This window comes from Pseudomonas sp. P108 (genome assembly GCF_032613195.1).
Taxonomy (GTDB): domain Bacteria; phylum Pseudomonadota; class Gammaproteobacteria; order Pseudomonadales; family Pseudomonadaceae; genus Aquipseudomonas.
On the sequence record NZ_CP126691.1, the window covers coordinates 1,733,030 to 1,790,700 of the forward strand.

The following is a 57,671-nucleotide window of genomic DNA, read 5'->3' on the forward strand; positions in this document are numbered from 1 at the left end:
GGACTGCAGGAGGTGCAGAGTCGTCGGTGACACCTTGGCTCAAGAACAACCCCCACATCCTCGAGACCAGTACTCAATATATCGGTACGTATGCAAATGATGCCTCGGGTGGCGGTTATGTCACTTTTGGAGCGTCGCAATATGCTTCAGGGGTTCGCGTGCAGGCGCCGGCGGAAATCATCAACGCCACGCCGTTCCAGACGGTCATTACCGAGTCGGCGGGCAAGACCTATGTCCCGGCGATTGTGCAGGCCGGTGGCAACGTAGTGATCAACGCGACCAACAACATCAGTAACGGCGAACTGAAGTCGTTCAGTGCAACCGCTGCCGGCCCGGGGAAGACAGCCGACACGCGCGCCGGGGGTGGGGCCAAACCTACCGTAATCAGCCTCAACCGCCAATTGCCGCCAGATCTCGCGCAACAACAGGTCAACCCGTTGGCATCCCCCGGATTCGCACTGCCGAGCGGGCAAAACGGCCTGTTCCGCTTGAGCGGTCAAGGCGCCAGTTCGGGCGGCGCAGCGCCGCTGCCCGGTGGTTCGCAGAACTGGACCATCGGCGGCGCGTCAGTCACGCAAACCCAGCGTCAGGCCGAAGTGCCAAGTGGCGGGCGGACACTGACATTTGACTCGATCAACCCGGTCGGCGTGACTGATCGGCAACTGAGCACAGCCGATCGTAAAGGCGCAGATCCGAGCTCCGGCCAGAGCGCCATTGATGTCAGCGTCCAGTTCGGTGGTGGCTCGTCGAGCGGCGTCCCGAGCGCTCCGCTCAAGGACAACACCGGCCAGACGCTGGCCAGGGTACAGGGGCTGCCCAATACCCAGGCGCCATCGAATGCGCACAAGTACTTGATTGAAACCAACCCGGTACTCACCGAACTCAAACAGTTCATGAGTTCCGATTATCTGCTGGCCAAACTCGGTTATGACCCTGACCAAAGTGCCAAGCGCCTGGGCGATGGTTTGTACGAGCAGCGCTTGATTCAGCAGGCGGTGGTCGAGCGCACCGGACAGCGCTTCATTGATGGTCAGACTTCCGATGAGGGCCTGTTCAAGTACCTGATGAACAATGCTATCGCCAGCAAGGATCAACTCAATCTGTCGGTGGGGGTGACGCTCACCGCCGAGCAGGTTGCGGCGCTGACCCACGACATCGTCTGGCTCGAAGAGCACGAAGTGAATGGCGAGAAAGTGCTGGTGCCGGTGCTCTATCTGGCTCAGGCCAATAATCGGCTGGCGCCAAATGGTGCGTTGATCCAGGGCACTAACGTCAAGTTGATTGCTGGCAACGATCTGCAAAACGCTGGCACCCTGCGAGCCAGTAACAACCTGACAGCGGCAGCCGGCAATGACTTGGTCAATAGCGGCCTGATCGAGGCGGGCAACCGTCTCGACTTGCTGGCCGGCAACAGCATTGTCAACCAATCGGGCGGCATCATCACCGGGCGCGATGTCAATCTGGTCGCGGTGAAGGGCGACATCATCAACGAGCGCACGGTGACCAGCAGCGGTTTTGCCACACAGGGCTACTCACAGCATCGTGAGTACCTCGACAATGCATCACGCATCGAGGCCACCAACGATCTGAAAGCCAGTGCCGGCCGCGACTTCATCAGCACCGGCAGTGCACTGGTCAGTGGGCGCGATACCGTGATCGAGGCGGGGCGCGACGCGAGCATCGTTTCGGCGCAAAGCAACAATTCCGCGTTTACCGGTGCCACCACCAGCAGCGTTCATCAGGTCGGTTCGACTGCCACGGCCGGACGCGATTTTACCGTCAATGCCGGTCGGGATCTGTCGGTGATCGGCAGTCAGATCAGCGCCCAGCGTGATATCGGCATGAGCGCCGACCGTGATCTGTTGATCGTCTCGGCCGAAGAGGAATCCCATTCCTATTACAAATCGAAAAAGGTCACCGCGCAGGAAGACCATATTGATCAGATTGCCAGTTCGATCAGCGCCGGTGGCAAGGCCGGGTTCACCTCAGGTAAAGACCTGACCGTGGTGTCGAGCCGGATCACCGCAGGCGACGAAGCCTATCTGTTCGCCGGCAATGACATCAATGTGTTGGCCGCCGAGGATTACGACTATTCGCTGTACGACAAAAAGAAAAAAGGCAGCCTGGGACGCAAGGAAACCCGGCGTGACGAGGTGACCAAAGTCACCCATATCGGCAGTGAAATCAGCAGTGGCGGCGATTTGACGATTGCCAGTGGCGGTGATCAGCTCTATCAGGCGGCCAACCTGAAGGCCGGCAAGGACCTGACCATCAGCAGCGGCGGTGACCTGATCTTCGAAAGTGTCACCGACCTGAAAAAGGAGAGCCACGAGAAAAGCAAGAGCAGTCTGGCCTGGACCTCAGCCAAAGGCGCCGGGCAGACCGACGAAAGCATTCGCCAGAGTCATCTGCTTGCGGCCGGTGACATCGTTATCAAGGCGGCCGGCGACATTCGTATCGATGTCAAGGAAGTCAACCAGAAGACCGTGGCCGACAGCATCGATGCGATGGTCAAGGCTGATCCGCAACTGGCATGGCTCAAGGACATGCAGAACCGCGGCGACATCGACTGGCGCATGATCAAGGAAGTGCATGACCAGTGGGACTACGAAAGTTCCGGCATGGGCATGGGCGCCGCGATTGCCGTGGCGATCATTGTCACGGTGTTGACGGCCGGCGCCGCGAGCGCGGCAGTCGGCGGCACTCTGGCATCCGGAACCGGATCGACGTTCGCAGCGGCGACAGCAACCACCGCTGCCGGCGTTGGCAACGTTGCCTTGACTGCGGTGATCACCTCGATGGCCAGTACGGCGGCAGTCAGCGCTATCAACAACAAGGGCAATCTGGCCGACACCCTCAAAGACGTGCTCTCGGAAGAAAACATCAAGAGTTATGTCACGGCGGCGATCATTGCCGGTGCCGGCTCCTATACCAACACCTGGGGCAAAGTGACCGGGCCGCAGGGCAACCTGATCACCCAGAATGTCACCGAGCGACTCAAGGCTTATGCGGTCAATACCGCGCTCAAGGGGTTGCTGACCGGCGACGGCAGCGACAAGTCATGGCTGACCATTGCCGGCACCGGTGCGCTGGCGGAAATCTATGCGTACTGGACCGGTCGCGGACCTGATATCCGGCCGGGTGAAGACCGTGCGGGCGGCCCTAAATTCACGGAACTCGAGAATGGTCTGGTGCCACGCGAATGGATCAATGGCGAGTGGGTCGAGGGCAAGAACATTGGTCTGAATCAAGAATGTGCATCGTTGCTGGCGGTCTGTCACGGCACACTGATCAGCAATATTGCCAACTCGGTACCGGGCATGAATGCCTTTGCCACGTTGCATGACACCTGGATGGATAAGCTGATCATTGCCAAGAATGGCGTGGACATGACGTGGTATGAAAACGTCGGCAGCATGCCGCCGGCGTTAGTCGTCAACTACGGTGCGCTGTATGACCAGTATCGGCCATTGATTGAACAGACCAAGCGTGAAGCCAGGCAGTGACGCCATGGTCTCTAGAAGTACTCGGGCCTGGCTCGAGTACTTCAGCGAGTAGCTTTTTTGACGGCTTTTCTATTGATTACTGCTCATGGCAGCAACCGGAATTGCTGCCGCCTTCATACCGATCATGGTGCCGCACCCATTCCATGATCTCGTCCTCATTCCTGCCCTTGGGCGTGAGGTCGAGGTAGTTGTAGGCACCGACCAGCATGTCGAGACCGCGAGCGTAGGTCGAGTAGGTATGGAGAATCTCCCCGGCCTCATCACGATAAAACACACTCAACCCCGGCATTTCTTCCTCGGCGCTGTCAGTCTTTTCGTAGTTGTACGTAGCCTTTCCGGCCGCGACATCCTCAGCCCGGGCGCACACGCCGAAGTCATAGTTGAAGTCGCAACCCTCTGACGACACCCAGTCAAACTTCCAGCCCATGCGCCGTTTAAAGTCCTGGAACTCGTTGAAGGGGGCGTGAGAAACAGCCACAACGGCGATGTCGTGATGAGCCAGATGCTGGTTGGCACCGTCGATGTGGTCGCTGAGGAACGAGCAGCCCTGACAGCCTTCCTCCCAGTCCTTGGCAAACATGAAGTGATAAACCACTAATTGGCTGTGTTTGCCGAACAGATCAGCCAGCTTTAATTCGCCGTTCGGCCCTTGGAAGTGGTAGTCCTTGTCGACCTTCACCCATGGCAATGCGCGACGTTTGGCGCTGAGGCGGTCGCGTTCTTTGGTGAAGGCTTTTTCGTCAGCGAGATGTTGTTTACGGGCGGCGAGCCATTCTTCGCGCGACACCACCGGATGATTCTCAACGTTCATGATGATTTCTCCTGCGGGGGTTGAAACCGTCTGTTTCAGACTAGTCGTTTAACCCTGCGGGAAATCGACAGACCGCCGGTCGGTCGGCTCGGCAAATGCGGCTGAACGGCTGGGAACCGCTCAGGTCACAACCTATGAACGCGCCATAAATCACGCGCACCGGAGGTTGGATCAGGATGACGATTTATAACTGGGATTTGATTGAGCGATTGCTGCACGAAGTGCAGAACAGTGCTGGCCACAGCTTCGCCCCCCGGGCCTACGCCGAAGACTATGCGGCGGAGAAAGCCAGTGCGGGCGAACCGATCGAGAACCTTGATCACCTGAAAACGCTGGCTTGCGACTATGAAAGACTGTTGCTCCTGCGCGGCTATATCGCACCGCGTCCGGATGAAGAGGGCAGCACCGGAAACAATTTTGTCCTGACCCCGCGCGGTTCCAGCCTGCTGAGCCTGATCGACAGCAGCATTCCCGGCAACGATCACCCGCGTCAGGTGCTGGATGAGCAGGAGGATGCGCTGGCCGAGGCCACGTTTGATGAAGTGGCATCTAAAGCTCAGATCGCCTGAGTCCAAAGGTATCCCCATGTGGGAGCGAGCCTGCTCGCGAATACGGTCTGTCAGTGACATTTGAAGTAACTGATGCACCGCTTTCGCGAGCAGGCTCGCTCCCACATTGATCTTCGTGTTGTTCAGGTTTTTTGCGCAGCCTTCAGGCATTTGAGGTCGTTGAAGTCTTTGCGCACGCCTTCGATCTTCTTCAACAAGCGCTGACGCTGTTGCGGCGTACTCTCGGCCATCAAGTCCACCGCCAGCGAGCGTCCCTGCGCTTCAGTATCGGCGAAGGCCTTGCGGTAATCCGCTGTCCATAAACTCTCTCGATTGACCAGAAGCGTCTCGATTCTCTGTGGGAATTCGGGGCTTTTGCGTTGCGCCACGGCAGCACTGAACTGCTTCTGCCAATGGGCGCGATTGGCGATCCATTGGGTGTACTGATCGCCAAGTGCGGTCGACCACGCCATTACCCGCTGTTCCTGGGTGGCGCTCAAGGGGCCGAGCCAGTCATTCAAGCGTTTAACCATCCGCGCGCCACGCTCGGCAATTTGTTGATCAAGCGGTGGTTTGAGGTATTCCTGCTGACGCTTGCGCAGATCCTTGGCAAACGCGTCATTCATCTCGGCCACTTGCTTGTCATCCAGACCTTGCAACAGCTCAATGGCCGAAGGGGTGATCTCTCGAGCGGTGTCGGCAATGGCCTGCTTGGCTTCCGTCGTGCGCGCCTGTAACGCGGCATCGGTGACCTGATTGGTTTCGACCATGGTCTGCAGGCGATCAAGCCAGTCCAGATAACCCGGCAATTGCGTGGTGCAATGCCAGCTCAGGTGATCCTTGAGGCGTTCGTTGAACCAGTCTTTCTGCTCGCCGTTCATGTCCAGGTAATCGCCGAGCGTCCACGGAATAATGACGTCGAGATTGCGATAGGCCAGGCCGACGCGACTGCAAGCGCCGAGGGCGAGGGTGAAAATCAGTAGAGCGGCGATGTGCTTGAACCAGCGAGACATGGGCGAATCCTTGCGTGAGCCTGGCTTCGAGGATCTGATTCCTATGTGAACGCAGAATGAACCCGGCAGTTCAGCCGATCAATAGAACGCGCGTTCGGCCTTGAGGGTGACGAGGCCGTCGCACTGGCTGTTGTGCCCGGAATAGGCCGAGCAATCGCTGCCGCTGAGGCTGGAATTGCTGTAGATCAGGTCGAGATCGACGCCCATGAATGGCCGGGACAATTTCACTGACCAGTCGGTAAAACTGCTGACATAACCACCGTCCACGGCGACGGGCGTGTTCAGTTGGTGGGTGGTGTATTTCATGCTGACGCCGATGCCGAACGGTTGATTGCCGCCAAGGTCGGCAAACAAGGTGTTGTTCTGTTTGTCCGGGTCGTTGCTCAAGGCCACGCCGAAACGACTGCCGAGCAGGGTCAGGCCGCCGAACAGCTCCTGACTGTCGAGGGTGTCTACTTCGGGATAGCTGTAGTGGATCATGCCGACTTCATAGCCGAGGGTTTGATCGAAGGGCTGTTTAAAGCCGACGTAGGAATCGATTTCGAGATTCTTGCCAGGTGTGATGCCCATGCTCGGCGCGTACTGGCCAACGTAGAGACCACTGTCGTGGCTGAGGTCGAGGCCGCCGTGGAAGGAACCGATTGCCGCGGGCTTGACCAGACCCTGGGCCATGCTGCGCGTGGGGGTGGTGCCTAGTTTGAGATCGAAATCGCCCAGTTCTCGCTGGAAAATCTGCGCGTGCGCAGTCGCGCAAGCCAGCAGGCCTACAAGTGATAAACAGGAAGATTTGCGCATGCGTCACTCCATGAACAGCGCGGGCAGGGTGGCGGGCCTGCTGAAACGCTTGATCTAGACGCGTGCAAGGATACCGGCGAATGATCGGCATTGAAGGCCGTTCGTCGATTTACAAGAATTTTTGTTTAAAGCGAAGGGATATTGCGCGGTGCCAGTCCAGGCGCTTCGAAGCTCAAAGCGCCTCTGGACGGGTGTAAAACCGGATGTTACTTCTTGCCCAGGCTGATCTGCTTGGACGGGCCGAATGTCTGGCCACTGACGCCTTTGGCAATTTGCTGAATCTCGCCGCCGGACTTGAGGAACGCCGCAATCTGATCGTTGATCGATTCGCTGGTTTCAACGGCTGGAGCTGGCTTTGCTTTGCTGGTGGATGCTTTTACACGCATGGCGGCCATTAACCTGTAGAAAAGTAACTCGGCCAGGCATCGTACAGGAATAACTTGACAATTGCTTGGTAAATATCCCCGGGAATAACCCACCGCTGTACTGCATTATTCTCGATTAAATATTCGAAATATCCGGCTAACCTGCTGTTTTAAATAAGAACATTCAGGTTTGCAGGCATTGAAATATTCAACCGCGAGCGCTGGGGTCTGCCTGACGAGCGGCACCTCAGCCCAGCCGCACACAAGGAAAATCAGGGCGTTGCGCAAATTTCCGACGCCTGCGGATCTGCCGCCCGACGGCCTCGACAAAAACGGGTAGAATGCCGCCCACGCAATGAGGGTTCTGGAAATGGCTTTAGTCGGGCGTTACAACAGTTTACAAGTGGTTAAACACACTAACTTCGGTTTATATCTGGACGGCGGTGCCGACGGCGAAATTCTTTTGCCCAACCGTTATATCCCTAAAGATATTCCCAGCGAAGATGAAGACTGGCTCAACGTATTTGTTTATCTGGACAGCGAAGACAAACTTCTCGCTACCACGGAAAAACCGAAAGTTCAGGTCGGCGAATTTGCCAGTCTGAAAGTCGTTGAAGTCAACAGCATCGGTGTGTTCCTCGATTGGGGGCTGCCAAAGGATCTGTTGCTGCCGTACTCCGAAGAAAAACGCCAGATGACCGCCGGCGAATACTGCGTGGTGCATGTCTACCTCGACAAGCACACCCGCCGCATCACCGCCACTGCGCGTCTGGATCGCTACCTCGACAAGACTCCGGCCAACTACAGCCAGGGCCAGGAAGTTGATCTGCTGGTTGCCGAAGCCACCGACATGGGCTTCAAGGCGATCATCAACAACAAGCATTGGGGTTTGATTCACAAGAACGAAATCTTCAAGTTCATGCGCGCCGGCATGAGCGAGAAGGGCTACATCAAGGAAGTCCGTGCCGACGGCAAGATCGCCCTGAGCCTGCAACCGGTTGGCCAGGAAGCGGCGAGCAGCCTGAACTCGAAGATCCTCGCCAAGTTGCGCGACAACAGCGGCACGCTGCCGGTCAGCGACAAGAGCGATCCGGCGTTGATCAGCAGCCTGTTCGGCGTCAGCAAGGGCAACTTCAAGAAGGCCATCGGTGCGCTGTACAAGGAAGGCAAGATCGTTATTCATGCCGATCGCATTGAACTAACCTGAGCCTTGGGTGGCCCATGTTGCATGGGGCACACACGAGGTCGGGTCGATGAAAAAAGCGCTGATTGCCTACGTTGCCACGCTGGTGACGTTTCTGTTGCTCGACGGTATCTGGCTCGGCCTGTTGATGGCGCCGACCTATCGCGAACTGCTCGGTTCGCTGATGCTCGAAAAACCGCTGCTGGTTCCGGCAGCGGTTTTTTATTGCCTGTATGTTTTTGGCTGCGTGGTGTTTGTGGTGCTGCCGGCCGTGACGTGGCAATGGGCGGCGAAGCGGGGCGCGTTGTTAGGGCTGGTAGCTTACGGCACGTATGACCTGACGAACTGGGCAACATTGCGAGGGTGGTCAGTGCAGGTGACGTTGATGGATTGGGCGTGGGGGACGTTTGCTACTGCTGTGGCTTGTAGCGTCGGGTTTTTACTGTCTAGGCGGTTGGGCAAGGTCTGATTCGAAATGTAGGTAAGCAATGCCGGCCCCTTCGCGAGCAAGCTCGCTCCCACAGGGAAATGCATTCCAATTGTGGGAGCGAGCCTGCTCGCGAATGGCGGCGCAGCCGACAGCCATCCACTGCTACCGCCACTGAAGAAACAAATGTCTTTTCCAGACGGCTTTTTCCGCCCGACTGATTGATAATCCCCAGCATTGTTTTTGACCATTGGATGGCCTGCCATGTTGTGCGTGTTCGAGGTGTTGCGGTGAGTGTCGAGCGGCGTAATGCCGACAGTTTTGCCCTGCAAGTGATGATCGGCCTGTGCCTGATCTGGGGCGTACAGCAGGTGATGATCAAGTGGGCGGCGCCAGACATCGCCCCTGTGATGCAAGCGGCGGCGCGCTCGGGGATTTCCGCGCTGCTGGTCGGGCTGCTGATGTGCTGGAAGGGCGGCTGGAATCAGGTCGGCAACACCTGGCGCGGCGGCTTGCTGGCCGGTGGGTTGTTCGGTCTGGAATTCTTCTTCATCGCCGAAGGCTTGCAACTGACCACCGCAGCGCACATGTCGGTGTTCCTCTACACCGCGCCGATTTTCACTGCGCTGGGCGTGCATTTCCTGTTGGCCAGTGAGCGGCTGCGACCGCTGCAATGGCTGGGCATTCTGCTCGCGTTTATCGGCATCGCGATTGCCTTCGCCGGTGGCGTGTCATGGGACAACCTCGACCGGCGCATGCTGCTCGGCGATGCCTTTGGCGTGTTGGCGGGCGCCTGCTGGGGCGCGACCACGGTGGTGGTGCGCGCCTCTCGTCTGTCGGAAGCACCGGTGACGTTGACTCTGTTCTATCAGTTGATCGTCGGCTTCCTTGGCCTGCTGCTGATTGCGCTGTTCAGCGGCCAGATCACCCACGTCAGCCTGACCCCCGTGGCAGTCGCCAGTGTGCTGTTCCAAGGCCTGGTGGTGTCGTTCTTCAGTTACCTGATCTGGTTCTGGTTGCTGCGCCGGTATCTGGCGGCCAACCTCGCGGTGTTTTCGTTCATGACGCCATTGTTTGGCGTGACCTTCGGTGTGATTTTGCTCGGCGAACAGTTGAGTCTGAACTTCGTTATCGGTGCGGTGCTGGTGTTGCTCGGCATCACCTTTGTCAGCGCCGAGCAGTGGCTGCGTCGGCGTTTGCGCAAAGCGCTGGGCCAGCGCTAGTCGATTGCATCGCCAGACCGCCGGCAATCAGCAAGCCGCTGCCGGCGATCACCAGGGCAGGGTGCAAACTGCCGCTGAAATGGCTGCTCAACGCCGCCAGCAACGGGCCACTGAGTTGGCCGAGCGCAAAGCACGCGGTGAGCATGCCGGCATTGCGCTGGGTGGCATGGGGCGCCAGTTCCCGCGAGCGTTGCATGACCAGTTGCATGCACGCCAGGAACGGTGTGCCGCAGAGGATCACGCCCAGCGTGAGGCCGAGGCCGCTGCCGAGCAGGCAGGCAAACACACCGGCCGCTTGCAGCCACAACGTTGCCATCAGCCAGTGGCGGGTGGTTGCGGGATCGTGACGGCGCAGGCTCACCAGCAACACGCCAAGCGCCGCGGCCAGACCGAAACACGGCCAGAACAGGTCGGCCTGCCATTGTCCATGGAGCTGCGCGTTGGCCATTTGCGATAGAAAGGTCGCCGGGATGATGTAGCCGACGCCGTACAGCGCATAAATCACCGCCAGCCGCCCAATGCCCCGATTCGACAGACTGACCGGCGCAGCAACCGCCGTTGTCGTTGCGACGGGCGTTGGCAGCAATCGCCAGACGCTCAGTAACATCAGCAACGCGGCCGCCGCATAAATCAGCCACAACGTCGCGGATGTCTGATTCAGCAGATGTGAGACCAGCGCCAGCAACCCTGTCAGAAAAATCCCCAACCCCGGTCCGGCAAAGACCAGGGCGCCCAAACGCGGACGACCCGCAGCGGCAGCCAGCGGCTGACTCAGCGAAGTGATCATCACCAGCACCCAAGCACTTGCCACCCCTGTGCCAAAGCGCAGCACCAGGTGCGACCAGAAACCGTCAGCCCAAAACGACGCCAAGGTCAGCAGTACGCACAGCCACAAGCCGCCGTGCAGACGTCTGAGAACCTGCTGCGGGCGATGGGCGAACATCGCGTCGACCGCACCGAGCAGGTAGCCGAGGTAGTTGGCCGCAGCGATCAGACCGGCGGCCGTCAGGTCGATCTGGCCTTCGCTGAGCAGGTGTGGCATTTGCGGGGTGAGGGCGAAACGCCCGATACCCATGGCCATCATCAGGGCCACGAAGCAGGCGGATAAGCGAATCAGGGGCGACATGGTCGGGATTCCTTTGAAGGATCAATGACCGTCAGGCTAGGACTGATTGACTTTCTTTAAAATTGAATAATAGTGAGTAACTTGTTCTGTTCTGGAGAAAGGTTGTGGAGTTCAGCCAACTGCGGATCTTTCAGGCTGTGGCCGAGGAGGGTTCGATTACCCGCGCGGCCGAACGTCTGCACCGGGTGCCGTCGAATCTGTCGACCCGGCTTAAACAGCTCGAAGAGCAACTGGGTGTCGAGCTTTTCGTTCGTGAGCGTCAGCGTTTGCAACTGTCGCCTGCGGGAAAAGTCCTGCTGGACTACACCGGCAAACTGTTCGCCTTGCGCGATCAGGCCAGTGCGGCGGTGATGGGCGGGCAGCCGGCGGGGGACTTTGTGATGGGCACCATGTACAGCACGGCGGCGATCCATCTGCCGGCACTGCTGGCGCAGTATCACAAGCAGTATCCGGCGGTGAATCTGCAGGTGCAGTCGGCGCCCAGTGGGGAGTTACTGGAAGGTTTGCTCACCGGTCGTCTTGATGCCGCGTTGGTCGATGGACCGCTGGAACTGGCCGGGCTCGACGGCGTACCGTTGTGCGAAGAGCGGCTGGTGCTGATCACTGAAATCGATCACCCGCCGGTCAGCAGCGCCCGAGATGTCGAAGGACGCTCGGTGTTTACCTTTCGCCAGGGCTGCTCCTATCGCATGCGTCTGGAAGCCTGGTTTTCGCACTACCACGCGACCATGGGGCGGGCGATGGAGATCGAGTCGTATCAAGGCATGCTCGCCTGCGTGATTGCCGGCAGTGGCGTGGCGCTGATGTCGGAGTCGATGCTGGCCAGTCTGCCGGGGCGCGATAGCGTCGCGGTGCATCCGTTGGCCGAGCCATTCGCGGCTGCGACAACATGGCTCATGTGGCGCAAGGGCATGGTCGGGGCCAACCTGAATGCGTGGATCGAGGTGCAGCAGGCTGTCTATCCTGCGGCTCGGATCGAAACCCGGGAAACAGCCTGAACCAATGGCGGCGAACTCTGTTCAATTCAGTAACAGATCATTGCGGATTTGGCCGAGCATTGCGTAGGACTTCGGACTATTATCAGTGCGAAGCGGCCTCAGAATTCCGGCCGCTCAGCACCACCCTGAAGGGGGCATGACGATGAAAGAGAAAATTCAAAACTGGCTGCACGACTTGGGTGTTGCCCTCGGTCTGATCGAACCGCCTCTGCAACCTGTACCGATCCGCACCGATGACGAGCAGCGCCGCCGTCAACAACGGCGCCGGTAACGCCCCCGATCCGAGATCAAAGGATTCAAGATCAAGAGATCGCAGTCTTCGGCAGCTCCTGCACGGATTAATGTAGGCGCTGCCGAAGGCTGCGATCTTTTGCTTTTAATGACGGCCTATCTCAAGCAAAAACCGGCTCAAGTCATTCGCGGTTTTCGCGGTCTTGAGCATGCGGTCTTCTTCGGCGGTGAACGCCGTCAGTCCGAATTCATCTTCCAGATGAAAGATCAAATCCTCGATGTCGGCTTTCTCCAGTCCCAACTGCACCAGGCTGGTGTTGTCGTTGAATTCGCGGGTTTCCAGCAGACGCCGGATATATCGGTGAACGGCGGCACGTACGGCAGCTCTTCTCATGGCAGATATTTCTGATTGTTGTCTGCTTGAGTGAAGCAGGCCTCAGGCGTGCCCGCGCAACCACTCGTCAATCATCGAGCGCAAATGCTCTCCGGAAAAACTGCCGAAATGGCTGCCATGCACCGTACGGATCGGCAACGCCTGCAAACGCCGCAGACTGGTGGCGTAATCCTCAAGATTGGAGTGGTAGGCGTCTTCGATGAGCGGCCCGTCGTAGATGATGTCGCCGCTGAACAGGGTTTGCGTCGCCGCCTCGTACAGGCTGATCCCGCCCGGCGAATGCCCCGGCGTGTGCAGCACCTGCAGCGTGCGATTGCCCAGATCGAGCACGTCGCCGTCCTCGACAAACCCGGTCGCCGGCGCGGCTTTGACCCGGTATTCGGCGTAGCACAACGGGCAGTCCGGATGCGCTTCAAACATGTCGTCGCCGACGAAGGCGCGGCTCAAATCGTTTTCGCCATCCGGCGCCGCCAGAATGTCTGCCTCGGCCGGGTGCACCAGCCGTTCAGCAAACTCATGGTGTCCGGCGATATGGTCGAAATGGCAATGACTGGCCACTGCCACCAGCGGCCGCTCGGTAATCCACGGCAACTGCTCACGCAAGCTCACCAGACCTGAACCGCTGTCCAGCAGTAAATCTTTGTCGCGCCCCCGCACATGCCACAAGTTGCAGCGGTAAAACGGCCGAATATACGGTTCATGAATCAGCTTAATGCCGTCACTCAAACTCTGTACTTCAAACCACTGATCGCGGGAAACGATCTTCATATTCACTTTTCTCCAGACGAAAAAAACGGGTGTGGCAACCGACGCCACACCCGTCGAAGAAAGCATCAAGTCGTTACATCAGAGCTTAGATCGCACTCGCCACCGTCGCCGGGCGAGGGGAGAGCAGGCTGACCACCACGAAACTCACCAGACCCACAGCCAGGCTGTAGTAGATCGGCGTGTTCGCATCCAGACCGTCCTTGAACATGAACAGCAGCGCCGTGGCAAAACCCAGGCCCATGCTGGCGATGGCGCCGGCAGTGGTCGCGCGTTTCCAGAAGATCGCACCCATCAGCGGGACCAGCATGCCGCCCACCAACAGGTTGTAAGCGAGAGTCAGCGCACTTATCACGTCGTTGACCACCAGCGCGATACCCAGCACGACAATACCGGTGAGCAAGGTGAACAGACGGTTGATGCCCAGGCTCGACGGTTTGCCGCCACGCAGTTTCGGCAACAGGTCTTCAGTCAGGGTGGTGGCTGCGGCAAGCAGGCCGGCGCTGGCGGTGGACATCATCGCCGCCAGTGCAGCCGCGATCACCAGACCACGGATGCCGTCCGGCAGCGACAGTTTGACGATGGCGGCGAAGGCGTTGTTGACGTTGTCCAGATCCGGGATCAGCACGTGTGCAGCCATGCCGATCAGCGCGCAAGCCAGGCCGTAGAGGATGCAGTAGATACCCGCGATGCTGCCGGCGTATTGCGCGACTTTGGCGGTCTTGACGGTGAACACCCGTTGCCAGATGTCCTGACCGATCAGGATGCCGAAGAAGTAGATCATGAAGTAGGTGATGATCGTGTCCCAGCCGATGGTGGTGAAGCTGAAGGCAGTCGCCGGCAGTTTCAGCACCAGTTCGTCCCAACCGCCGACGCGGTACAGGCAGATCGGCAGCAGGATGAACATCAGGCCCACGGTCTTGATGATGAACTGGACGATGTCGGTCAGGGTCAGCGACCACATGCCGCCGATCGCCGAATAGATCACCACCACGCCACCACCGACGAGTACCGAAACCCAGAATGGCAGGTCAAACAGCACTTGCAGGACGGTGCCGATCGCCAGGATCGAGGTCACGCCGATCATCAGCGCGTAGGCCAGCATGATTGCCGCGCTGGCCGAGCGGGCCATCGGGTTGTAGCGTTTTTCCAGCACCTGGGTAACGGTGTAGATCTTCAGTTTCAGCAGCGGTTTGGCGAGAAACAGGTTCAGCGCAACGATGCCGCAACCGAGAGCCGCGCACAGCCAGAAACCGGAAATGCCATGCACGTAGCCCAGACGCACGGTGCCGACCGTGGACGCACCGCCCAGAACGGTTGCGGCCATGGTGCCCATGTACAGGCTTGGGCCGAGGTTACGACCGGCGACGAGAAAGTCCTCGTTGGTCTTGGCCTTGCGCATGCCGAAGTAGCCGAGCAAGAGCATGCCGGCGGCGTAGATGAGGACGACGAATAAATCCAAAGCCATGATGGCGTGTCTCCGATTGTCTTTTTTATGTTGAGGCTGAATTCGAATCTCACTGTGGGAGCGAGCCTGCTCGCGAAGGCGGTCTGTCAGTCACATGAATGTTGAATGTGCTGAAGTCTTCGCGAGCAGGCTCGCTCCCACAGGGGACCTGCGTCAGGCGGCCTGACGCAGTTCAGGTTTTTCTATGGCTTGGCTGCGGGCATCCTTCGGGCCGAACACTTCGCGCGGTTCCGGGAACAGGCTCAGCAGCGTCAGGTACACCACCGAGGCCAGGCCCAATGTCACCGGCAAACTGATGTCGATGCCGCCGGCCATTTCACCCAGCGGGCCAACGAACTGCCCCGGCAAATTGACGAAGCACAGGCCAACCGCCGCGCTCGGGATCCATGCACCCAGACCGCGCCAGTTCCAGCCGTGGCTGAACCAGTAGCGTCCGCCCTGTTCGCCACGGGTGAACACTTGCAGATCATCCGGGCAGTAGAAGCCGCGACGCACCACCAGGCCGATGATCATGATCACCATCCACGGGGTGGTGCAGGTGATGATCAGCACGGCGAAGGTCGACACGCTCTGCACCAGGTTCGCGGCAAAGCGGCCGATGAAGATGAAGGCAATCGACAAAACGCCGATCAGCAGCGTCGCTTTCACGCGTGACAGCACTCGCGGGAATACGCTGGACATGTCCAGCCCGGTGCCATACAGCGAGGTGGTGCCGGTGGACATGCCGCCAATCACCGCAATCAGGCACACCGGCAGGAAGAACCAGCTCGGCGACACTGCCAGCAAACCACCGACATAGTTGTTCGCCGCGATGTAGTCCGGCGCCTTGATCGCGACGATGGTCGCGGTGCTCAGGCCGAACAGGAACGGGATGAACGTGGCGATCTGCGACAGCACCACCGCCGCCATGATCCGTTGCTTGGAGGTATCACGCGGGATGTAGCGCGACCAGTCGCCGAGGAACGCGCCGAAGGAAATCGGATTGCTCATCGCCACCAGCGCGGCGCCGATGAACGCGGCCCAGAAGCCCGGCTGACCGAGGCTGACGGTGCCAGCGTAATGGGCGTCGAAAGGACCGGCGAAGGCGAAGATGCCCAGCAGGAACAACAGGCTGGCGCTCCACACCGCGATCTTGTTCACCCACAGCAAAAAGCGGAAGCCGTAGATGCACACGGTCAGCACCAGAATCGCGAACAGACCGTAGGCCAGGCCCAGGGTCAGGTCGGTTTCCGGCAGACCAATCAGGCGTTTCGCACCCCCGATCAGCGCATCCCCCGAACTCCACACCGAGAGCGAGAAAAACGCGATAGCGGTCAACAGCGACAGGAACGAACCGACGATCCGCCCGTGCACGCCGAAGTGCGCACCGGACGACACGGCATTGTTGGTGCCGTTGAGCGGACCGAACAGACCCATCGGCGCGAGGATCAGCGAGCCAAGCAGCACGCCCAGCACAATCGCCCAGACACCGGCCTGAAAAGACAGACCGAACAGCACCGGGAAACTGCCGAGCACGGCGGTGGCAAAGGTATTCGAACCGCCGAAGATCATCCGGAACAAGTCCGTCGGGCCTGCGCTGCGTTCGTGGTCCGGGATCTGTTCGACCCCGTGGGTTTCAATCTGCGTAAGGCTTTGGTCGTTGTTGTTGTTATTCATGATCTGCTCCGATCATAAAGGCGCGCCTCATCGTGCGTGAGGCGTCACCTGTTTGGCTAAGGGGATGGCAGCCCTTCCGGCATTGCGGACAAATGTTCGTGACAGGCCAGCCAATGGCCTTGTTGTTCTAGGCTTGACGCGTGTTTCTTGAACACAATCGTCTCGCGCTCCTGGCTGAAATGTTGCTCCCCTTGCATGCGCAGCTCGGTGGCCACGTCATGGATGAAAATCGCCACGTCACCCTGCAGGCTGACGAAGGCGTTGCTGGAGGTGCACGCAAGCACCTCGAAGCCATCCTCGGCGCGCCAGCTGTCCCACAAGGCCTGATAGGCATCGCGCGACAGCAACGGCTGTTCGAGGGTGTAGAAAACGAAACTTGCATCGGCGCTGAACGCGCCGAAATAAGCTTCGCGATCGTTACGGGCAAAGGCAGCCACCAGTTCGGCGGCCGCTCGCAAAACCTGATCACGTTCGTTCATGACCCGACCCTCAGCGATGGACCACGCCAGGCAGTACGCAGAGCATTTCGTACAGCAGGTTGGCGGCCAGCAGCGAGGTGTTGCCGGTGGTGTCATAAGCGGGCGAGACTTCTACCAGATCGCAACCGATCAGGTCGAGACCTTGGCAGCCGCGGACGATTTCAATTGCCTGAATGGTCGTCAGACCACCGATTTCCGGAGTGCCGGTGCCAGGCGCCCAGGCCGGGTCGATGCCGTCGATGTCGAAGCTCAGGTACACCGGACCGCCGCCGACTTTCTCGCGCACTTCAGCCATCAGCGGTGCCAGCGACTTGTGCCAGCATTCTTCGGCTTGTACGACGCGGAAGCCCTGATCGCGGCTCCAGTTGAAGTCGTCAGCGGTGTAACCCTGCGCGCGCAGACCGATTTGCACGACGCGGTCGCAGTCCAGCAGACCTTCTTCGACAGCGCGACGGAAGGTCGTACCGTGGGCGATCTTCTCGCCGAACATGTGATCGTTGACGTCCGCGTGGGCATCGATGTGCACCAGACCGACCTTGCCGTGCTTCTTGTGAATCGCCCGCAGGATCGGCAGGGTGATGGTGTGGTCGCCCCCCAGGGTCATCGGGATCACGTTGTGCTCGAGGATGTTGTCGTAGGCTTCTTCGATGATGCGCACGGCGTCGAGCAGGTTGAAGGTGTTGATCGCCACGTCACCGATGTCGGCCACCGACAGTGAGTCGAACGGCGCAGCGCCGGTCGCCATGTTGTACGGGCGGATCATCACCGATTCGGTGCGGATGTCGCGTGGCCCGAAACGGGTGCCGGGGCGCAGCGAAGTACCGATGTCCAGTGGCACGCCAACAAAGGCAGCGTCCAGGCCGGCAGCGGTCGGTACATGGGGGAGTCGGAGCATGGTGGCGATGCCGCCGAAGCGCGGCATTTCGTTGCCGCCCAGTGGTTGGTGAAGAATCTTGTCCACGGGTAAGGCCTCATCGTCTTTGTTTTATTTATGTCGGCGCGCCGTGGAGCACAGGTTCGGACGCCGCTGTGGGGCCGATGATGCGAAATGTAGTGGGGGGAAAGAATCGCTACGGGCAAAAACTTAGTTCAGATTTTTCTAAACTAATGGCGAGGCTGGGATTAGACTTTGGCGGGTTCAAGATTGTGATCGGCTGGGGATTGCTGCCCTCACCCCAGCCCTCTCCCAGAGGGAGAGGGGGCCGACCGAGTTGTTGGCGGAATCTGCATCGACCTGAAAAATCGAGTCGAGCTCAGGATTTGAAAGCCATGGAGATCAGCTCCCTCTCCCTAGGGGAGAGGGCTGGGGTGAGGGGCTTTTCCCACAGACACACAGTTGCAAAGCCCGGAGTAGACATGGCCAACGCTTTACCCGACCTGAAACTGTTACGCATCTTCGTCAGCGTCGTCCGTCATCAGGGCTTCGCCAACGCCCAGCAGGAACTCAACCTGTCGACCTCGGCGATCAGCACCTACATGAGCCAGCTCGAAGCCGCGCTCGGCCTGGTGTTGTGCCATCGCGGGCGCGGCGGGTTCAGCCTGACCAGCAAGGGTGAACTGTTCCATCAGGAAACCCTGCGCCTGCTCGCCGAGCTCGAAGGCTTCGAGCAATACGCCGCCGCGCTCAAGGGCGAACTGCGCGGCACGCTGAACCTTGGGGTGATCGACTCCACCGTCAGCGACAAGGCCTTGCCGTTCGCCGAAGCCATCGGCGCCTACAGCCAGGAACACCCGGCGGTGCATCTGCATTTGTCGGTGATGAGCCCCTACGAATTGCAACTCGGCGTGCAGGACAACCGCCTCGACCTGGCCATCGGTGCGTTCTCCACGCGCATGAGCGGTCTGGTCTACATGCCGTTGTACCGCGAGCAACACTGGCTGTATTGCAGCAGCCGGCATCCGTTGTTCAACGAGCGGCGCATTCCCGAGCAAGTCATCACCCAGCAACGCATGGTCGGGCGCGGTTACTGGAGTCAGGCGGAACTGGCGCGCCACGGCTTCAAACACAGCGCCGCTACGGTGGAAAGTATGGAGGCGCAGCTGATTCTGGTGCTGTCCGGCGCCTATATTGGTTACCTGCCGGAGCACTACGCTCAGGCCTGGGCCGACAAGGGCGACCTGCGCGTGCTGCTACCGGCGACCTTCGGTTATCAGGCACCGTTTTCGATGATCATGCGCCGGGGCCGCAGCCGCGAGCCGCTGATCCAGACCTTCCGCGATTTGCTCAAAGCTCAGCTCAATCAGGCTTAGCTTGTAGGGAAAAGAAGTATGTCCAGACCTCAATGCCCGCGCTGCCTGCGCCCACAAACCCATTGCCTGTGCCCACTGATCCCGAGTCTCGACAGCCGCACGCGAGTGTTGCTGTTGCAGCATCCGAGCGAGGTCAATCATGCGCTTAATACTGCGCGGTTGGCAGCGTTGGGACTGACCAATGCCGAGCTGATTGTCGGTGAAGTATTCGAAGATCTGCCGGCGCTGCTGAACCGTCCGGGCTATCGGGCGCGGTTGTTGTTTCCCGCTGATGATGCGCAACCGATGCAGGCTTACGGCGAGTCCGATGAACCACTGTTGCTGGTCGTTCCGGATGGCACCTGGCGCAAGGCGCGCAAGATGTTGCACCTCAATCCTCTGTTGGCGGCGTTGCCACGGGTGACGTTGGCCGAAGGTGGCGTGTCGCGCTATCGCTTGCGCAAGGCACCGGGGCCAGGGGCGTTGTCGACGATTGAGGCAATTGTGCAGGCGTTGCAGACGCTGGAAGCGCCGAGGTCATTCGAGCCGTTGCTCAAGCCGTTCGAGGCGTTGATCGAGGGGCAGATTGCGGCGATGGGGGAGGAGACCTTTCAGCGTAACCATGGCGACAAATGATCGTTCCCACGCTCCGCGTGGGAATGCATCCAGTGACGCTCTGCGTCACAGTCGCAAAGGGACGCGGAGCGTCCCGGGCGGCATTCCTTTGCTGCGCGTGGGAACGATCATCGGCTAGCGTTCGCGCATCGCCTCGGTCCGAGCTTTGAGCACCGGTTTCAGCAAGTAATCCAGCACACTTTTCTCCCCGGTAATAATGTCCACCGTCGCCACCATCCCCGGAATAATCAGCAACGGTTTCACATCCCCGCCCAAGTGGTTTTTATCGGTGCGCACCTGAATCAGATAAAAGCTGTTGCCCTTGTCATCGGTGATCGTGTCGGCACCGATCAACTCAAGCTTGGCGCTCAACCCGCCGTAAATCGTGTAGTCGTAAGCACTGAACTTGACCATGGCTTTCTGGCCCGGATGCAGGAACGCAACGTCCTGCGGGCGCACTTTGGCCTCGATCAACAGGTTGTCTTCCAGCGGTACGATTTCAACCATGTCGCTGCCTGGCTGAACCACGCCGCCGATGGTGTTGACCTTCAATTGCTTGATCACCCCGTGTACCGGTGAGGTCACGGTGGTGCGGGTGACGCGGTCGTCGATGGCGATGCTGGTGGCAGTGATTTTCGACAGGTCGGTGCGTTTCTCATTCAGCTCTTTGGCAGCTTCGGAACGGAAGGTCTGTTCCGACTCGTCGATCTTGCTGCGGATCTCGGCAATCGCTGATTCGGCGCGGGGAATCGCCAAAGTGGTGGCGTTCAGCGAGCCTCGGATTTCCACCGCACTGCGTTTCAGACGGAGGATTTCCACGGGCGAGACCGCGCCGGTTTTCACCAGCGGTTCGGACATGTTCATCTCTTGCTGCAGCAACGCCAGACTCGAGCTGAACTGACCTTGTTTGGAGCGAAACTCGGCGAGTTCCTGAGTCTTCTGCCGCAGTTGTTCGCTCAACGTGCGCTGCTCGCTGGCCAGTCGGCGCTGACGTTGTTCGTACAGCGAACGCTCGTCTTCGGCGACTTGCGGCGCCTTGGCGATGACCTCATCAGAGAGTTTGAACGGCCGGCCCTCGGCCTCCGCCGACAACCGTTCGACCTGCGCCGTCAGCGCATAACGATCCGCCTCGCTTTCGCCCTTGTTCGAACGAAATCGCGTGTCATCCAGGCGCAGCAGCGTGTCGCCCTTGTTCACCATTTGCCCTTCGCGGACGAATATCTCAGTGACGATCCCGCCCTCAAGGTTCTGGATCACCTGAATCTTGCTCGAAGGAATCGCCTTGCCTTCGCCCATGGTCACTTCTTCGAGCACGGCAAACTTGGCCCAGACCACCGCGCTGATCAGCAGCGCCGCCGCCAGCCACACGGTGATCCGCGACCAGCGCGGCGAGTCCTGCAATGAAGCGCCGGCGGTTTCCGGCATGAATTCGGCTTCGGCGCTTTTGCCGAAACTGTCGAAGTAGCCGCGATCTTTGCTATCGGAGGAAGCAGACATGGGGCAACTCCTAGACCGCCGCCGAGCCGACACGGCCCTTGCGCAGTGCATCGATGACCGCTTCTTTCGGGCCGTCGGCGACGACCCGGCCGTTGTCCAGCACCAGCAACCGGTCCACCAGGCTCAGCATCGAGGTACGGTGGGTGACCAGCAGCAGCGTCTTGCCTTGTACCCAGCCGTGCAGCTTCTGCCGCAGCAAGTCTTCGCTGCTGTTGTCCATGGCACTGGTGGGTTCGTCGAGCAGCATGATCGGTGGATCGAGCAACAGCGAGCGCGCCAGCAAAACGGCCTGACGTTGGCCGCCGGAAAGCAATTGTCCGCGCTCGCCCACCGGACGATCGAAGCCTTGCGGATGTTGGCGAGCGAGTTCGGTAACGCCGGTCAGTTCGGCGACTTCGAGCATGCGTGAATCGCTGATGTAGCGCGCGCCGAGGGTCAGGTTATCGCGCAGGCTGCCCGCCAGCAGCGGCAGATCGTGGGCGACGTAACCGATCTGCTGGCGCAGGTCGGCGACATCGAGCTGGCGCAGGTCGAGGCCGTCGAGCAACAGCTGGCCTTCTTCGGGTTCATAGAAACCCATGACCAATCGTGCCAACGTGCTTTTGCCTGAACCGCTGCGGCCGATGATGCCGACCCGTTCGCCGGGTTTCAGGCTGAAGCTGACATTGCTCAGCGCCGGCGCATTCTGGCCGTTGTAATGAAAGGTCACGCCGCTGACGTCCAGCGCACCTTGCAGTTGCGTGCGCTCCAGCGGCCGCTGTTTGCCGTCGCGTTCCTGCGGCAGGGCCATCAGCGCATCGGTACTTTTCATGGTCAGTTGCGCTTGCTGATAGCGGGTGATCAGCCCGGCGATCTGCCCCAGCGGCGCGAGTACACGGCTGCCGAGCATGTAACTGGCGACCAGCGCACCGACGCTGAGGTTGCCGGCAATGATGCTGTAGACCCCGGCGACAATCGTCGCCATCCCCGAGAACTGTTGAATGAACAGCGTGCCGTTGGTGGCCAGCGCCGACAGATTGCGCGCATGGCTGTCGAGGCGGGTGAGGGCGCCGTGGGTGGTTTCCCATTTGTGCTGGCGCTCGCTTTCGGCGCTGCAGGCCTTGAGGGTTTCCAGGCCGCCGAGGGTTTCGATCAGCACGGCCTGACGTTCGGCGCCGAGGCTCAGGCTCTTTTGCACGGTGTCACGCAGGCGCACCTGAATGATCATCGCGAAGATGATGGTGATCGGAAACGCCAGCAGCGGAATCACCACCAGCCAGCCACCGAGCAGGCCGATCACCACCAGCATCAGCACGACGAAGGGCAGGTCGATCAGGCTGGTCAGGGTTACCGCCGTGAGAAATTCACGCAGACCCTGAAAGTCATGAATGCTCTGGGCGAAACCGCCAATGGTCGCCGGCCGGGCCTTCATCGACATGCCGGTAATGCGCTCGAACAATGTGGCGGAAAGGATCACATCGGTTTTCTTGCCGGCAGTGTCGAGCAAGTGTGCACGCACCACCCGCAACACCAGTTCAAACCCGGTGCCGATCAACAACCCGATCGACAGCACCCACAAGGTCGAGGTGGCCTGATTCGGCACCACGCGGTCGTAGGTCTGCATGACAAACAGAGGCACCATCAGGCCTAACAGGTTGATCAGGAAACTGGCGAGAATCGCATCGCTGTACAGCCATTTCGACAGTTTCAACGTGTCACGAAACCAGGCATGGACGCGCGGCACCAGCGGTGAACGCAGGTCTTCGAGTTCGTGGCGCGGCCGAGCGAACAAGGCCTGGCCGCTGTAGTGTTCAGTGAGTTCGTCGCGGCTGATCCATTGCTCGCCGCCATCGGCTTCGCTGGGCAGGATCAGCGCTTTGCCGTCGTCGCCGAAACGCCGCAAAACAGCAGTGCGACCGTCGTTGAGCAGCAGCAGAATCGGCAGGTTCAGCGGTGAGATGTCTTTCAGTTCGCGACGCAGAATACGCGCCTGCAACCCGGCCCGAGCGGCTGCGCGCGGCAGCAGGTCGAGGCTCAGGCGCTGTTTGTTCAGGGGCAGCCCGGCACTCAGGCTGGCGCGACTGACCGTCGCGCCATGCAGTTTGCAGAGGATCAACAGACCGTCGAGTAACGGATCATCGAAGCTCAGCCGCGGATCGATCCCGGTATGGCCGGGTTCCATGCTGGTCATATTGATCGCCTCTGTTGAACGGGCACGGGAATCCACACATTGATCGTTCCCACGCTCCGCTTGGGAATGCAGCCCGGGACGCTCCGCGTCCCAAAGCAGACGCAGAGCGTCCATTGAGGCATTCCCACGCAGAGCGTGGGAACGATCAACAGGGGACTTATTTCAGTTCGGGCAGGCGTGCTTCGTTTTTCACTTCGGTAGCAGCGATCGCATCGGCCGGCAGCACTACCCGTTGTTTGCTCAGCAACTGGCCCATGTTTGCCAGTACGCGGTACATCGAATATTCCTCGGTGTAGCGGATTTCGGTGTAACGACGGTTGGCGTTGTACAGCTCGTTTTCACTGTCGAGCAAGTCGAGCAGGGTGCGTTGGCCGAGGCCGAACTGATCCTGATACGCGGCGCGCACGCGTTTGGTGGTTTCGGCGTATTCGCGGGCGGTCGGAGTCTGCTTCTTCGCGTTGACCATGGCATTCCAGGCCAAATGAATGTTCTCGTTCAACTGACGCAGGGCGTTGTTGCGGATGTCCATCGCCTGGTTGATCTGGTGCGCATCGGAGGCCAGTCGCGCCTTGTCGCTACCACCCCGGAACAGGTTGTAGTTCATCACCACACCCACACGCCATTCGTTGTCGTGGCCTTCATCGCCCTGCACGTTGTTGTTCGCGCCGACGGCCGCTTCAGCATCGAAGCGCGGGTAGAACGGCGACTTGGCGACTTCGTACTGGCTCTCGGCCGATTGCACGTCAGCCTGCGCCGATTTCAGATACGGGTTGTTCTCGACCATGCTCTGCTGCGCTTCCGGCAGGCTGGTCGGCAACTCGCCACGGGTCGAGGCCGGGGTTTCCAGCTCATCGGGCATGCGTCCGACCACGCTGTAGAAGTTCGATTCGGCGTCGGCCAGATCGACTTCGGCGGTGTCGAGGTTGTTTTGCGCCAAGGCCTTACGGGCTACCGATTGGTCGGAGTCAGCGGTACTGCCGACGCCGCGCTCGGTGCGCAGGCCGATCTGGTCGTTGACGCGCAAGTGCGCCTGCAGGTTGTTCTTGGCCAGAGTCACCAGCTCGCGACGTTTGAGCACTTCGAGGTAGACCTCGATGGTACGCAGGGCGAGATCCTGGGCGGTGCCTTGCGCGTAATACGCGCGCGAATTGGACACGCCCTTGGTGCGCTCGACTTCGTTGGCGGTGTTGAAACCGTCGAACAGCATTTGCCGCAGACGCAGCTCGGACTGGGTGTAATTGAGGATTTCGGTGTGGTGATTACCGAAGGCTCGGGTATTGGTGTTGTCGCTGTAGCCACGACCATACGCGGCGTTCAAATCGACGGACGGATAGAAGCCGCCCTTGGCCACTTTGACTTGTTCATCAGCCGACAGGCGGGCGTCCACGCGCGAGGCCAGTTCCGGGTGAGTGGCGATGGTGCTTTGAATAGCCTCGGTAAGGTTCATGGCCTGGGCTTGAGAAGTGCAAGCCATGGCCAGCAAAACCGCGCTGCAGAGGGGGGTTAGAACGCGCATGGGTGCATCTCCCTGAGTCCTGATGGTGTGTTACTGTCGCCAAATATTTGACGATATTTATAGGTCTAAGCGTTTCACTCTTGTAACAACAGAGCTAAGAACATCCTGAAGCGTAGCTAAGAAAAAATTTTCATAAGGCTTATGCCGAAAAAAACTTATGCGCTTTGTAAAAAGCGGCACATTGTTCAGCACGAAAGCCTTTGTTTTATGCGCTTTAGGGAGCGCAAAAAGGCTTGAGGAAAGTTCCACTCACTTTGCGACATACGGCGAAGTACTGCTGAAGGGGAGGGACGCGTAGCGGCTGAGGGGTGACAGATTTTTGTCACTCGGGTGATTCATCAGCGTTACGTAGCGTTAGTGGGCGTATTGCTTTGATCGGGATGCGGAAGTGCTTGATAGCACTGATGTTTCCGAAAGAAGCCACCTGCGAAACGAACTGTTGAAGGTGCGAGCGTCGCCTCCAACAACCCGGTTGAGCCATGGGCTGCTTCGCTTACCAGTGCCGACGGTGGTCGGCAGCGGAGGATTTCACATGGCAACGCTCATCGGCACAGTCACTAAAGTCATTGGCCAGGTTTTCGCCCAGTCAGCCGACGGTACCAAACGCGCACTGGTTGAGGGGGATCGCCTGTTTGCCGGCGATCAACTGATCACCGGCGCAGAAGGCGCCGTCGCCGTTCACCTGCAAAACGGCCAGGAACTGACCCTCGGACGCGGCAGCAGCATGACCATGACCGGTGAACTGCTGGCGGGTCAGGCGGCGCATGTCAATGCCGCTGAGGCCGTGACCCCGAGCGACGCGCAATTGACCGACGTCGAGCAGATCCAGAAAGCCATCGCCGCCGGGGACGACCCGAGCAAAACCGCTGAAGCCACCGCGGCCGGTCCGAATGCCCCGGGCGGCGCACCGGGAGAGGCGGGCGGCGGCCACAGTTTTGTTCTGCTGACCGAAGTGGGCGGACGGGTCGACCCGATCATCGGTTTCCCCACCGCCGGGTTCGGCGGTATTCCCGAATTCCCTGAAGAACGCCACAACGCGGTGATCGACAACGGCGATGACACCCCGGCTGTGGTGGTGCCGCCACCGGTGAACAATCCGGTGACCCTCACCGGCCTGAATGTGGCGGGCGGCGAACTGAACCTCAGTGAAGCCAATCTGCCTGACGGTTCGTCGGCCAACCCGGGTGCACTGACGCAAAGCGGCAGCTTCACGGTGTTGGCGCCGGATGGTCTGACCAGCCTGAGCATCGGCGGCATCAACGTTATCGTTGGCGGTGTGCCGATCGGCTTCCCGCAATCGATCACCTCGCAACTGGGCAACACCCTGACCATCACCGGCTACAACCCGGCGACTGGCGTTGTCAGCTACAGCTACACCCTCAACGGCAACGAAACTCATGCGGCCGGCGACGGCGTGAACAATCTCAGCGAACAATTCACGGTGATTGCCGGCGACAGCAATGGCGACACCGCGACCGGCACGCTCGACGTCAACATCACCGACGACGTGCCAAAAGCCTTTGATGACAGCAATGGCACGGCATCTGAAACGCAACTGACACTGACTGGCAACGTGTTGACCAATGACGTGCAAGGTGCTGATCGCGTGCCAACCGGTCCGGTAACCCCGGGCACTTTCACCGGCACTTACGGCACCTTGGTGCTGAATGCCGACGGCACGTACACCTACACGCTGAACACCAGCGACGCGGACTTCAAAAACCTGCACGGTGGCGGCAATGGCACGGAAACCTTCGCCTACACCATCACCGACTCGGACGGTGATACCAGCTCCGCCAACCTCGTCCTGCAGATCCACAACAACGACGATCCAGTGGTCATCAATGGCCTGAACGTCGAAGGCGGGGAGTTGACGGTCTACGAGAAAAACCTCAGCGACGGCAGCGCACCGGATGCCACCGCGCTGACTCAAAGCGGCACGTTCACCATCACTGCACTCGATGGTGTAACGACGCTCACTGTCGGTGGCATCGCCGTCGTCACCAACGGCGTGGCCGCAGGTTTCCCGCAATCGATTACTACACCGCTCGGCAGCACGCTGACCATCACCGGTTTCAACGCAACCACCGGTGTGGTTAGTTACAGCTACACCCTGGTCGACAACGAAGCGCATCCAACCGCCAACGGCGCGAATAACCTGCCTGAGCAGTTTGCCGTCACCGTGGTCGATGACAACGGCACCACTGCCAACGGCACGCTCGACGTGAACATCACCGACGACGTACCCAAAGCCTTTGATGACAGCAATGGCACGGCGTCTGAAACGCAACTGACACTGACCGGCAACGTGCTGACCAACGACGTGCAGGGCGCCGACCGCGTGGTGACCAATGAAAGTGCCGGGCCGATCACCGCCGGCACATTCACCGGGACTTACGGCACGCTGGTCCTCAACGCCAACGGCACGTACACCTACACTTTGAACACCAACGACGCCGACTTCAAAAACCTGCACGGCGGTGGCAACGGCACGGAAACCTTCGCCTACACCATCACCGATTCCGACGGTGATACCAGCACTGGCAACCTCGTCCTGCAGATCCACAACAACGACGATCCGGTAATCATCAACGGCCTCGACGTGAATGGCGGCGAACTCACCGTCAACGAAAAAAACCTCAGCGACGGCAGTGCGCCGGATTCCACCGCGTTGACCCAAAGCGGTACGTTCACCATCACCGCACTCGATGGCGTCACAACCCTGACGGTCGGCGGCATCGCTGTCGTCACCAATGGCGTGGCCGCAGGGTTTCCACAATCGGTCACCACGCCGCTGGGCAGTACGCTGACCATTACCGGTTTCAATGCGACCACCGGCGTGGTCAGCTATAGCTACACGCTGGTCGACAACGAAACGCACCCGACGGCCAACGGCGCGAACAATCTGCCAGAGCAGTTCGCCGTTACCGTGGTCGATGACAACGGCACCACCGCCAATGCCACTCTCGATGTGAACATCGTCGATGACCTGCCAAAAGCTGTGGATGACAGCAACGCCGGCACCGCATCGGAGACCCTGCTGACGCTGACCGGCAATGTCCTGACCAATGACGTGCAAGGTGCGGATCGCGTACCGAGCGGCCCGGTAACCCCGGGCACTTTCACTGGCACATACGGCACCTTGGTGCTCAGCGCCAATGGCACTTACACCTACTTCTTGAACACCAGCGATGCCGACTTCAAAAACCTCCACGGTGGCGGCAACGGTTCGGAAACCTTCACCTACACCATCACCGATTCCGACGGCGATACCAGCACCGCCAACCTCGTCCTGCAGATCCACAACAACGACGATCCGGTGATCATCAACGGCCTCGACGTCAATGGCGGCGAACTCACCGTTTACGAGAAAAATCTCACGGACGGCAGCACACCGGACGCCACCGCGTTGACCCAAAACGGCACGTTCACCATCACTGCACTCGACGGTGTCACCACGCTGACTGTCGGCGGCATCGCCGTGGTCACCAACGGTGTAGCCGCAGGTTTCCCGCAATCGATCGTCACGCCGCTCGGCAGTACGCTGACCATCACTGGTTTCAATGCGACCACCGGCGTGGTCAGCTACAGCTACACCCTGGTCGACAACGAAGCGCATCCAACCGCCAATGGCGCGAACAACCTGCCTGAGCAATTCGCCGTCACCGTGGTCGATGACAACGGCACCACCGCCAATGCCCCCCTTGATGTGAACATCGTCGATGACCTGCCAAAAGCCGTGGATGACAGCAACGCCGGCACCGCATCGGAAACCTTGCTGACCCTGACTGGCAATGTCCTGACCAATGACGTGCAAGGTGCTGATCGCGTGCCAACCGGTCCGGTAACCCCTGGCACTTTCACCGGGACTTACGGCACCTTGGTGCTGAATGCCAACGGCACTTACACCTACACCCTGAACACCAACGACGCCGACTTCAAAAACCTCCACGGCGGCGGCAACGGCACGGAAACCTTCGCCTACACCATCACCGATTCCGATGGCGATACCAGCACGGCGAATCTGGTTCTGCAGATCCACAACAACGACGATCCGGTGATCCTCAATGGCCTCGACGTCAACGGTGGCGAACTCACCGTCTATGAGAAAAACCTCAGCGACGGCACCAGCCCCAACACCCCGGCGCTGACCCAGAGCGGCACCTTCACCGTCAGCGCCCTCGATGGTCTGCAAACCCTGACCGTGGGTGGCATCAACGTGGTCACCGGTGGCGTGGCCGCAGGCTTCCCGCAATCGATCGTCACGCCGCTCGGCAGCACGTTGACCATCACCGGTTACAACCCCGCTACCGGTGTGGTGAGTTACAGCTACACCCTGGTCGACAACGAAACCCATCCAAACGCCAACGGCGCCAACAGCATCACCGAGAACTTCAACGTCGTCGCGACCGACACCGATGGCAGCACCGCCAACGGCCAGATCAACGTCAACATCGTCGATGATTTGCCGAGCGCTCATCCTGATTCTGCTTCGGTGGCAGAGGGCGGCACGGTCAGTGGCAATGTCCTGAACAATGACATCGGTGGCGCCGACGGCCCGGCTGTGACCGGTGCCGTGGTCGGCGTGCGCGCCGGCTCCGATACCTCAACCTCGGCCATCGGCGGCCTCAGCAGCAACATCAACGGCACCTACGGCTACCTGACCCTGGACGCCAACGGCAACGCGGTCTATCACAGCAATCCCAACGTCGTGAACGGCCCGGGCGCAGTGGATGTGTTCACCTACACCGTGCGCGATTCCGACGGTGATGAAAGCACCACCACCATCACCATTGATGTCTACAACAGCAAGCTGTGCGCGACCAGCGACACCGACGTCACCGTCTACGAGAAAGCGCTGGACCTGACCAAGGACGGCGCGGATCTGGCTCCCGGTACAGTCACTGGCAGCGATCCGACCAGCACCGGCGAAACCGCGTCCGGCACCCTGGTCGGCTCGGTCGCTGGTGCGGTCGGCGCGATCAGCTATGCGCTGGTCGGCAGCGCCACCGGCAACTATGGGCAAATAGCCCTCAACCCCAACGGCACATATACCTACACGCTGACCTCGCCGGCGAGCACCACGCCGCATGCCGACGACGGCGCCAACAGCCTGAGCGAAACCTTCACCTATCAAGCCACCGATTCACTGGGCAACATCGTCACCAGCACCATCGTCGTCAGCATCGTCGATGACGTGCCAAAAGCTGTGCACGACAACAACGCCAACAGCGCCTCGGAAACGCAACTGACCCTGACTGGCAATGTGCTGACCAACGATGTGCAAGGCGCCGACGTGGTCGCAAGCGGACCGAATGCCGGGCCGATCACCGCCGGCACCTTCACCGGTACTTACGGCACGCTGGTGCTCAACGCTAACGGTACTTACACCTACACGCTGAACCCCAACGATGCCGACTTCAAAAACCTGCACGGCGGCGGCAACGGCACCGAGACGTTCAGCTACACCCTGACCGATGCCGACGGCGACACCAGCACTGCCAACCTGGTGCTGAACATCCACAACAACGACGACCCGGTGGTGCTTAACGGCCTCGACGTCAATGGTGGCGAACTCACCGTCTACGAGAAAAACCTCAGCGATGGCACCAGCCCCAACACCCCGGCGCTGACCCAGAGCGGCACCTTCACCGTCAATGCGCTCGATGGCCTGCAAACCCTTACTGTGGGCGGCATCGCCGTGGTCACCAACGGTGTTGCCGCAGGCTTCCCGCAATCCGTCGTCTCGCCGCTGGGCAGCACCTTCACCGTCACCGGTTACAACCCGGCGACCGGTGTCGTCAGTTACAGCTACACCCTGGTCGACAACGAAACCCACCCGAACGCCAACGGTGCCAACAGCCTCACCGAGAACTTCAACGTCGTGGCGACGGACACCGATGGCAGCACCGCCAACGGCCAGATCAACGTCAACATCGTCGATGACCTGCCGACTGCCAAACCCGACACCGGCTCGGTGGCCGAGGGCGGTACGGTCAACGTCAGCGTGCTGGGCAATGACATCAGCGGTGCCGATGGTGCAGCGACGGTGGTCGGTGTGCGTGCCGGCAGCAACACCGGCACCTCGGCCGTCGGCGGCCTCAACAGCAACATCAATGGCAACTTCGGTTACCTGACCCTCGACGCGGCCGGCAACGCCGTTTACCACAGCAACCCGAACTCGGTGAGCCCACCGGGCGCCACCGACACCTTCACCTACACCATCCGTGACAGCGACGGCGATGAAAGCACCACGACCATCACCATCAACGTTGCTGACAGCAAGCTGGTGGCCTCGGTCGATCAAGACGTGACGGTCTACGAAAAAGCCCTCGACCTGAGCAAGGACGGAGCGGATCTGGCTCCCGGTACGGTCACCGGCAGCGACCCGAGCAACACTGGCGAAACCGCGACCGGCACACTGGTCGGCGCCGTCACCGGCGGCAGCGGCGCGATTACCTACACCTTGGTCGGCAGCGCCACCGGCACCTACGGGCAGATCCAGCTCAACGCCGACGGTACCTACACCTACACGCTGACCTCGGCGCCGAAAACCTCGCCGGGCGCCAACGACGGGGCGAACACGCTGAGCGAAAGCTTCACTTACCAAGCCACTGACGCGCTGGGCAACAGCACCACCAGCACTCTCGTGGTCAATATCGTCGACGACGTGCCAAAAGCCGTTGCGTCGGATCGTTCGGTGGCGGCGGTTGAGATCGACTCCAACATCCTTATCGTCCTCGACATCTCCGGCAGTATGGCCGACGCCTCCGGCGTACCGGGCCTGTCGCGACTGGCGCTGGCCAAGCAGGCAATCAGTGCCTTGCTCGACAAGTACGACGACCTCGGCGATGTCAAAGTCCAGCTCGTCACCTTCAGCAGCAACGCCACTGACCGAACCTCGGTGTGGGTCGATGTCGCGACCGCGAAAACCATTCTCGCCGGACTCACCGCCGGCGGTGGCACCAACTACGACGCCGCAGTGGCGGTGATGCAAACCGCGTTCAACACCTCGGGCAAACTCACCGGGGCGCAGAACGTCGGTTACTTCTTCTCGGACGGCAAACCCAACGAAGGTGACATCAACGCTGCTGACGAAGCCGCGCTGAAAAACTTCCTCGATGCCAACAACATCAAGAACTACGCGATTGGCCTCGGCAGCGGCGTGAGCAACGCCAACCTCGACCCGCTGGCCTATGACGGCATCAGCCACACCAACACCAACGCGGTGGTGGTCACCGATCTCAATCAACTCAACTCGGTGCTGTCGGGCACTGTGCAGGGCGCGCCGGTCACTGGTTCGTTGCTGGGCGAGGGCGGCACCTTCGGCGCTGATGGCGGTTTTATCAAGTCCATCGTGGTCGACGGCACCACCTACACCTACGACCCCAAAGCCCTCAGTGGCCAAGGCTCGTTGACGCCAAGCGGCGGCACCAATCACGGCACCTTCAACACCGCCAACAACACGTTGAGCATCGCCACCAATAATGGCGGCACATTACTGATCAACCTCGACAGCGGCGACTACACCTACACCTCACAGAAAACCACCGCTGTGGTGATCACCGAGAACATCGGCTTTACCGTCAGCGACAACGACGGCGACCTTGCCAGTTCGACGCTGACCGTGAAAGTGATCCCCAACGCGCCGCCGGTGGCCGTGGACGACCACGTCATCACCAACGTGCTCTCGGGCAATATCGTCGTGCCGGGCGAACTGCTGCTGGCCAATGACACCGATCCGAACGGCGATACGCTCAACGCCACGCCCACCAGTTTCAACACCGGCTGGATCTCGAAAGCGGCGGACTTCACCGGCACCGGTGCGATCAACTTCACCGGCACCAACGTCAACACCGCCGCCAACCAGAACCTGGCCAACGTGCGTAATTCGTTCAGTGCCAACGCCGCGACCATGACTGCCGTGCTGGTGGTCAGCGGCTATCTAGGCGCAGTGACCAACAGCAACGCCAACGATGAAGACCGCATCACCGTCAACCTGCGCCAGGGCGAAACCCTCAACCTCGATCACAACCTGGCGGCCGGTCACGTCAGCATGGAGTACTCGATCAACGGTGGCGCCTACACAACCCTGGCGGACGGGCAAACCCTCACCGCGTCGGCCGATGGCGTCTATCAGATCCACATCACCAACATCGCCAATCCCAGCGGCGGCGGTAACCCCAACGCGGCGGAAAACTACCAGCTGACCATGACCCTCAATTACGCCGGGGCGCATGACATCACCCCGGACTTCCACGGCAGCTACACCGCCAACGACAACCATGGCGGCAGCGACACGGCCAACGTCAGCATCAGCTATCAGGACGGCCACACCCTCACCGGTACCTCGGGGGATGACGTGCTGGTGGCCGGCAGCGGCGACAACATCATCAACGCCGGCGACGGCAACGATGTGCTCACCGCAGGCTCCGGCAACAACGAGCTGCACGGCGGCGCCGGTAACGACTTGCTCTACAGCGGCCCGGGCAACGATTTGCTCGACGGCGGTACTGGCAGCGACACCGCCAGCTACGCCCACGCCACGGCTGCCGTCACCGTCAACCTCGGCCTGCTCGGTGCGCAAAACACCCTCGGCGCCGGCACTGACACCCTGACCGGCATCGAAAACCTCGTCGGCTCGAACTTCAACGACACCCTCACCGGCGATAACAATAACAACGTGATCAACGGTGGCCTCGGTAACGACATCCTCAACGGTGGCGGCGGTGACGACCTGCTGATTGGCGGCATGGGCAACAACACCCTGACCGGTGGCGCAGGGGCCGACACCTTCCAGTGGCTCAAGGGCAACAGTGGCCATGACCTGATCACCGATTTCACCCCCGGCACCGACAAGCTCGACCTGTCGCAACTGCTGCAAGGAGAAAACGGCACCACCGCCTCGCTGGATGACTACCTGCACTTCACCGTCAGCGGCAGCGGCGCCTCGGTCCTCACCAGCATCGACGTCAGCGCCATGGCCGGCGCCACACCGAACCAGACCATCGACCTGGCTGGCGTCAACCTCGCCAGCCATTACGGCGTGACGCCGGGGGCGGGCGGGGTAGTGGCTGGTGGGCATGACACGGCGACGATCATCAGCGGCATGCTGAATGATCATTCGTTGAAGGTGGACACGGTGTAAGCGACGCCTGAAACGACAAAACCCGCCGTCCCGTTCAACCGGGGCGGCGGGTTTTTTCTGCCTGAAGGCAGGGCGTTGTTCTTCCGTCAGTCTTCGCGAGCAGGCTCGCTCCCACATTGGAGCGCGGTTAACTGTGGGAGCGAGCCTGCTCGCGAAAGCGCCGGATCTGACTCCGAATAACTCAGCGGTTGATCACACCTGTATCAACCCGGCGGATTCTGGCGTAGCTGTAGGCGATGACGCGAGGTCGTGTAGCTCGATTTTTTGCCTGCACGTTTCTGATAAGCGCACATGATTAAGCCCCCTGCGTACGAGCATTGATTCCGACGAACGGTAGCAAAACCTGTAATTTCTGACAGTAGGCAGCGCCCGCCTTTGCGCATTAAATCGAACCCATGCAGCGGCGGTATCACCCTGTTGATACCGCACACCAACGTTTGGTTAATTGTCGCGGAGCGTCCTACATGCAGCCCCCGGAACTCACACAAGGCCCGCACAGTGCAAATCCGCAACCATCAGAGGTCACCGCTTTGCCGGTTCCGCAAGTGCCGGTCATTCTCAAGGACGAACACGGTGCAGAAAGTCCCGACGGACTGTTGCCGCGTACGGAGTTGAACCGTGATCTGCAGTTGATTGTTCCAGCGTGGAGCTTCACCACCGATCCTGTTCTCGGGCCGGATATTGTCAAAGTGGGATTTCGCCCGCTTGGGGATGCCTTTCGCGAAGTCAATGAATTCAAGTTTTTAATACCCATCGAACCTGGGGACAAGATCGTATCAGTCCCCAGGGACTATCTGGACAATGGCATCTACGACCTGTCTTACATCCTGATCCAGGGGGGCAACCCTGCTGAGTCCGATAAAAAACGTATTACTGTAGACAGGGTGGCCCCGGATGATGGTCAGGAACCCGCCTTGCTGGAAATGCTCGATGTCGTCGGCGCTATCACCGACGACTACTTGAAGGAACATGGGCAGGTTCGTTTTCAAGTGCGCAGTTATGTGGGGATAAAAGCCCGGGACAGAGCCATTTATTTCTGGACCGATACGGATAACCCTTCCGATTCGGAAACCGAGATTGATGAACAGGAATTCAGTCAGGTAGACATTGACCGTGATGAACTGTTTATCACTATGCGCGAACAGGACATTCGTGATCGGGGTGAGGGGCCCCGTTATATCTATTACCGTCTACGAGACTGGGCGGGTAATAAAGGCCCCAGATCAGAACTGTTGGAGTTGCTTGTCGATCTGCTCCCGGCGCCCGGAAATCTCAAACCGCCTCGCGTGCCTTTGTCGGACCGAGGGTTGATTGACCGCCAGCATGCCCGTGAAGGTGCGGTGGCTCAGGGTGCCGTGACGGTAGAAATCGATCGTTATGACAATCCAGGCAGTGACAACGAAATTCTGCTCGACTGGAATGGCACACCGCTGGCGCCGGTGCCGGTTGATCCTTCCCGCTTTCCCGTGGTCGTGCCAGTGCCTTGGTCAGCCCTGACAGCTAAGGGGCTGGGGCCCTTGACGGCGTCGGTGACTTACAAAGTGCGACGTCCTTCAGGCACCACGCCATCCTCTCTGGAAACCAGGGTCCCGGTAGATTTGACCCTCGCCGGACAGGACCATGCCAATGCCCCGGCATTACTCAACCCGACTCTGGCAAAAGTAGAAATATACGGCGTCAATTCGAAAGTCCTCAACACGTTGACGCCGGATGATTTTGGCGAGCCTGCCGAAGGGATTCTCGCGCTGTTTGATGCGCCACTTGCCGGGCAGACAATCAGCCTGTTCTGGGGGGCGATCACCACACCTGCAGCGCAATATATCGTTCAGCACGGTGATGTAGCCGGTAAGCGCGTGCCGTTCACCATTCCTTGGTCGATCATTGACCAGGACCGGGAGAACCCTGCATTACCGGTCTATTACACGACCAGCAACAACGTCAATCTGCAACAGGCTCTGACAACATCAGTCAATGTATCGATTGTGGTGATCGAAAACCTGAAGGAGCCATCCTTTCCACATGCGAACAAAAATGGTGTTCTTGACTGTTGTGCATGTCCGCGACTCTGGAAAGGGGTCTGGGTGAAAATCGAGGGGAATGCCGCCTTCGACAAAGATGATGAAGTGACTCTGCATTGGCAAGGATCTAAAGGACTGAATGGTTCTGAACCTATTCCCGGAGTGACAGACAAGTTCCCCACGATATTGAGTGACGCGCAAGCGCGTGATGGTTTTGAAGTGCATGTCGCGGACTTTGAGCGTTTGATTGCCCCTATGGTGAATGACGGCTCTGCACTGTGTCATTACACACTTAAGAAAGCCAAGGGCGGCGTGGGTAGTTCAAAAGAGGAGTTCGTCATTATTAATAGAACCCTGCCCAGCGGTATTGTCTGTTCCGATAAGGAGGGCGAGGATTACTGTGGTTCGCCCTGCGAGAATTCCGGATGGGGTAAAAAGTTTGCAGAACACTTGTCTGCGAAGTTGCCAGGCTTATTGAAATAAGCAGTTCTTGAATTCCACGTTTCTCGTGTCTGACTTGAGCAGTGTCTGTTAATTGCAAGAAGTTTAACCAGTGCCAAACGTATGCCTGCGTTGTTGCGTATGCGTGGGCGTCTTCTCCAGGAGCGATAAAATGACCGTTTATAAAAAACTCACCCCCGCACAGCAAAGTCGACTGGATTACAAGAGAATCCGCCTTGCAGCCCCGAAGATGGATGCAGACCCCCCTCAAATACACCCTGATAATCCCTTGCTGCCTGATCAAGTCGGTGATGGCAAGAATCAGGTTCCGCTTTCATTACAGGGCTTGGAATTGAAAGTAAATATACCTCGGCCTCCACGAGCAGGTGATATACCCTCCGTGCCGGGGCTTATTGATTTGATGTGGAATGGCACGAGGTTGCCACAAACGCGATATAGCTACACCACGCCTCTTGACGCTGGCATTCTCTTGATCCCTATGACGCTGCCGGCCAACCTGACCGACAGAGAGGGTAAACATGAATTGAGCTACTACCTCAGTCAAGGCGGGAACATTGGTGTCGTAACACCCGTGGAGATTAATGTTGACAGAAGCCCGCCGCTGCCGATAACAGAGGTCAATGTTCCCACCGAAGTAGAGCGTGACGGTATCACTAAAAAATATCTCGACGATAATGGTCATGTGCTGATAACTGTTCAGGAATATGCCGGCCATATGCTCAATGATGTGGTTGATTGTTTTATTGGCACTTCCGTACCTTTGCCGACGTTGATTGGAACAATTACTCGTACGGATCTGGCTACGCCTCTGGAATTTCAACTGACCGCGGCAATGCTGGACGATGAAGAGGGAGTAAGGGCTATTTATTGGCAGGTGACGGATCGCAAGGGCAATAAAAGCCTTCATTCACCTTATAAGCGCTTGAACGTCACGCTGACAGATCCTCCTGCAGGTTTGCTGCCGCTGGATATTCCCCTGTATAGCGACAACCTGATTGATTTGGAAGATGCTCAGCAACCGATTGGCGTCGGGATTAAAGATGAATACACCAACTTCATTGATGGCGATCAGTTGGAAGTCACTTGGGATGGCCAGTTACAGTCGGCGGTCACGATTCCCGGGTTTCCCTTTTATGTCGATGTGCCCTTCCGCAATGTCTTCAACGGCAATGCCGGCCTGAAGACTGTTACAGCCAGTTATCAGATACGGCGCAAGGGTGTCGCTCATCCTCTTGTTCCGGTCGAGCTGGACAACATCAGCGTGGATTTGCGCAAGCCAGGCGCGCCAATAGATCCCGACAAGCCAGGCAACCCGAACCCCGATCTGCCAACAGTGTCAGTACAAGGCAACGATGGCGGGCTTCCCAATCAGTTGAGGGAGGCTGATAACACTGGCCCGGTAATTGTAACGGCTACGCTCTATACCGAGGCCAAGGAGAATGACGAAGTACAACTTTACTGGAAAGGTGAGCCGGTAAGCGAGGCAGACGGCGGGATTGTAAAAATCGGTGCTACGCTTCCAGCCGACTTGGAATGGACTGTTCTATGGAAGGTTTTCGAGGACGCAGGTAACGGTAATCCGATCAAGACCCATTATGTGATCAGCCACGATGTAAACGATAACGTGGAGGTTTCGCTCGCGACGGATGTTGATGTACTCGTTCGTGACGGTGTCGTCCCGGAGGTGAAGTTCCAACACCTCGATGACGACTTCGGCTTGCTGAATTGCTTGTCTTTGCGAAGGGATAGCGTTGCCGGCGTTGTAGTCGAAGTGTTGGTCGCGGGGGGCGAGCCTCAATTGGCAGATAAGGTATTGACGTTCACTTATCAAGGCTACAGTGACAACGGAAGCACAACTAAACCCGGTACCGAAGCCAAAGTTACCTACACCCCCTCCAGTCAGGAAGCAACCGCCGGGTTCATTGTAAAGGTTCCCTATGATCCGGCGATCCTGACCACGGAAAACGCGTGGGGAGGCATAAGCTACTCGGCTGTTATTGATGGGCGCGACACACCGTCTGCAGAACATGTGGTAAGGGTTTATATGGTTGATCCGGCGGGTGGTTCATGCCCCCTGCCTTAAGAAAGTGCTGAAGTCGCAAGGGAAGGTACTGCATGTACCTTCCTTTTTAAATATGTAACGAGTAGCCAGTGGAAATGGTTACTATTTTTTTAAGGACTTTTACCCTGTGAACTTCAGAAAAATCCTACGTTGGTTGGGTTGTGGCATTCGGTATTGTTCGACGCTGAATTGTCTGGCGGGTAAACAAATTTGCCGGAGTTAATTAATCGAAGGATAGTCAATCATGAAACCCGAAGTCTTTTCATTTTGCAGAATCACTTCCACCGGAAGCTTTCGAATGCTGGTAGCGATACCGGCATTTTTTTTGTTGGGTTCACCCGCGTTCGCGGTCATCGTCGATAACAGTACGCTGGATGTGGACTCGACAGTGCCGCCCACTGATTACCTGGTGCGCAATAACGGAGTACTGAATCTTGCCCAGGCCATGACTCATACCCTGAATGTGATTTCCGGATCGACACTGAACATCAATGGTGCCACGGTGAATGCTGAAAGTGGCATTGAGGGAATTTCCATCACGGCCAGTCGAGGCAATCTTGTGCAGGCCGATGTCACCAGCGACTCGATAGCAATGATGGTCAATCGATCTTTCTCTTCGACGCAAGGGTCGACTGTCACCGCGACTGACAGTCAATTCAGGGGGGGCGAAGCCGGGATACAGATAACCGCGTTAAGCAACCTGATACTGATCGGCAGTGAAGTGACGGGACAGGCCGCGGGCAGTGTCGGCCTGAGTATGATCGGCGGTGAAGTGCACGCTACAGCCGGTACTCGTATCAGCGGCGACCGGGCGGGTGTGCGGATGGTCAACGACTCGTCCGTTTCAGGCAGCAATACGCTGGTACTGGACGGTGCCAGTATAGAGGGACGCAATGGGCCGGCGATAGAGGTTGCCGGTGGTGCAGACGTCAGCATCGAGGTGCTGAACAACTCCACTTTGCAAGGTAGCGCTAATCAATTGCTGGCGGTTCAAGAGGCTTCGACCGCCGCGGTAAAGGTTGGCAACAGTACGTTGATTGGCAACTTTTCAGTGACGGGTTCCAGCACGGCTGATTTCATTTTCGACCGAGGCGATATGACCGGAGACATGCTGGTTGAGGACGGCTCGACGGCCAACGTCACCTTGCAGAACCAGTCGCAGTTCACCGGTCGTCTGGACAAGGTCGCCAGCGTCAACATCAATGACACTTCAAACTGGACCTTGACCGGCGATGACTCTGTTGGCGCAATGCGCCTGGAGGGCGGCCGGGTTACTTTCGGCGCAGCGCAGGCACCCACAACCTACTATCAACTGACGGTCGGCGCACTTGCCGGTACCGGCACGTTTGAGATGAAAGGTGATTTTGCCAACGGGCAGAGTGATTTCCTCAATGTTCTTGGTCAGTCAGAGGGGCAGTTCGATCTCGCGGTGAAGGCTTCGGGGCTGGATGCGGCGTCGCCTCAGCAATTGACGCTAGTGCGTACCGGCACAACCGATGGAGCGAATTTTGCGCTGGCCGGCGATCAGAGAGTGGATGTCGGGACCTGGTCGTACGGTTTGGCCAGTCGGGAAATCGAGGGGGGAGCGAAGGAGTGGTTTCTCGACCCGACCACCGAAGTCATCAGCCCCGGCGCGCGCTCGGTACTGGCCTTGTTCAACACAGCCCCGACCGTCTGGTATGGCGAGTTGAGTTCGTTGCGCAGCCGCATGGGCGAATTGCGTTTCAACGGTGGCCAGGCCGGCGGCTGGATCCGCACCTACGGCAACAAGTACAACGTTGCCGATGGCTCGGGCGTGGGCTATCAGCAGACGCAACAGGGTTTGTCCCTTGGCGCCGACGCTCGACTGGGCGAAAGCCAGGTGCTGGTCGGGGTACTCGCCGGCACGAGCGAGTCCGATCTGGATCTTGATCGCGGTACGTCGGGAACGGTGAAAAGTTACTACGTCGGGCCTTATGTCACCTGGCTCGACAGTGATACCGGTTACTACTTTGACGGCGTGCTCAAGTTCAACCGTTTTCGCAACGAGTCCAAGGTCAACCTGAGCGACGGCAGCCGGACCAAAGGTGATTACGACAACTGGGGGGTAGGCGGTTCTGCCGAGTTCGGTCGGCATATCAAACTGGCCAACGACTACTTCGTCGAACCGTTCGCGCAACTGTCGGCGGTGCAGATCCAGGGCAAACACTACACGCTGGACAACGACATGGACGCCGACGGTGATCGTATGCGCTCACTGCTCGGCAAGGCGGGTGCCACGTTCGGACGTAACATCGCACTCGCTAACGGCGCTGTCGCCCAACCCTATGTGCGCGCGGCGGTTGCTTATGAATTTGCGACCAACAACGAAGTGAAGGTCAACAACAACGTGTTCAACAATGACTTGTCCGGCTCTCGGGCGGAGTTTGGGGCGGGGGTGGCGGTGGCGATGTCCGAGCGGTGGCAGGTGCATGTTGATCTGGACTATGCCAATGGGGAGCATATCGAGCAGCCTTACGGTGTGAATCTGGGATTGCGGTACAGCTTTTAACTACTGCTTGTTAAAGGGAAAGTGCCTCGTAATCAACGAGACACCTTTACGACGGCCGCTGTTCTGTCGAGGAGCAGCGGCCTTGTCATTTTTGTTAATCGGTTTTGCCAGATGCCGAAGCCATCCGCTGTCCAATGCTGCCGCCAGCATGGGGAAGGATTCCCTCCTTGGCGCAATGGCGCGCCTTCATCGGGTTTGGCTTGGGATTTTTGTTGGCAGGTATGGCTCCTTTGCGAGCAAGCCCGGTCCCACATTTGAAATGCTCAAGGTGTGATGCCCACTCCGGGTATTACATTCAGGTTCATAATCGCTCTTTCTTCCCCTGTAACCAGATTTCTACAGTGATAGTACGGATTGGGGTTGGGCCAATAAAGGATCGACTCATTAGACCAGTAGAATGAATTACCCAATGGCCAACGATTTCCAAAAGAACTGCTTATTGCTCGTAACTCGCCCATTGAAGGCAACCTCAGGCCTCGACTTTTTGCCTCATCCCCTACCCTGGACAACCAGTTTGCGCTTAATCCATAACATTGCGTAACCGCTGTTACCGACACCAAATAGCTTTTCCTTTGTCCCGCCTGATCCGTTACCGAAATCGTTGCACTGTCGTTACCTCGCACGGTGACGAGCCCACTTTGAGCATCCACGACAGCAACGTTGCCATTACTAGAGCTATAAACGTAAGGAGGTTGGCCACCACTCGCCTGGTGCTGCACCGAAGTGCCTGGGCCGAAGGCTGGCAATACAGGGCTTCCCGGAATGAGATAAATCCTGCCGCTCAAGGTTACGGGGGTGGTATTGAAGTACAGCGGCGGTATCACCGGCAGTACCGTAAAGGTACGAGCTGGCTGAGACTCCTGGCCGGTGCTGACAGCTTTGACTTTCAAGGAATGACCACCCTCAAGCACCGCCAGTGTGGTATTCCATTCGTCGCCGATCGCTCTCACTTTATGCTTCTCAGTGGTGTTGTCGTAGACCTGCACCTCGTGGTTGGGTGTCACCTTGCCACGCAAGTTGACCGAGGTCCTTTTGGTTGTTCCACCATTGCCGATTTCACTGACGCCGTCATGCACAGACGTCAACGTCGGCGCGATGTGGGCGGCGACTTTGAAGTCTCGCGCCGGGCTTTCCACCGGAACCGCGGCATACAGTGCCCGGGCCTTGAGGCTTTGGTCGCCGATCGTCAAATGAGTGACAGACGCCGTCCATTGTTTATCGGCATTGACGTTGACCGGCGAGCCGACGGCAGTGCCATTGTTGTACATCTGGATCTGCTCGCGCGGGGTGGCTTCGCCTTCGACGGTGACCGCGTTGTCATAAGTCGTTTCATTCGGTTCCACCGCGCCGACCGAGTCAGTGACCGTGGTAATCGTCGGTGAAATAAAGGCTGCAACAGAAAAGACTCTGGGCGGGCTCGACTCTGGATTGCTGCCATAGTCGCCCAGCGCAGTGAGGCGGTAAGTGGTCGACAGGCTCAGGTTATTGAAAACGTATTCCCAATCGCCGCTGGCGATGACATCGATCGTATCGATGGCCGTGCCGGCGTTGCGCAGAATAATCTTTTCATTCGGGCTGGCCTTGCCCGTTAGAGTGACGCTCCGGTAGTAGGTCGTACCGTCGGCGGCGACTTCACCGCGCAGGTCAGTCACGCGAGAGATCGTCGGCGTGACCGCTTGTGCCACGACAAAATTGCGCGGCGGACTGGTCGCAGGGTCAATCTCGTACAACGCCTCGGCAGTGAGGCTGTAGGAGCGAACTTTCAGATCGTTGAGGCGGTGGTTCCAGTCACCCTTATCGTCGACATCAAGGGTAATGAGCGGCTGTTTGTTCTCCAGCAGTTTGACCTGCAGGTTTGGCGTCGCGCTACCCGCTATCAGCACACTGTTGTCATAGGTGGTGGTCCCATGAGCGACATCCCCCCGGGAATCGCTGACCGAAAGAATCGCCGGGGTCTCTGCAAATTTGACGGTGAATGTTCGCGGAACGCTGGACACCGGGTCGGCGTCATACATGGCCTTGGCGGTGATGCTGTAGGGTTTCTCGGTCAATGGGCCGATCTCGCTGCGCCACGTGCTGTCGGCTTCCACCAGCGCCGTGCCCATCGATGTCGTCGGTCCATCGAACAGCTCGACCGTTTCGCCTCGCGTAGCGGTGCCGCTGACGGTGACCTTTTCATCGCGGGTTTTGCCGGCCTCTTCGACATCGCCCCGCGAGTCCGTCACGCCGGTGATGACCGGTTGCACGTAGTCGTAGCGGGTTCTGATGGTCAGGGGCAGTTGTGGGAATACGCAGGCAGTGCCCTCCTCGGTACTGCCATCGAATGTCACTTTGCAGATCAAACTGGCGGGCGTGGAGTGGCCCAGTTTCATCAGTTCGCTTCTGAGCAAGGTTTCGTTGAGGCCGCTGCTGACTTCGGTGGAGGTTATTTCCCGACCGGGGATTAGCGGGATAGTCAGGGACGCGCTTGAAGTTGTTTGTCCTGTCAGGTAGAACCAGACGCGCTGTTTCAGTGCAATAAAGGGCCATATAGCAAGGATGGCTTTAGCATCGCCACTGAATGTCATCAGATCCAGGATGTTGTCCTGTGCCTGGGGTACTCGCGGGTGGGGCAGTTCGTTTTCGGGGTCCTGAAAATCTGAAACGTACATGTCGAGCATTTGCGAGGGCGTTGTGAGGGTATAGCGGGTTACTTCGTATTCAACCATCACCCTTTTCGCAATATTGGCGCCAATCACTGAAGGGGGTAAATGGAATTGCACGGTGCCTGTCGGACTGCCTGGCAGCTCCAGGTCGTCTGAGGTTCCCGCGCCAGGCGTCCCTAACCATTTCAGACGGATCATATCCTGAGCCGGGTTCATGCTGGGGTAGCTGACTTTGACGTCCACCCCGTTCAAACCATCCTTCGGGTTGAGGATTTTGTCGGGCGCCTGTACCACCTCGGGCGGCGGTAACTCACCGACCAGTTCTCCTATAAGCAAATTGAGCGTGGCCGAGTGCTCGTACCGTTTGTTCGAGGCACGCAATAGCGTGTAGCGCACTTTCACGTACTGGCCGATGTTGGCCGTCACAAACTCTGCATCCACCCGAAAACGTACCGGTTGACCAGCAGTTACTGTGGTGATGGGCAGCCAGTCGCTGGTACTGGCAAAAGGATTGGGACTGCGCCAGTAATAAGTCAGTACATCACCCTTGAGGGTGTTCGCTTCGGCGATCAGCACATGGACAATATCGAACACCTTCGACGGATCCAGCACATCCCCCGGCGGATCGGCCTCTTCCACGACGGGTGCCGGCAGCGTCGCCCGGGCCTTTTCGACCCTGGCCAGCAACCGCTCGGATTCCCTGATGTCGAGGAGGCCGGGTGCATCGTTCGCGACCACGTAGAAAAGGTCGAGCGTGCCGTTATCAAGCACACTGATGTGCTCGGAATCGATGAAGAACGTGACCAGGCCTTCCTTGGCTTCGTTGTCGCTGACGATATGCGGAACTTCATGCAGATAGTCATCGCCATTGGACTTGATGCCGGTCCATCTCAGACAGATCAAGTCGCCATTTTTCATGTCGTAGCGCACGTCGACAGTGGCGTAAAGCTCGTCCGGTTCGAGGGTATCGCCGATCAATTCTCGAATGCTCGGCTCCGGGAGGATGTTGACGTCGCCCTCTACCCGCGCAATGGTGCGCTTGGAAGACACCGGGTCGCCCCCGTCCTTTTTGTAGCGGATATAAGACGCATCGGCGCGACCCTGGGCGATGGCCCTGATCAACTCATAGGGCACCGGGATTTCCAGCACTGAGGGGACGTTATCAATGTCGCGGGTTTCGCTGCAGATGATCGGCTCACCGTTATTTGGCGGCGTGCCGATGAAGGTCATTTTCACGCTGTCGCCCACAGCGAAGTACTCGCTGCTGACATGGATCTGTATCGTCACCGGCAGTTTGTTCAGATCCCTGATGGTAATGACGCCGTGGATGGCTTCCTTGATGATCGGGGCCTCCAGACGCCCGCCCCCCGCGTCCACATTAATGTAGGTGCGTTTGGAGTGGCGGTCGGCCCAGTTCCAGACTTCGTCATTGATGTCGTACTTGATTTCCCGTCTGAGACCGTCGCTGGCACCGAGGATGGCGTCCTGATCAATGAGGATCTCGATCGGCTGCTGGCCGTCGGCTTGCGCCGGCGTGATGGGGTGTGCAGGAAGCGAATAGTCGCCCAGCTTTAAGCGGACCTGATCGTTACGCGTGCAAAACACATAATGAGGGATTGTGGCCAGCACACCTTTTTTAGCCCATTCGGCGTCTATCACGCCCTGTTCGACCAACTCGGGCGGCAGTTGCACGATGTTCAACTCTGAATGGCCGTCGGGCAAATGCGGTTCCTTGTCACGATCTCCCGGCCTGTCAAGCTTGACCCATATCCGCAAGGCCGCCGAGGGTGGGTCGGGTACAGTTGCGTCCACGCGGGTCAGCACATAGTGGCAGTTTTCAATCCACCCCGACTCGACAGGCGTCGGCAGATAAAAGAACACCCGTTGGTTGACTTCGTCGGCCTCAACGAATCGTTCGAGCACTTTCTCGTTGTTCGCATAGATCTCAAGCTTGTCACCGTCGCTCATGGGAGGCAGATAAGGATTGATGACGCACTGCAAGCCGTTGGGGTCATCGGTGGCGATCTTGATGCTGATCCCGCCATCGCCGTCTTGCACCGGCTCGACCATTCCTGGAATCAGCAGGGGACGCAGTGCCAGTGTTGCGGTGCTTTCCGTGAGGGGAGGGAAGCGAAAATTCTTGTGAGAAGGCATCAGACAAGTCCTCTTGAAGAGCATTCAGGCGTCGCGTGGCGACGACCGGTGAAATCAGGCTCATTGAGGATCAGGGATCTTTCAGGCTCGGGGGCGTTGGCGAACATGGAAATGCACTCCTGTCGGATGATGGAGTGATTGAACCTGTGTGGATCGGTTTGCGCACCTGTCAGATCTGACAGGTGCATGTGGGAATCAGACGAGTGGTATCAACGAGGCACCGTTTCCCGCTCGTAATTCAGCGGCGTTCAAGGCTTGCGAAGTGTCTTCTGACGCACGATATAAATCGTCACCAACACCGCACTGGTCAGCATGAAACCCCGCGCCCACGGCAGTGGCACGAGGTAGCACGAGAACAGAATGCTCGCCCACATCAGCCCGATCGCGTAGACCTTGCCCTTGAGCGGAATGCCGTTGCCGTCGAGGTAATCGCGGATCCATGGCCCCAGCCGTGGATGTTCGACCAGCCATTGATAGAAACGCGGAGAGCTGCGCGCGAAGCAGGCTGCGGCGAGCAGAAGGAAAGGGGTGGTGGGCAGGACGGGCAGGAAGATCCCGATCACCCCCAATGCCACGCTGAGCCAGCCGACGGCCAGCAGGAAGTAGCGCAACATCAGGGGGCGGTTGCCTATGGGGTTGTCCATAGGCCGGATCTTAGTGGTGACGTGGCTTGAGGATCGCCGGTTTTTCGTCGGGTGCCTGGCACAGCAGGTACAGCGCGGTCAGGGCTTCCGGAATCTGCACGATCATGTCGTCCATCAGGTTGGCGTCTTTGGCGATGTCTTCGAATTCTGGCTGTTCGTCGAACAGGCCCGAACCGACCATGATCGGCAGCAACATTTCGCTGACTTCTTCTTCGGCGGTTTCGAACCACGCCGCTTCACGCAGGAATACGCCTTCCATGAAGCCAATGCACCAGCCGCGCAGTTCGGAATCGTCCGGATCATCGCCCAGATCCAGTTCGCACGGCAGCTCGAATTCTTCATCCGAAGCCAGTTGACGGGCGATGTGCGCCTTGAGGCCGATCAGGGTGGCTTCGATCTCTTCGCGCTGGGCGTCGCTGCTGTAATGCGGCTCTTCGGCGAACAGCGCGTCGATCCACTCGCGCTCCGGCACGTCTTCGGCGCAGATCGACAGGGCGGTGAGGTAGCCGTGAGCGGCCACGTAATCCAGCGCCTCGTCATGCAGCTCGTCGGCGTCGAGGAAAACTTGCAGGCGGGTCAGTTGCTCAGCGAAGGACATTACGGGGCTACCTTGGGGAATAAACAATGCGGGAATTCTAGGCCTTCTTGCGCGCTCAAGCCAGCCGCATGGCAGATTTGCCGCAATTGCCGGGCCGCATGCCAAACCAGTGGGAGCGAGCCTGCTCGCGAAAGCGGCGTATCAGGCACCTTTGTATCGACTGACCTACCGTATTCGCGAGCAGGCTCGCTCCCACAGGGTTTTGTGTGTGGCAGGTTTATCAGTGTCTTATCAGCGGCACCCTGTGCAGGGAAGGGCTCGGGTATACTGCCGCGTTTTGCGATCCCTGCCCGCCTTGCGGCTGCCGTGCAATGCGCTCTTACGTTTTGTTTAAGCAGCCTTGGCTGTTCTGAACCAGCCTGCGCAGGGATGTATTGGTAGATTTTTGGAGTTTTTATGCTCGAACAGGCTCAACGCGTCCTCAAGGACATCTTCGGCTACGACAGTTTCCGTGGCCGTCAGGGTGCAATCATTGAGCGCGTGGCCAGCGGCGGTGATGCGCTGGTGCTGATGCCTACCGGTGGTGGCAAATCCCTGTGCTTCCAGGTGCCGGCGCTGTTGCGCGATGGCCTGGCGGTGGTGGTATCGCCGCTGATCGCGCTGATGGACGATCAGGTCGCCACCCTCGAAGAACTCGGTGTGGCCGCCGCAGCGCTTAACTCCACTTTGAGCGCCGAGCAGCAGCGTGACCTTGCGGCGCGGATCAAGCGCGGTGAAGTGAAGATGTTGTATCTGGCGCCCGAGCGCCTCGTGCAGCCGCGCATGCTCTCATTCCTGCAAGGCCTGAACATTGCGCTGTTCGCCATCGACGAAGCGCACTGCGTATCGCAATGGGGCCACGATTTCCGTCCGGAATACCTGCAACTGGGCCAGTTGGCCGAGATGTTCCCCGACGTACCGCGCATTGCCCTGACCGCCACCGCCGACAAGCGTACTCGCGAAGAAATCGTCACCCGTCTGCATCTGCAGAATGCCGAGCGCTTCCTGTCGAGTTTCGACCGTCCGAACATCTTTTACCGCATCGTGCCCAAGGAGCAGCCGCGCAAGCAGTTGCTGGCGTTCCTGGCCGAGCGGCGCAGCGATGCCGGCATCGTTTATTGCCTGTCGCGCAAGAAAGTCGAGGAAGTCGCGGCGTTCCTCAGCGAGCAGGGCTTCCCGGCGCTGCCGTACCACGCCGGTCTGCCGAACGATCTGCGCGCCTTCAATCAGAAGCGCTTCCTCAACGAGGAAGGCCTGATCATGGTCGCCACCGTGGCGTTCGGCATGGGCATCGACAAGCCCAACGTGCGCTTCGTCGCGCACCTTGATCTGCCGAAATCCCTTGAGGCGTATTACCAGGAAACCGGGCGCGGCGGCCGTGACGGTCTGCCGGCGGATGCGTGGATGGCCTACGGTCTGCAAGACGTGGTGATGCTCAAGCAGATGCTGCAGAACTCCGAAGGCGACGAGCGGCACAAGCGCCTTGAGCAACACAAGCTCGACGCGATGCTGTCGCTGTGCGAAGAAACCCGTTGCCGTCGTCAGACCCTGCTCGCGTACTTCGATGAAGACATGCCCGAGCCGTGCGGCCATTGCGACAACTGCGTCGACGGTGTGCAGACCTGGGACGCCACCGAGCCGGCGCGTCAGGCATTGTCGGCGATTTTCCGTACCGGTCAGCGTTATGGCGTCGGTCATCTGGTTGACGTGCTGCTGGGCAAGGACAACGAAAAAGTCCGCAGTTTCGGTCATCAGCATCTGTCGGTGTATGGCGTCGGCAAGGCGTTGAGCGAGAGCGAATGGCGCTCGTTGTTCCGCCAGTTGGTGGCGCGAGGTCTGGCGGATGTCGACCACGAAGGTTATGGCGGTCTGCGTCTGAATGACAGTTGCCGACCGCTGCTCAAGGGCGAAGTGAGCCTGGAGCTGCGCCGCGACCTCAAACCACAGGTCACCGCCAAAACTGCCAGCAAGAGCCCGGCCAGCCAATTGGTGCGCGGCGAAGAGCGCGAACAGTGGGAAGCCTTGCGCGCGCTGCGCCGCAAACTGGCCGAAGAACATGGTGTGCCGCCGTACGTCATCTTCCCCGATTCGACGTTGCTGGAAATGCTGCGCAGCCAACCGACTTCGCTGGCGGAGATGGCTCGGGTCAGCGGTGTCGGCGCACGCAAGCTGGAACGCTACGGCGATGCCTTCCTCGAAGTGCTCGGCGGCGAGGTCGAGGCGCCGAAAGCGGTGGCCGATGTGCGCCATGAGCTGATCACGCTGGCTCGCGCGGGGATGACGCCGTTGCAGATCGCCGGTCAGTTGCAGTGCTCGGAAAAGAATGTGTACACCATGCTTGCCGAAGCCATCGGCAAGCAACAGTTGTCGCTGGAGCAAGCGCTGGACTTGCCGGAAGAGTTGATGGGCGAAGTGCAGGACGCGTTCCTTGATGGCGAGGGCGAGTTACCATCGGTCGCCGAGGTTGCGGAGCTGTTTGCCGGGCGTGTGCCGGAAGGCGTGCTGTATTGCGTGCGGGCTGCATTGCAGTCGGAATTCGAGATGTAATTTGGCCGCCTACCCTCACCCCAGCCCTCTCCCAGAGGGAGAGGGGGCCGACCGAGGCGTCTGAGGTTTGACATCGACCTGAAAGAACCAGTCGATTATGGATTCGGTAAAGCAGGATCAGGTCGGCGTAACCCTGAAGCATCCCCCATTCAGTCCCCTCTCCCTCTGGGAGAGGGCTAGGGTGAGGGCCGTCCAATTCTGGATTCAGCAAAGCACTCCCAGGTCGCTGAATCTCTAAAGCATCCCCCATTCAGTCCCTTCTCCCTTTGGGAGAGGGTTAGGGTGAGGGCCTTCCAATTCCGGATTCAGCAAAATACTTCCAAGTCGCTGAATATCTAAAGCATCCCCCATTCAGTCCCCTCTCCCTTTGGGAGAGGGTTAGGGTGAGGGAGCCTCGAGATGTAACGATTCAGTACAGACCGCCACTTGCCTATAACTGCAGCTCATGCTTAGCTGGCTAATAATTAGAAATTTCTTATTTTAAGTCTAACCGTGAGTGTTTTATGCCGTTAACCGATCAACACCGCTTTGGCATGCAACTGGCCCAGATGTCGCGTGGCTGGCGTGCCGAACTGGATCGACGCCTCGCCGGGTTGGGGCTTTCCCAGGCGCGCTGGCTGGTGCTGCTGCATCTGGCGCGTTTTGAAGAAGCACCGACCCAACGCGAGCTGGCGCAGAGCGTCGGCGTCGAAGGTCCGACTCTTGCGCGCTTGCTCGATAGTCTGGAAAGTCAGGGCCTGGTGCAACGCCAGTCCGTGATGGAAGACCGCCGGGCGAAAAAGATCGTCCTCTGCGCACCGGCCCTGCCGCTGATCGAACAAATCGAAACCATTGCCACGCAACTGCGCCACGAATTGTTCGAAGGCGTCGACGAAGCGGATTTAAAGGTGTGCATGCGGGTTCACGGGCACATTCTGGCTAACCTGGAAAAATCTTGAGGCACATCCACGTGCCGGATCTTTGAGAGATCGCGCTGAGCCGACTATAAGAACTACTGGGCAATATCGTGTTCGTACCGGATGTGCGAACGCATAGAAGTCGGTTTTGCTTATTTAAGGGATGCTCATGCTCGCAAGTCGGCACGTGGTACTGCGCAGTGGCGCCAAATGGTTGCTGGTCGCTGGCATATTCAGCTATTCGGCCGGGTCGATGGCCTTGGGGCTGGGCGATATCACTGTTCATTCAGGCCTCAACCAGCCGCTCAAGGCCGACATCGCCCTGATCGATGTCGGTGGGCTGACGCAAAACGATCTTTCGGTGAGCCTGGCCACGGCAGACGAGTTCGCTCAGGCCGGGGTCGAGCGGGTGTTTTTTCTCAACGACCTCAAGTTCATTCCGATTCTGCATGGCAATCGCCAGATGATTCGGGTGACATCCAGCAAACCGGTCAACGAACCCTTTGTGAATTTCCTTGTGCAGCTCAATCAGCCCAATGGCCGGTTGCTGCGTGAGTACACGGTATTGATCGATCCACCGGGTTCACCGGGTATCGTACCGGCCACTGATGAGCCGGATCCGCGTGCGCAATCCTCCGAATTCCCCACCGTCGAACCTGCCGTGGTTGCACCACAGGCGCCTCAAGCCAAGCGCGATACCGTGCCAGCACCCACGCCTGCGACCCCGCCCGCCAACGATGCACTGGCCGAGCAACTGGCTGCCAGTGTGTTGCTGAATCAGCAATTGCAAAAGAGCGTCGATGAGCTGAACGCCAAACTGCAAACACAGGATGTGCAGATTGCCGCTGGCAAGAAGCAGATTTCTGACCTGCAAACGCAATTGGTCGAACTCAGGAAAGCACCGCCACCGACCGAGGCAACCCCTGCACCTGTCCCGGTGGTGGCACCTGTTGAGTCCACAGATGACGGTTTGAACTGGCCATTGCTCGGTGGCCTGGTGCTGTTGCTGGGGGCCTTGGCCGGGTTGTTCGTACACCGTCGACGGCAACAACAGATACCGACTGACGAGCCGCTGCCGCTTTTGCCGCATGGGCGTGAGCCGGACGTAGCTGATGCCGAAAGCGCAGAACCCGTCAGTACCCATGCTTCAGCCCAACACCGCGAAGAACCGGCGGCGGGCGATGTGCTGGAGGCGGTGGGGATCTATCTGGCGTATGGCCGACTGGGCGAAGCCGCCGGATTGTTGCGCGATGCCTTGCACAAGGAACCGGAGCGCACCGACATCGGTTTGCAGTTGCTTGAAGTAATGGGGCGTCAGGGTGACAGCGCCGCGTATGAACAACAGGAAAGTCATTTGCGTGAGCAGGGCGTGGATACCCAGACGTTGCAGGATGTTCGCGCCCGACATCCGAAACTCGCGGTTACCGCAGCGTTGGCCGCTGTGCCGCCGATCGTGGCGGCGGTTCCTGTTGTTGCAGCACAACCGGCGGCTGAAGCTGATTTCGAGTTGAATCTGGGCGAGCTGTCGATGGATTCCAGTTGGGATCTGGAAGACAGCCGCACGGCCACTACTGAACCAGCGGCAGACACCTCGGCGCTCGGCTCCGGTCTGCAAGTGCTGCCACAGGACTTTGAATTGCCGCAAGCGTCCAGCGAAGATCCTGAGCTTGAGTGGATCCCTGAACCGGACGCCGGGCCGCTGGATGAAGATTTTCTCAATGAGTTTGCCGATGCCGAGCCTTCACTGGCGTTGCAACCGTTGGACTTGCAGGAACCCGAGCCGCTACACGACGAAAACTCCGGCAAGCTCGAACAGGCGCAGACGTGCATTGACGACGGCGATATCGACAGTGCGATTGCGTTGCTCAATGAGTTGCTCAAAGAGGGCGATGAGCCTTTGAAGCAAACGGCGCGGACGTTGCTGGCGGGGATTCGCTGAACCCCTGATCGATTTGCGGTGGATCTGATACCGTCTTCGCGAGCAGGCTCGCTCCCACATTTGAACTGTATTCGCAGAACCATTGTGGGAGCGAGCCTGCTCGCGAAGACTGACGGTCAGACAACACCAATTCCTGACCCCGGTCAGAAGGTCTGCCCCAGATTCAGATAAACCGCCTGCTCATTCGCATCATTCAACCCATAACTGAAATTCAACGGCCCCAGCGGCGTGTCAAAACCAATGAACACGCTCGCGGCGTTGATGTAGCCACTGTCGAACTCATTGTCGTTGTTCCACGCTCGTCCACGTTCCAGCGAGGCGCCGGCATACAGCGGGAAGTCCAGCGGCAGATACGAGCGCGGCGTCAGACGGCGGTAATACACCGCGCGCATCAGGCTGATGTTCTGCCCGGAAATCGCGTCTTCACGAAAGCCCGACAACTGCCGCGCACCGCCGAGCAGGAAGCTTGAGGTCACCACGTTGGCATCATCCAGCGTACGCCCGTAGCGCCCGCCGAGAATCAGCGTATCCGGGCCATGGCTCATGGCTTTATCGATTTTAAAGTCCCACTGTCGATAGCGCGTGTCCGACCCCAGGCCCGGTTCAAACTGCGTCAGCGTCAGGCTGACGTCCTTGCCTTCGTGAGGGAAGTACACGTTATCCAGTGAGTCATAGGAATACTTCAGCGCGTAAAAGCCTTCGTTGAAGTTTTCACTCGGCAGATCCTGATCGCCAATGCGCACATCGGCCTTGCCCCAGGCCTCGCCAACACCGAAGCGCACCTCGCCGTTGTTGCCGATCTGTCGGCCGAAGTTGAGGCCGAACCCGTAGCGCTCGACGCGATACTGCGCGATCGGATCGTTGTCGAGCACGGCTTCAACGTTCTGCGCTTCGAACGAGGCGTACGGCGCGACGAAGTAACGCGAGCCGACGTCCAGCGGTTGGTAGAACTCGGTGTACAGCTCTTGTTTGTCGCCAATTTGCGCGCGGGTCAGCCATTCCGCGCCGAGGCGGTTGATGCCGTTGATGCGGTAACTGGCGCCGAGGTTGAAGGCGCTGTCGCCGCGCATGTCATCCGACAGATTGAGGCCAACCCGCAAGTAATCGGTGCCGCTGCGTTTACCCCGGGCGCTGATCACCAGCGTGTGATCCTGGCCCTTGTGCACCACGCGGTATTGCACCTGCTCGAAGTAATCGAGGCCGTACAAGGTGCCCATGTCCGAATGCAGACGCCCCAGATCCAGCGGTTCGCCGATGTGCTGGCGAATGTAGTAGCGGATCACGTCGTCATCGACTTTCGAGTCGTTCTCGACGCGGATCGCGGTGATGATCGGCGTGCGTTGACCCGGCGAGCGCGCGGCGTTGAGTTCGGCGTCCTGAGAGTCGACGGGTTTGAGCACGGCGAGGCGTGCGTCGAGGATTCGGGTGGCTCGGTAACCGGCGTCGATCATCTCCTGAGCCTTGCCGAAATCGGTGACGCCGAACGCCGCCAGCGCCGGCTGGATCAGCACATCGGAAGGCTTCAGGGCCGCCAGTTGTTCTTCGGAGTTGCTGCGCGTCATCAGGGTGATCGACTGGTTCAGTACATCGACCACGGTGGTCAGTTGTTTGCGATTGCGCAGCGGCGTGCCGATATCGACGACAATGGCCACGTCAACGCCCATCTCACGCGCGACATCGAGTGGAATGTTGTCGGTCATGCCGCCGTCCACCAGCAACCGGCCATCGAGTTCGACCGGGGCGAATACCGCCGGGATCGACATGCTCGCGCGGATCACTTGGGGCAAGTGGCCTTTGCGGAACACCACTTTTTCGCCGTTGGCGATGTCGGTGGCCACGGCGCGGAACGGGATCGGCAGTTTGTCGAAATCCCGGGTGTCGCTGGTATGCGCCAACAGGCTTTCCAGCAGCAGCGCGAGGTTCTGGCCCTGAATCACGCCCAGGGGCAAGCCGAGACTGCCGTCGTCGCGAAAGCTGAGTTTCTGTTTGACCAGAAAGTCGCGGTCATCCTGCTTGCGCCGAAACGGCACGTCTTCACGCGGCGGGGCGTCGGACAGCGCGGCTTGCCAGTCGATGTTCAGCGCGAGTTTTTCCAGCTCATCGATCTTGTAACCCGAGGCGTACAAGCCACCGACCACCGCGCCCATGCTGGTGCCGGCAATCGCATCGATCTTGATGCCTTGCTCTTCCAGGGCCTTGAGCACCCCGATATGCGCCAGCCCGCGCGCGGCACCGCCGGACAGCACCAGGCCGACTTTTGGCCGTGAAGCTTCACCGGCATGGACAAGCAGAGGAAGGAAACCAAGCAGCAGGCAGAACAGCAGACGGCGCATTGTGAGTCTCGGGGCAAGCATTAAAGCCGGCTATTATAGCGGCGCCCTCTGTCTCAGGAGTTTCAGCAAACATGACTGTCGCAAAAGCAGAAGTTGTCATCACCTATTGCACCCAATGCCAGTGGCTGCTGCGCGCCGCGTGGCTGGCGCAGGAACTGCTCAGCACCTTTGCTGATGACCTCGGCAAAGTCTCGTTGGTGACGGGCACCGGCGGAGTGTTTCAGATTACCTGCGCGGGCGTGCAGATCTGGGAGCGCAAGGCTGACGGCGGCTTTCCGGAAGCCAAGGTGCTGAAGCAGCGAGTTCGCGATCAGATCGATCCTGACCGCGACCTCGGTCACAACGACCGCACTCAGTGAGACGCGGCCTCGGCGGCGACGGTTTTGTTGTCGGCGCTGCCGGACATCCGCGCGGAAACGACGATGGCGATGATGATCAGTGCGCCGCCCATCAACATCCGTAGCGTCGGGTTTTCGTTGAACAGCAGCCAGGCGATGGTAATGCCGTAAACCGGCTCCATGGCAAACACCACCGCCGCCGTGCGTGCTTTGATCACCGCCAGACTGGCGACGAACAGGCTATGAGCGACGCCGGTGCAGAACACCCCGAGCAAGCCGATCCAGAGCCAGTCCAGTGCGCGCACTTCGCTGAGTTGCGGCGCTGCAACCGGCAGCAGACACAGCGCCACCACCACGTTTTGGCACAGTGCCGCTTGCACCGCCGGGATGCGCCCGGAGCTGGCGCGGTTGGTCAGTGACAGCAGCGAGAACAGCAGGCCCGACAACACCGCCCAGAGCAGGCCGGTGGTTGCGCCGCTGGCCAGATCGAACGCCGGGGTTACCAGCACCAGACCAACCGTTACCAAGACAACGAGGATGATTTCATTGGCGCGGATGCGTTCGCGGAAAATCAGCCCTTCAAGAATCACCGTAAAGGCCGGGAAACTGGCAAAGCCCAATGTTGCGATGGCGACACCGGCGACCTTCACCGAGATGAAGAAGCTCACCCAGTGCCCGGCCAGCAACACACCGCTGAGGGCCAGACGCCGCCAGTCCACGGCCTGCAGTTTCTGCCAGCCGCTCTGGCTGGCGAAACGGGCGAAGAACGCCAGGGCAAGCACGGCGAACGCAGCACGACCGAAGACGATCACAGCGGGGGAGGCGGCAGCGAGTTTGCCGAACACACCGGTCAGGCCAAACATCAAAGCACCGATGTGCAGAGCGCCGAGGGCGGTACGCGGAGTCATTGCAATCCTTCTATCTCAAACACGATTCTTGATCGTTCCCACGCTCTGCGTGGTAACGCCTCTAGGGACGCTCTGCGTCCAGTGACGCGGAGCGTCACGGCTGCATTCCTTTGCTGCGCGTGGGAATGATCAGCAGCGGACACATAATGAGCCGGGGGAGGTCGAAAGTCTGTCGGCAGACTATCGTCTTTTGTCGCCGGAATCGCGCCGAAGCTGGCCGGGCGATGCGCTGAACTCACGCAGGACCGCGGCCGAGAAAGCACTCTGCGAGCTGTAGCCGACGCGACTGGCAATCTCGCCAATCGGCAGTGCGGTGTCGCGCAGCATTTGCACCGCCAGATGCAGGCGCCGACTGCGGATGTAATCCATCGGCGTCTGCCCGCATTCGGCCATGAACCGTGCATGCAGGCGCGCGCTGGACAACCCGGCCACGCGCGCCAGATCGGCGACTTGCAGCGGATAAGCGGCGTTTTGCTCGATGTGCGCATCCAGCGCGGCGTAGGGCAGGCGACGCGCGACGAGTTCGCCAGGCTGCGCATGATTGAGACTGGCCAGCAGCAACACCGCGCCTTGCTGCGCGATCAACGGATCGCTGACCGGACTGTTCGCCAGCCAGCTGACCAACTGGCTTTGCCGCGAATCCAGTGACAGGCGCGCAGGTTGATCGAGCAGGCGGTGACTGGCCTCGGCATGCTCGCCGAGTGAATCGGTCACCCATGGCCCTTCAGGGATATCCAGCACCAGACAGCGGCTGCCGTCGGGGCTGCCGCAAGCGTGATGCGCACCAGAAGGAATCACCACAAAACTCTGCTGACGCACCTGGCTGCCGCAACCCTCGACCTCGAAATCAAGCGCACCGGACAGCCCGAACACCAGTTGCGCGTGCTCGTGGCTATGCACAATCAAATCGTGGGTGTACTGACGCAGGGTGAGGATCGGGCGCATGGCAAGGTTCTCCGGGCAGGTCGCCAGTCTACACCGGCGCACGCAGATTGCGTTGTCACAGGACTGACTCGCACTTGTCATGGTCGATTAACCGGGCAGGCGCAGAGTGGCGAAAACATCGCAGAGGGTTGCCCATGACCAGCGCCGAGCTCGCCAGACCCAGCCGTAAACAACGCGTGCGCACCCTGTGGATCTCCGACGTGCACCTGGGCACGCGCGATTGCCAGGCCGAGCACTTGTCGCAATTTCTCAAGGGCTATCACGCCGACAGGATTTATCTGGTCGGCGACATCATTGACGGCTGGAAACTGCGCGGCGGCATGTACTGGCCACAAGCACACACCAACGTGATCCGCCGCTTGCTGACCATGAGCAAGCGCGGCACCGAGGTGATTTATGTCACCGGCAACCACGACGAATTCCTGCGCCGTTATTCGAAGCTGATTCTGGGCAACATCCAGTTGGTTGACGAGGCGGTGCATGTCACGGCCGATGGTCGACATCTGCTGG

38 protein-coding genes (2 of these 38 running past the window's edge) are annotated in these 57,671 nt (G+C 59.2%); 18 read left to right on the plus strand and 20 right to left on the minus strand.

Translation table 11 applies throughout. The features are described from left to right. On the plus strand, positions 1 to 3,506 hold the end of the coding sequence (locus QOM10_RS07640) for a hemagglutinin repeat-containing protein (protein ID WP_316917820.1). Its footprint begins 7,294 nt before the window's first position; only the last 3,506 of its 10,800 coding nucleotides appear in the window; its start codon lies off the left edge, out of view; it ends in the stop codon at positions 3,504 to 3,506. A gap of 76 nt (positions 3,507 to 3,582) precedes the next feature. Here QOM10_RS07640 and QOM10_RS07645 read toward each other — a convergent pair whose 3' ends face one another. Next, a complete protein-coding gene (locus QOM10_RS07645; RefSeq protein WP_127926247.1) occupies positions 3,583 to 4,317 on the minus strand; it encodes a DUF899 domain-containing protein in 735 nt (244 codons plus the stop codon). 176 nt (positions 4,318 to 4,493) lie between these two features. Here QOM10_RS07645 and QOM10_RS07650 point away from each other — a divergent pair, with 176 nt between their 5' ends. Further along, on the plus strand, positions 4,494 to 4,886 hold the full coding sequence (locus QOM10_RS07650) for a transcriptional regulator (protein ID WP_127926248.1): 393 nt from the start codon (positions 4,494 to 4,496) through the stop codon (positions 4,884 to 4,886). Between the two features lie 122 nt (positions 4,887 to 5,008). Here the strand turns inward: QOM10_RS07650 and QOM10_RS07655 are convergent, their stop codons facing one another. The 3 genes from QOM10_RS07655 to QOM10_RS07665 all read right to left on the minus strand — a co-directional run bounded on the left by QOM10_RS07655 (position 5,009) and on the right by QOM10_RS07665 (position 7,068). After that, positions 5,009 to 5,878: a DUF6279 family lipoprotein gene (locus QOM10_RS07655; protein WP_316917821.1), complete on the minus strand. Its 870-nt coding sequence runs from the start codon at positions 5,876 to 5,878 to the stop codon at positions 5,009 to 5,011. Positions 5,879 to 5,956: 78 nt separating this feature from the next. After that, the gene (locus QOM10_RS07660; RefSeq protein ID WP_127926250.1) at positions 5,957 to 6,673 is read right to left on the minus strand and encodes a TorF family putative porin; all 717 of its coding nucleotides are present in this window, start codon (positions 6,671 to 6,673) and stop codon (positions 5,957 to 5,959) included. A gap of 206 nt (positions 6,674 to 6,879) precedes the next feature. Next, positions 6,880 to 7,068, minus strand: a complete 189-nt coding sequence (locus QOM10_RS07665; protein ID WP_016985943.1) for a hypothetical protein — start codon at positions 7,066 to 7,068, stop codon at positions 6,880 to 6,882. 340 nt (positions 7,069 to 7,408) lie between these two features. Here QOM10_RS07665 and QOM10_RS07670 point away from each other — a divergent pair, with 340 nt between their 5' ends. The 3 genes from QOM10_RS07670 to QOM10_RS07680 all read left to right on the plus strand — a co-directional run bounded on the left by QOM10_RS07670 (position 7,409) and on the right by QOM10_RS07680 (position 9,871). After that, positions 7,409 to 8,245, plus strand: a complete 837-nt coding sequence (locus tag QOM10_RS07670; RefSeq protein WP_127926251.1) for a S1 RNA-binding domain-containing protein — start codon at positions 7,409 to 7,411, stop codon at positions 8,243 to 8,245. Positions 8,246 to 8,291: 46 nt separating this feature from the next. After that, positions 8,292 to 8,690, plus strand: a complete 399-nt coding sequence (locus tag QOM10_RS07675; RefSeq protein WP_150773794.1) for a DUF2177 family protein — start codon at positions 8,292 to 8,294, stop codon at positions 8,688 to 8,690. Between the two features lie 248 nt (positions 8,691 to 8,938). Next, the gene (locus tag QOM10_RS07680) at positions 8,939 to 9,871 is read left to right on the plus strand and encodes a DMT family transporter (protein ID WP_150749647.1); all 933 of its coding nucleotides are present in this window, start codon (positions 8,939 to 8,941) and stop codon (positions 9,869 to 9,871) included. Here QOM10_RS07680 and QOM10_RS07685 read toward each other — a convergent pair. Next, complete coding sequence (locus QOM10_RS07685) at positions 9,816 to 10,997, minus strand: MFS transporter (RefSeq protein WP_316917822.1); 1,182 nt, start codon at positions 10,995 to 10,997, stop codon at positions 9,816 to 9,818. The genes QOM10_RS07680 and QOM10_RS07685 overlap by 56 nt on opposite strands. Positions 10,998 to 11,101: 104 nt before the next feature. Here QOM10_RS07685 and ptrR point away from each other — a divergent pair, with 104 nt between their 5' ends. Together ptrR and QOM10_RS07695 are read left to right on the plus strand one after the other, a co-directional pair. Then, positions 11,102 to 11,995: a putrescine utilization regulator PtrR gene (ptrR, locus tag QOM10_RS07690; RefSeq protein WP_316917823.1), complete on the plus strand. Its 894-nt coding sequence runs from the start codon at positions 11,102 to 11,104 to the stop codon at positions 11,993 to 11,995. Between the two features lie 142 nt (positions 11,996 to 12,137). Continuing rightward, positions 12,138 to 12,266, plus strand: coding sequence for a PA1414 family protein (locus QOM10_RS07695; RefSeq protein ID WP_007914492.1), 129 nt, complete (start codon positions 12,138 to 12,140; stop codon positions 12,264 to 12,266). Positions 12,267 to 12,371: 105 nt separating this feature from the next. Here QOM10_RS07695 and QOM10_RS07700 read toward each other — a convergent pair whose 3' ends face one another. The 6 genes from QOM10_RS07700 to speB form a co-directional block, all read right to left on the minus strand. Then, entirely contained in the window at positions 12,372 to 12,620 is a 249-nt protein-coding gene (locus tag QOM10_RS07700) for a phosphopantetheine-containing protein (protein WP_034153223.1), read from the minus strand. Positions 12,621 to 12,662: 42 nt separating this feature from the next. After that, positions 12,663 to 13,388: an MBL fold metallo-hydrolase gene (locus tag QOM10_RS07705; RefSeq protein WP_316917824.1), complete on the minus strand. Its 726-nt coding sequence runs from the start codon at positions 13,386 to 13,388 to the stop codon at positions 12,663 to 12,665. Positions 13,389 to 13,473: 85 nt separating this feature from the next. After that, positions 13,474 to 14,853 carry a sodium:solute symporter gene (locus QOM10_RS07710; RefSeq protein ID WP_316917825.1) on the minus strand — a complete coding sequence of 460 codons (1,380 nt, stop codon included), beginning with the start codon at positions 14,851 to 14,853 and terminating at the stop codon, positions 13,474 to 13,476. A 153-nt stretch (positions 14,854 to 15,006) separates the two neighbouring features. Beyond that, positions 15,007 to 16,509 (minus strand): cytosine permease, encoded by a 1,503-nt coding sequence (locus QOM10_RS07715; protein ID WP_316917826.1) that lies wholly within the window; start codon positions 16,507 to 16,509, stop codon positions 15,007 to 15,009. A 56-nt stretch (positions 16,510 to 16,565) separates the two neighbouring features. Next, a complete protein-coding gene (locus QOM10_RS07720; RefSeq protein WP_123376289.1) occupies positions 16,566 to 16,988 on the minus strand; it encodes a YybH family protein in 423 nt (140 codons plus the stop codon). A gap of 10 nt (positions 16,989 to 16,998) precedes the next feature. Next, a complete protein-coding gene (speB, locus tag QOM10_RS07725; protein WP_003222717.1) occupies positions 16,999 to 17,949 on the minus strand; it encodes an agmatinase in 951 nt (316 codons plus the stop codon). Positions 17,950 to 18,344: 395 nt separating this feature from the next. Between speB and QOM10_RS07730 the strand changes: the two genes are divergently transcribed. Next, positions 18,345 to 19,238 carry a LysR family transcriptional regulator gene (locus QOM10_RS07730; RefSeq protein ID WP_007956593.1) on the plus strand — a complete coding sequence of 298 codons (894 nt, stop codon included), beginning with the start codon at positions 18,345 to 18,347 and terminating at the stop codon, positions 19,236 to 19,238. An 18-nt stretch (positions 19,239 to 19,256) separates the two neighbouring features. Beyond that, positions 19,257 to 19,853, plus strand: a complete 597-nt coding sequence (locus QOM10_RS07735; protein WP_127926260.1) for a tRNA-uridine aminocarboxypropyltransferase — start codon at positions 19,257 to 19,259, stop codon at positions 19,851 to 19,853. Between the two features lie 114 nt (positions 19,854 to 19,967). Here the strand turns inward: QOM10_RS07735 and QOM10_RS07740 are convergent, their stop codons facing one another. The 3 genes from QOM10_RS07740 to QOM10_RS07750 form a co-directional block, all read right to left on the minus strand. Further along, a complete protein-coding gene (locus QOM10_RS07740) occupies positions 19,968 to 21,329 on the minus strand; it encodes an HlyD family type I secretion periplasmic adaptor subunit (protein WP_150773789.1) in 1,362 nt (453 codons plus the stop codon). A 10-nt stretch (positions 21,330 to 21,339) separates the two neighbouring features. Beyond that, positions 21,340 to 23,499, minus strand: coding sequence for a type I secretion system permease/ATPase (locus QOM10_RS07745; protein ID WP_127926262.1), 2,160 nt, complete (start codon positions 23,497 to 23,499; stop codon positions 21,340 to 21,342). A 157-nt stretch (positions 23,500 to 23,656) separates the two neighbouring features. Next, positions 23,657 to 25,015, minus strand: coding sequence for a TolC family outer membrane protein (locus QOM10_RS07750; protein WP_064388304.1), 1,359 nt, complete (start codon positions 25,013 to 25,015; stop codon positions 23,657 to 23,659). A 532-nt stretch (positions 25,016 to 25,547) separates the two neighbouring features. Here QOM10_RS07750 and QOM10_RS07755 point away from each other — a divergent pair. From QOM10_RS07755 to QOM10_RS07770, 4 genes are all read left to right on the plus strand, one after another. Then, the gene (locus QOM10_RS07755) at positions 25,548 to 34,163 is read left to right on the plus strand and encodes a retention module-containing protein (RefSeq protein ID WP_316917827.1); all 8,616 of its coding nucleotides are present in this window, start codon (positions 25,548 to 25,550) and stop codon (positions 34,161 to 34,163) included. Between the two features lie 464 nt (positions 34,164 to 34,627). Further along, positions 34,628 to 36,664 carry a hypothetical protein gene (locus QOM10_RS07760; protein WP_238704384.1) on the plus strand — a complete coding sequence of 679 codons (2,037 nt, stop codon included), beginning with the start codon at positions 34,628 to 34,630 and terminating at the stop codon, positions 36,662 to 36,664. Between the two features lie 130 nt (positions 36,665 to 36,794). After that, the gene (locus tag QOM10_RS07765; RefSeq protein ID WP_316917828.1) at positions 36,795 to 38,726 is read left to right on the plus strand and encodes a hypothetical protein; all 1,932 of its coding nucleotides are present in this window, start codon (positions 36,795 to 36,797) and stop codon (positions 38,724 to 38,726) included. 223 nt (positions 38,727 to 38,949) lie between these two features. After that, positions 38,950 to 41,235: an autotransporter outer membrane beta-barrel domain-containing protein gene (locus QOM10_RS07770; RefSeq protein ID WP_316917829.1), complete on the plus strand. Its 2,286-nt coding sequence runs from the start codon at positions 38,950 to 38,952 to the stop codon at positions 41,233 to 41,235. A gap of 263 nt (positions 41,236 to 41,498) precedes the next feature. Here QOM10_RS07770 and QOM10_RS07775 read toward each other — a convergent pair whose 3' ends face one another. The 3 genes from QOM10_RS07775 to QOM10_RS07785 form a co-directional block, all read right to left on the minus strand. After that, positions 41,499 to 46,034 carry an Ig-like domain-containing protein gene (locus QOM10_RS07775; RefSeq protein ID WP_316917830.1) on the minus strand — a complete coding sequence of 1,512 codons (4,536 nt, stop codon included), beginning with the start codon at positions 46,032 to 46,034 and terminating at the stop codon, positions 41,499 to 41,501. Positions 46,035 to 46,282: 248 nt separating this feature from the next. Then, complete coding sequence (locus QOM10_RS07780; RefSeq protein ID WP_127926265.1) at positions 46,283 to 46,678, minus strand: YbaN family protein; 396 nt, start codon at positions 46,676 to 46,678, stop codon at positions 46,283 to 46,285. A 10-nt stretch (positions 46,679 to 46,688) separates the two neighbouring features. After that, complete coding sequence (locus tag QOM10_RS07785) at positions 46,689 to 47,276, minus strand: YecA family protein (RefSeq protein ID WP_127926266.1); 588 nt, start codon at positions 47,274 to 47,276, stop codon at positions 46,689 to 46,691. 396 nt (positions 47,277 to 47,672) lie between these two features. On the opposite strand from QOM10_RS07785, the gene recQ reads away from it, so the two are divergent. From recQ to QOM10_RS07800, 3 genes are all read left to right on the plus strand, one after another. Continuing rightward, on the plus strand, positions 47,673 to 49,802 hold the full coding sequence (recQ, locus tag QOM10_RS07790) for a DNA helicase RecQ (protein ID WP_127926267.1): 2,130 nt from the start codon (positions 47,673 to 47,675) through the stop codon (positions 49,800 to 49,802). A gap of 503 nt (positions 49,803 to 50,305) precedes the next feature. Continuing rightward, a complete protein-coding gene (locus QOM10_RS07795; protein WP_007919713.1) occupies positions 50,306 to 50,740 on the plus strand; it encodes a MarR family transcriptional regulator in 435 nt (144 codons plus the stop codon). 127 nt (positions 50,741 to 50,867) lie between these two features. Further along, positions 50,868 to 52,637, plus strand: coding sequence for a FimV/HubP family polar landmark protein (locus tag QOM10_RS07800; RefSeq protein ID WP_316917831.1), 1,770 nt, complete (start codon positions 50,868 to 50,870; stop codon positions 52,635 to 52,637). Positions 52,638 to 52,780: 143 nt separating this feature from the next. Here QOM10_RS07800 and QOM10_RS07805 read toward each other — a convergent pair whose 3' ends face one another. Then, a complete protein-coding gene (locus QOM10_RS07805) occupies positions 52,781 to 54,970 on the minus strand; it encodes a patatin-like phospholipase family protein (protein WP_150749275.1) in 2,190 nt (729 codons plus the stop codon). A gap of 71 nt (positions 54,971 to 55,041) precedes the next feature. Here QOM10_RS07805 and QOM10_RS07810 point away from each other — a divergent pair, with 71 nt between their 5' ends. Beyond that, positions 55,042 to 55,329, plus strand: a complete 288-nt coding sequence (locus QOM10_RS07810) for a SelT/SelW/SelH family protein (RefSeq protein ID WP_316917832.1) — start codon at positions 55,042 to 55,044, stop codon at positions 55,327 to 55,329. On the opposite strand, the gene QOM10_RS07815 is transcribed toward QOM10_RS07810, so the two are convergent. Together QOM10_RS07815 and QOM10_RS07820 are read right to left on the minus strand one after the other, a co-directional pair. Then, positions 55,323 to 56,216 (minus strand): DMT family transporter, encoded by an 894-nt coding sequence (locus tag QOM10_RS07815; RefSeq protein ID WP_160038747.1) that lies wholly within the window; start codon positions 56,214 to 56,216, stop codon positions 55,323 to 55,325. The genes QOM10_RS07810 and QOM10_RS07815 overlap by 7 nt on opposite strands. A 180-nt stretch (positions 56,217 to 56,396) precedes the next feature. After that, positions 56,397 to 57,161, minus strand: a complete 765-nt coding sequence (locus QOM10_RS07820) for an AraC family transcriptional regulator (RefSeq protein WP_316917833.1) — start codon at positions 57,159 to 57,161, stop codon at positions 56,397 to 56,399. 134 nt (positions 57,162 to 57,295) lie between these two features. Here QOM10_RS07820 and QOM10_RS07825 point away from each other — a divergent pair, with 134 nt between their 5' ends. Beyond that, positions 57,296 to 57,671: the beginning of a UDP-2,3-diacylglucosamine diphosphatase gene (locus QOM10_RS07825; protein WP_095122780.1), read on the plus strand. The gene runs 440 nt beyond the window's last position; the window shows 376 of its 816 coding nt (coding positions 1-376); its start codon is at positions 57,296 to 57,298; its stop codon lies off the right edge, out of view.

Coding starts and splice junctions, on each gene's coding strand:
- QOM10_RS07670 (WP_127926251.1), top strand. CDS start 7,409: ATGGCTTTAGTCGGGCGTTACAACAGTTTACAAGTGGTTAAACACACT.
- QOM10_RS07760 (WP_238704384.1), top strand. CDS start 34,628: ATGCAGCCCCCGGAACTCACACAAGGCCCGCACAGTGCAAATCCGCAA.
- QOM10_RS07710 (WP_316917825.1), bottom strand. CDS start 14,853: ATGGCTTTGGATTTATTCGTCGTCCTCATCTACGCCGCCGGCATGCTC.
- QOM10_RS07685 (WP_316917822.1), bottom strand. CDS start 10,997: ATGTCGCCCCTGATTCGCTTATCCGCCTGCTTCGTGGCCCTGATGATG.
- QOM10_RS07715 (WP_316917826.1), bottom strand. CDS start 16,509: ATGAATAACAACAACAACGACCAAAGCCTTACGCAGATTGAAACCCAC.
- QOM10_RS07705 (WP_316917824.1), bottom strand. CDS start 13,388: ATGAAGATCGTTTCCCGCGATCAGTGGTTTGAAGTACAGAGTTTGAGT.
- QOM10_RS07735 (WP_127926260.1), top strand. CDS start 19,257: ATGTCCAGACCTCAATGCCCGCGCTGCCTGCGCCCACAAACCCATTGC.
- QOM10_RS07700 (WP_034153223.1), bottom strand. CDS start 12,620: ATGAGAAGAGCTGCCGTACGTGCCGCCGTTCACCGATATATCCGGCGT.
- QOM10_RS07720 (WP_123376289.1), bottom strand. CDS start 16,988: ATGAACGAACGTGATCAGGTTTTGCGAGCGGCCGCCGAACTGGTGGCT.
- QOM10_RS07805 (WP_150749275.1), bottom strand. CDS start 54,970: ATGCGCCGTCTGCTGTTCTGCCTGCTGCTTGGTTTCCTTCCTCTGCTT.
- QOM10_RS07740 (WP_150773789.1), bottom strand. CDS start 21,329: ATGTCTGCTTCCTCCGATAGCAAAGATCGCGGCTACTTCGACAGTTTC.
- QOM10_RS07755 (WP_316917827.1), top strand. CDS start 25,548: ATGGCAACGCTCATCGGCACAGTCACTAAAGTCATTGGCCAGGTTTTC.
- QOM10_RS07660 (WP_127926250.1), bottom strand. CDS start 6,673: ATGCGCAAATCTTCCTGTTTATCACTTGTAGGCCTGCTGGCTTGCGCG.
- QOM10_RS07775 (WP_316917830.1), bottom strand. CDS start 46,034: ATGCCTTCTCACAAGAATTTTCGCTTCCCTCCCCTCACGGAAAGCACC.
- QOM10_RS07695 (WP_007914492.1), top strand. CDS start 12,138: ATGAAAGAGAAAATTCAAAACTGGCTGCACGACTTGGGTGTTGCCCTC.
- QOM10_RS07665 (WP_016985943.1), bottom strand. CDS start 7,068: ATGGCCGCCATGCGTGTAAAAGCATCCACCAGCAAAGCAAAGCCAGCT.
- QOM10_RS07785 (WP_127926266.1), bottom strand. CDS start 47,276: ATGTCCTTCGCTGAGCAACTGACCCGCCTGCAAGTTTTCCTCGACGCC.
- QOM10_RS07675 (WP_150773794.1), top strand. CDS start 8,292: ATGAAAAAAGCGCTGATTGCCTACGTTGCCACGCTGGTGACGTTTCTG.
- QOM10_RS07780 (WP_127926265.1), bottom strand. CDS start 46,678: ATGGACAACCCCATAGGCAACCGCCCCCTGATGTTGCGCTACTTCCTG.
- QOM10_RS07650 (WP_127926248.1), top strand. CDS start 4,494: ATGACGATTTATAACTGGGATTTGATTGAGCGATTGCTGCACGAAGTG.
- QOM10_RS07655 (WP_316917821.1), bottom strand. CDS start 5,878: ATGTCTCGCTGGTTCAAGCACATCGCCGCTCTACTGATTTTCACCCTC.
- QOM10_RS07795 (WP_007919713.1), top strand. CDS start 50,306: ATGCCGTTAACCGATCAACACCGCTTTGGCATGCAACTGGCCCAGATG.
- QOM10_RS07730 (WP_007956593.1), top strand. CDS start 18,345: ATGGCCAACGCTTTACCCGACCTGAAACTGTTACGCATCTTCGTCAGC.
- QOM10_RS07745 (WP_127926262.1), bottom strand. CDS start 23,499: ATGACCAGCATGGAACCCGGCCATACCGGGATCGATCCGCGGCTGAGC.
- recQ (WP_127926267.1), top strand. CDS start 47,673: ATGCTCGAACAGGCTCAACGCGTCCTCAAGGACATCTTCGGCTACGAC.
- QOM10_RS07820 (WP_316917833.1), bottom strand. CDS start 57,161: ATGCGCCCGATCCTCACCCTGCGTCAGTACACCCACGATTTGATTGTG.
- QOM10_RS07815 (WP_160038747.1), bottom strand. CDS start 56,216: ATGACTCCGCGTACCGCCCTCGGCGCTCTGCACATCGGTGCTTTGATG.
- QOM10_RS07750 (WP_064388304.1), bottom strand. CDS start 25,015: ATGCGCGTTCTAACCCCCCTCTGCAGCGCGGTTTTGCTGGCCATGGCT.
- QOM10_RS07770 (WP_316917829.1), top strand. CDS start 38,950: ATGAAACCCGAAGTCTTTTCATTTTGCAGAATCACTTCCACCGGAAGC.
- QOM10_RS07800 (WP_316917831.1), top strand. CDS start 50,868: ATGCTCGCAAGTCGGCACGTGGTACTGCGCAGTGGCGCCAAATGGTTG.
- QOM10_RS07810 (WP_316917832.1), top strand. CDS start 55,042: ATGACTGTCGCAAAAGCAGAAGTTGTCATCACCTATTGCACCCAATGC.
- QOM10_RS07765 (WP_316917828.1), top strand. CDS start 36,795: ATGACCGTTTATAAAAAACTCACCCCCGCACAGCAAAGTCGACTGGAT.
- QOM10_RS07645 (WP_127926247.1), bottom strand. CDS start 4,317: ATGAACGTTGAGAATCATCCGGTGGTGTCGCGCGAAGAATGGCTCGCC.